This is a genomic window from Microbacterium sp. WCS2018Hpa-23, from assembly GCF_031843845.1.
In the GTDB taxonomy this organism is placed as follows: Bacteria; Actinomycetota; Actinomycetes; order Actinomycetales; family Microbacteriaceae; genus Microbacterium.
This window is the reverse complement of record NZ_JAVTIZ010000006.1, coordinates 55,625-113,295: the sequence shown is the minus strand read 5'-3', so window position 1 is coordinate 113,295 and position 57,671 is coordinate 55,625. Positions and strand designations below refer to the sequence as shown.

48 protein-coding genes and 1 tRNA gene (2 of these 49 running past the window's edge) are annotated in these 57,671 nt (G+C 68.0%); 19 read left to right on the top strand and 30 right to left on the bottom strand.

Annotated elements, in window-relative coordinates; genetic code table 11:
* From RQG77_RS11475 to RQG77_RS11465, 3 genes are all read right to left on the bottom strand, one after another.
* Positions 1-810: the 5' portion of a class C sortase gene (locus tag RQG77_RS11475; protein WP_311244833.1), read on the bottom strand. Its footprint begins 186 nt before the window's first position; the window shows 810 of its 996 coding nt (coding positions 1-810); it begins with the start codon at positions 808-810; its stop codon lies beyond the left edge, outside the window.
* Positions 811-923: 113 nt separating this feature from the next.
* Complete coding sequence (locus RQG77_RS11470) at positions 924-2,405, bottom strand: SpaH/EbpB family LPXTG-anchored major pilin (protein ID WP_311244832.1); 1,482 nt, start codon at positions 2,403-2,405, stop codon at positions 924-926.
* Between the two features lie 65 nt (positions 2,406-2,470).
* On the bottom strand, positions 2,471-4,990 hold the full coding sequence (locus tag RQG77_RS11465) for a SpaA isopeptide-forming pilin-related protein (protein WP_311244831.1): 2,520 nt from the start codon (positions 4,988-4,990) through the stop codon (positions 2,471-2,473).
* 215 nt (positions 4,991-5,205) lie between these two features.
* Between RQG77_RS11465 and RQG77_RS11460 the strand changes: the two genes are divergently transcribed.
* Complete coding sequence (locus RQG77_RS11460) at positions 5,206-5,853, top strand: LysE family translocator (protein WP_311244830.1); 648 nt, start codon at positions 5,206-5,208, stop codon at positions 5,851-5,853.
* A gap of 9 nt (positions 5,854-5,862) precedes the next feature.
* Here the strand turns inward: RQG77_RS11460 and RQG77_RS11455 are convergent, their stop codons facing one another.
* Together RQG77_RS11455 and RQG77_RS11450 are read right to left on the bottom strand one after the other, a co-directional pair.
* Entirely contained in the window at positions 5,863-6,663 is an 801-nt protein-coding gene (locus tag RQG77_RS11455; RefSeq protein WP_311244829.1) for a DUF1206 domain-containing protein, read from the bottom strand.
* The gene (locus RQG77_RS11450) at positions 6,660-7,091 is read right to left on the bottom strand and encodes a helix-turn-helix domain-containing protein (RefSeq protein ID WP_311244828.1); all 432 of its coding nucleotides are present in this window, start codon (positions 7,089-7,091) and stop codon (positions 6,660-6,662) included. The genes RQG77_RS11455 and RQG77_RS11450 overlap by 4 nt, the downstream gene beginning before the upstream one ends.
* Before the next feature lie 90 nt (positions 7,092-7,181).
* On the opposite strand from RQG77_RS11450, the gene RQG77_RS11445 reads away from it, so the two are divergent.
* Positions 7,182-7,574: a nuclear transport factor 2 family protein gene (locus tag RQG77_RS11445; RefSeq protein WP_311244827.1), complete on the top strand. Its 393-nt coding sequence runs from the start codon at positions 7,182-7,184 to the stop codon at positions 7,572-7,574.
* A 100-nt stretch (positions 7,575-7,674) separates the two neighbouring features.
* Here the strand turns inward: RQG77_RS11445 and RQG77_RS11440 are convergent, their stop codons facing one another.
* From RQG77_RS11440 to RQG77_RS11430, 3 genes are all read right to left on the bottom strand, one after another.
* Positions 7,675-8,307 carry a GyrI-like domain-containing protein gene (locus tag RQG77_RS11440; protein ID WP_311244995.1) on the bottom strand — a complete coding sequence of 211 codons (633 nt, stop codon included), beginning with the start codon at positions 8,305-8,307 and terminating at the stop codon, positions 7,675-7,677.
* Between the two features lie 111 nt (positions 8,308-8,418).
* Complete coding sequence (locus RQG77_RS11435; protein WP_311244826.1) at positions 8,419-9,282, bottom strand: AraC family transcriptional regulator; 864 nt, start codon at positions 9,280-9,282, stop codon at positions 8,419-8,421.
* 70 nt (positions 9,283-9,352) lie between these two features.
* A complete protein-coding gene (locus tag RQG77_RS11430) occupies positions 9,353-10,522 on the bottom strand; it encodes an ROK family transcriptional regulator (RefSeq protein WP_311244825.1) in 1,170 nt (389 codons plus the stop codon).
* 86 nt (positions 10,523-10,608) lie between these two features.
* Here RQG77_RS11430 and xylA point away from each other — a divergent pair, with 86 nt between their 5' ends.
* Entirely contained in the window at positions 10,609-11,796 is a 1,188-nt protein-coding gene (gene xylA / locus RQG77_RS11425; protein ID WP_311244824.1) for a xylose isomerase, read from the top strand.
* Between the two features lie 5 nt (positions 11,797-11,801).
* Positions 11,802-13,088 (top strand): xylulokinase, encoded by a 1,287-nt coding sequence (gene xylB, locus RQG77_RS11420; RefSeq protein WP_311244823.1) that lies wholly within the window; start codon positions 11,802-11,804, stop codon positions 13,086-13,088.
* A 106-nt stretch (positions 13,089-13,194) separates the two neighbouring features.
* On the opposite strand, the gene RQG77_RS11415 is transcribed toward xylB, so the two are convergent.
* From RQG77_RS11415 to RQG77_RS11405, 3 genes are read right to left on the bottom strand one after another with little or no spacing between them, the layout of a single operon-like run.
* Positions 13,195-14,256, bottom strand: coding sequence for a Gfo/Idh/MocA family oxidoreductase (locus RQG77_RS11415; RefSeq protein WP_311244822.1), 1,062 nt, complete (start codon positions 14,254-14,256; stop codon positions 13,195-13,197).
* A complete protein-coding gene (locus RQG77_RS11410) occupies positions 14,253-15,008 on the bottom strand; it encodes a cupin domain-containing protein (protein WP_311244821.1) in 756 nt (251 codons plus the stop codon). The genes RQG77_RS11415 and RQG77_RS11410 overlap by 4 nt, the downstream gene beginning before the upstream one ends.
* Positions 15,005-16,135 (bottom strand): Gfo/Idh/MocA family oxidoreductase, encoded by a 1,131-nt coding sequence (locus tag RQG77_RS11405; RefSeq protein ID WP_311244820.1) that lies wholly within the window; start codon positions 16,133-16,135, stop codon positions 15,005-15,007. Before RQG77_RS11405 ends, RQG77_RS11410 begins: the two co-directional genes overlap by 4 nt.
* A gap of 100 nt (positions 16,136-16,235) precedes the next feature.
* Here RQG77_RS11405 and RQG77_RS11400 point away from each other — a divergent pair, with 100 nt between their 5' ends.
* The 3 genes from RQG77_RS11400 to RQG77_RS11390 are packed head-to-tail and all read left to right on the top strand — an operon-like array spanning position 16,236 to position 18,613.
* Positions 16,236-17,219, top strand: a complete 984-nt coding sequence (locus RQG77_RS11400) for a LacI family DNA-binding transcriptional regulator (protein ID WP_311244819.1) — start codon at positions 16,236-16,238, stop codon at positions 17,217-17,219.
* Positions 17,220-17,242: 23 nt separating this feature from the next.
* A complete protein-coding gene (locus RQG77_RS11395; protein WP_311244818.1) occupies positions 17,243-18,178 on the top strand; it encodes an NAD(P)-dependent oxidoreductase in 936 nt (311 codons plus the stop codon).
* A gap of 39 nt (positions 18,179-18,217) precedes the next feature.
* Positions 18,218-18,613 carry a VOC family protein gene (locus RQG77_RS11390; RefSeq protein ID WP_056309753.1) on the top strand — a complete coding sequence of 132 codons (396 nt, stop codon included), beginning with the start codon at positions 18,218-18,220 and terminating at the stop codon, positions 18,611-18,613.
* A 48-nt stretch (positions 18,614-18,661) separates the two neighbouring features.
* Here RQG77_RS11390 and RQG77_RS11385 read toward each other — a convergent pair whose 3' ends face one another.
* The 4 genes from RQG77_RS11385 to RQG77_RS11370 form a co-directional block, all read right to left on the bottom strand.
* On the bottom strand, positions 18,662-19,348 hold the full coding sequence (locus RQG77_RS11385; RefSeq protein WP_311244817.1) for a GntR family transcriptional regulator: 687 nt from the start codon (positions 19,346-19,348) through the stop codon (positions 18,662-18,664).
* Positions 19,349-19,420: 72 nt separating this feature from the next.
* Positions 19,421-20,395, bottom strand: coding sequence for an NAD-dependent epimerase/dehydratase family protein (locus tag RQG77_RS11380; RefSeq protein WP_311244816.1), 975 nt, complete (start codon positions 20,393-20,395; stop codon positions 19,421-19,423).
* A 74-nt stretch (positions 20,396-20,469) separates the two neighbouring features.
* A complete protein-coding gene (locus RQG77_RS11375) occupies positions 20,470-21,126 on the bottom strand; it encodes a GntR family transcriptional regulator (RefSeq protein ID WP_311244815.1) in 657 nt (218 codons plus the stop codon).
* Between the two features lie 101 nt (positions 21,127-21,227).
* Positions 21,228-22,268 carry an aldo/keto reductase gene (locus tag RQG77_RS11370; RefSeq protein WP_311244814.1) on the bottom strand — a complete coding sequence of 347 codons (1,041 nt, stop codon included), beginning with the start codon at positions 22,266-22,268 and terminating at the stop codon, positions 21,228-21,230.
* Between the two features lie 165 nt (positions 22,269-22,433).
* Here RQG77_RS11370 and RQG77_RS11365 point away from each other — a divergent pair, with 165 nt between their 5' ends.
* Both RQG77_RS11365 and RQG77_RS11360 read left to right on the top strand, forming a co-directional pair.
* Entirely contained in the window at positions 22,434-23,768 is a 1,335-nt protein-coding gene (locus RQG77_RS11365; RefSeq protein ID WP_311244813.1) for a DUF1254 domain-containing protein, read from the top strand.
* A gap of 189 nt (positions 23,769-23,957) precedes the next feature.
* Positions 23,958-26,555: an excinuclease ABC subunit UvrA gene (locus RQG77_RS11360; RefSeq protein WP_311244812.1), complete on the top strand. Its 2,598-nt coding sequence runs from the start codon at positions 23,958-23,960 to the stop codon at positions 26,553-26,555.
* Positions 26,556-26,579: 24 nt separating this feature from the next.
* Here the strand turns inward: RQG77_RS11360 and RQG77_RS11355 are convergent, their stop codons facing one another.
* A complete protein-coding gene (locus tag RQG77_RS11355; protein WP_311244811.1) occupies positions 26,580-27,203 on the bottom strand; it encodes a small multidrug efflux protein in 624 nt (207 codons plus the stop codon).
* 157 nt (positions 27,204-27,360) lie between these two features.
* Here RQG77_RS11355 and RQG77_RS11350 point away from each other — a divergent pair, with 157 nt between their 5' ends.
* Entirely contained in the window at positions 27,361-28,044 is a 684-nt protein-coding gene (locus tag RQG77_RS11350) for a GPP34 family phosphoprotein (RefSeq protein ID WP_311244810.1), read from the top strand.
* Positions 28,045-28,056: 12 nt separating this feature from the next.
* Here RQG77_RS11350 and RQG77_RS11345 read toward each other — a convergent pair whose 3' ends face one another.
* Positions 28,057-28,785, bottom strand: a complete 729-nt coding sequence (locus RQG77_RS11345; protein ID WP_311244809.1) for a MerR family transcriptional regulator — start codon at positions 28,783-28,785, stop codon at positions 28,057-28,059.
* Between the two features lie 73 nt (positions 28,786-28,858).
* On the opposite strand from RQG77_RS11345, the gene RQG77_RS11340 reads away from it, so the two are divergent.
* Positions 28,859-29,230 (top strand): hypothetical protein, encoded by a 372-nt coding sequence (locus tag RQG77_RS11340; RefSeq protein WP_311244808.1) that lies wholly within the window; start codon positions 28,859-28,861, stop codon positions 29,228-29,230.
* A 78-nt stretch (positions 29,231-29,308) separates the two neighbouring features.
* Here RQG77_RS11340 and RQG77_RS11335 read toward each other — a convergent pair.
* From RQG77_RS11335 to RQG77_RS11295, 9 genes are all read right to left on the bottom strand, one after another.
* Positions 29,309-29,397, bottom strand: a tRNA-Ser gene (locus tag RQG77_RS11335).
* A gap of 139 nt (positions 29,398-29,536) precedes the next feature.
* Positions 29,537-30,550, bottom strand: coding sequence for a LacI family DNA-binding transcriptional regulator (locus tag RQG77_RS11330; protein WP_311244807.1), 1,014 nt, complete (start codon positions 30,548-30,550; stop codon positions 29,537-29,539).
* A gap of 43 nt (positions 30,551-30,593) precedes the next feature.
* Positions 30,594-31,271 carry a hypothetical protein gene (locus RQG77_RS11325; RefSeq protein ID WP_311244806.1) on the bottom strand — a complete coding sequence of 226 codons (678 nt, stop codon included), beginning with the start codon at positions 31,269-31,271 and terminating at the stop codon, positions 30,594-30,596.
* Between the two features lie 2 nt (positions 31,272-31,273).
* Positions 31,274-32,167, bottom strand: a complete 894-nt coding sequence (locus tag RQG77_RS11320) for a carbohydrate ABC transporter permease (RefSeq protein WP_311244805.1) — start codon at positions 32,165-32,167, stop codon at positions 31,274-31,276.
* Positions 32,164-33,165: a sugar ABC transporter permease gene (locus tag RQG77_RS11315; RefSeq protein WP_311244804.1), complete on the bottom strand. Its 1,002-nt coding sequence runs from the start codon at positions 33,163-33,165 to the stop codon at positions 32,164-32,166. Before RQG77_RS11315 ends, RQG77_RS11320 begins: the two co-directional genes overlap by 4 nt.
* Positions 33,166-33,232: 67 nt before the next feature.
* Positions 33,233-34,528: an extracellular solute-binding protein gene (locus RQG77_RS11310; protein ID WP_311244803.1), complete on the bottom strand. Its 1,296-nt coding sequence runs from the start codon at positions 34,526-34,528 to the stop codon at positions 33,233-33,235.
* 163 nt (positions 34,529-34,691) lie between these two features.
* Positions 34,692-35,618 carry a hypothetical protein gene (locus RQG77_RS11305; protein ID WP_311244802.1) on the bottom strand — a complete coding sequence of 309 codons (927 nt, stop codon included), beginning with the start codon at positions 35,616-35,618 and terminating at the stop codon, positions 34,692-34,694.
* A complete protein-coding gene (locus RQG77_RS11300; protein ID WP_311244801.1) occupies positions 35,615-36,706 on the bottom strand; it encodes a Gfo/Idh/MocA family oxidoreductase in 1,092 nt (363 codons plus the stop codon). The genes RQG77_RS11305 and RQG77_RS11300 overlap by 4 nt, the downstream gene beginning before the upstream one ends.
* Before the next feature lie 73 nt (positions 36,707-36,779).
* Positions 36,780-38,555, bottom strand: coding sequence for an ABC transporter ATP-binding protein (locus tag RQG77_RS11295; RefSeq protein WP_311244800.1), 1,776 nt, complete (start codon positions 38,553-38,555; stop codon positions 36,780-36,782).
* A 68-nt stretch (positions 38,556-38,623) separates the two neighbouring features.
* Here RQG77_RS11295 and RQG77_RS11290 point away from each other — a divergent pair, with 68 nt between their 5' ends.
* The 7 genes from RQG77_RS11290 to RQG77_RS11260 all read left to right on the top strand — a co-directional run bounded on the left by RQG77_RS11290 (position 38,624) and on the right by RQG77_RS11260 (position 52,191).
* Complete coding sequence (locus RQG77_RS11290) at positions 38,624-39,589, top strand: serine hydrolase domain-containing protein (RefSeq protein WP_311244799.1); 966 nt, start codon at positions 38,624-38,626, stop codon at positions 39,587-39,589.
* A gap of 272 nt (positions 39,590-39,861) precedes the next feature.
* Entirely contained in the window at positions 39,862-46,149 is a 6,288-nt protein-coding gene (locus RQG77_RS11285) for a fibronectin type III domain-containing protein (protein WP_311244798.1), read from the top strand.
* Between the two features lie 109 nt (positions 46,150-46,258).
* Positions 46,259-46,660 carry an L-rhamnose mutarotase gene (locus RQG77_RS11280; RefSeq protein WP_311244797.1) on the top strand — a complete coding sequence of 134 codons (402 nt, stop codon included), beginning with the start codon at positions 46,259-46,261 and terminating at the stop codon, positions 46,658-46,660.
* Positions 46,657-47,823, top strand: coding sequence for an L-rhamnose isomerase (gene rhaI / locus RQG77_RS11275; protein WP_311244796.1), 1,167 nt, complete (start codon positions 46,657-46,659; stop codon positions 47,821-47,823). The genes RQG77_RS11280 and rhaI overlap by 4 nt, the downstream gene beginning before the upstream one ends.
* 86 nt (positions 47,824-47,909) lie before the next feature.
* Positions 47,910-48,764 (top strand): alpha/beta hydrolase fold domain-containing protein, encoded by an 855-nt coding sequence (locus RQG77_RS11270; RefSeq protein WP_311244795.1) that lies wholly within the window; start codon positions 47,910-47,912, stop codon positions 48,762-48,764.
* Entirely contained in the window at positions 48,761-50,797 is a 2,037-nt protein-coding gene (locus RQG77_RS11265; RefSeq protein ID WP_311244794.1) for a bifunctional aldolase/short-chain dehydrogenase, read from the top strand. Before RQG77_RS11270 ends, RQG77_RS11265 begins: the two co-directional genes overlap by 4 nt.
* On the top strand, positions 50,794-52,191 hold the full coding sequence (locus tag RQG77_RS11260; protein WP_311244793.1) for a rhamnulokinase family protein: 1,398 nt from the start codon (positions 50,794-50,796) through the stop codon (positions 52,189-52,191). The genes RQG77_RS11265 and RQG77_RS11260 overlap by 4 nt, the downstream gene beginning before the upstream one ends.
* A gap of 236 nt (positions 52,192-52,427) precedes the next feature.
* On the opposite strand, the gene rhaS is transcribed toward RQG77_RS11260, so the two are convergent.
* The 4 genes from rhaS to RQG77_RS11240 are packed head-to-tail and all read right to left on the bottom strand — an operon-like array spanning position 52,428 to position 57,130.
* Positions 52,428-53,468, bottom strand: a complete 1,041-nt coding sequence (gene rhaS / locus RQG77_RS11255) for a rhamnose ABC transporter substrate-binding protein (RefSeq protein ID WP_311244792.1) — start codon at positions 53,466-53,468, stop codon at positions 52,428-52,430.
* 55 nt (positions 53,469-53,523) lie between these two features.
* Entirely contained in the window at positions 53,524-54,576 is a 1,053-nt protein-coding gene (locus tag RQG77_RS11250; RefSeq protein WP_311244791.1) for an ABC transporter permease, read from the bottom strand.
* Positions 54,573-55,604: an ABC transporter permease gene (locus RQG77_RS11245; protein WP_311244790.1), complete on the bottom strand. Its 1,032-nt coding sequence runs from the start codon at positions 55,602-55,604 to the stop codon at positions 54,573-54,575. Before RQG77_RS11245 ends, RQG77_RS11250 begins: the two co-directional genes overlap by 4 nt.
* The gene (locus tag RQG77_RS11240; protein WP_311244789.1) at positions 55,601-57,130 is read right to left on the bottom strand and encodes a sugar ABC transporter ATP-binding protein; all 1,530 of its coding nucleotides are present in this window, start codon (positions 57,128-57,130) and stop codon (positions 55,601-55,603) included. The genes RQG77_RS11245 and RQG77_RS11240 overlap by 4 nt, the downstream gene beginning before the upstream one ends.
* Before the next feature lie 150 nt (positions 57,131-57,280).
* On the opposite strand from RQG77_RS11240, the gene RQG77_RS11235 reads away from it, so the two are divergent.
* Positions 57,281-57,671 carry the start of a LacI family DNA-binding transcriptional regulator gene (locus RQG77_RS11235; protein ID WP_311244788.1) on the top strand. It continues 617 nt past the right edge of the window, so the window shows 391 of its 1,008 coding nt (coding positions 1-391); the start codon lies at positions 57,281-57,283; its stop codon lies beyond the right edge, outside the window.

The window sequence follows — 57,671 nt, the reverse complement described above, 5'->3', positions numbered from 1 at the left end:
GATCGTGGTGATGGCCGTCTCATCCGACGGCGCGTCGATGCGCTCGGCGCGCACCAGAAGACGATGAGTGTTGACGCCTGTCGGCGTGCACGTCACGAGGGTGATGTAGTCCTTGCCCGACTCCTGGCGCAGTGCCTCGGTGTCGTCCGGCAGAACGGTCGTGGTCTGATCGACCTCGTAATAGAGATCTTCTCCCAGGGTGGTGACGACGATGACGTCACCCTCGACCAGCTCGTCGATGTCGTCGAACAGAGTCGCCTGCACGAAGCCGTTGTGGCCAGTGAGCACGGAGTGCGTCCCTGCCCCGCCCACAGGGAGCGACGAGCCGTAGAGGTGGCCGATGCCACGGGAGAGCGTCTCTTCGCTCGTGCCGTGGAAGATCGGCAGGTCGACATCGATCTTCGGTATCCGCACGCGGGCCATCGCGTCAGTGCCGTCGGTGCTCAGCGTGTCGAAGTACGCGGCGGCGCCGTCGCCGATGGCGGTCTGCTGGCCGTCCGCACCGAGCGCGTACGGATCACGCAACGGTCCGGTCGGAAGATTCTCGTTGTACGCATCCGCATCCGCGAGCATGTCGGTGATCGCGTCGTCGGGAACCTGCTCGACCGACTGGACGTATCCGTCGACCTCGGTGTCGTGGCTCCACGCCGAGAACCACGACGCGGCAGTCGGGTACACCAGGACCACGATTCCGACGGTCGCGATGAGCATGACGATCGTCTGGCTCCATCCCCAGCGCGCACGCCGCGCGGGGACCCGCGGGGTCGGTGTCGTGCGGGCATCCGGAGCGGATGCGTCGATGAGCGTCATGCGGAACTCTCTGTGTGTATGTCGATCAGGGGCTGAAGGCGAACCGTGCGGAGACGAATGGGCCGTGCGGGGGAAGGGACCTCAACACCTCCCCCGCACGGCCGGTCTTCGTATTACGCCTCGATGCCGGCCTTGCGGCGGCTGCGGACGGCGAGGAGCACTGCTCCACCGAGCAGCAGGACGCCACCGGCCAGGAACAGGGTCGTGCCGGCGCCACCGGTCAGCGGCAGCTTGAATCCGGCGTTCGACGGGACGTTGACGACCTCGAGGTCGATGCCGACGGCCGAGGTGGCCTCCGTCACGGTGAACTCGATGGGAGCTGCGAGCAGCTCGTAGCCGTCAGGGGCGACGATCTCGGCGAGCCAGTAGGTCTGGTAGCCGTCTTCGCCGGCAGCGACAGCGGCGTTGTCGGCCCAGTCGGAGTAGCGCAGACCCGAGATGGTCACGGTGCCGTCTGCGGCCACGGCGAACTCGGTCGCTCCGCCGAGCACGATGGCGTTCGTGCCGTCGATCGCATCCTGCTGAGTCGGGTAAACCGAGAACACAGCGCCGGTCAGCGCAGCGCCGGCCTTGTCGGTCTTCTCGACCGTGATGTCGCCCCACTTGGTGATGACCTCAGGGGTCACGACGGGTCCGCCGGGCTCGCCGGGAGCGACCGTGTACGAACCGAGGTTCGGGTAGAGCACCGCGGTGTTCGCGATCTCGCCGACCGTGTTGACCGTAGCCGTGAGAACGACCTGCACCTGAGTCTCCGGGTGAGCGGCGAGCACTGCGAGGCCGGATGCGGTGAACTCCACCGTGACCGTGTTGGTCGCAGCGTCCAGGACGACCGTGTAGTCGGTCGTGGCGAGAGCCGTGCCATCGAGGAGTGTCACTGCGGCGCTGACGTAGTCGAGCTTGGCGTCGAGCGTGTCGACGACCTTGTAGCCGTCGATGACGGCGACGTTCGGGATGTCGGTCGTGATCGTGAAGTCGATCTCGTCGCCGAGCTTGACGTCCTCGGAGTCCTCCACGGTCTTCGTGGCCTCGGTGAGAGCGTTCTTCGGGTAGACGTGCACGTCGTACAGCCAGGTGCTGTCATCGGCGGGGTCGGTGAGAGGCACGGTCACGAGGAACGGTGCGACGGCGGTCGATCCGCTCAGCGGTGCGGTCTCGACGACGAAGTACAGACCGAGGTCGAGGTTCGCGAGAGCGATCTCGCCATTGGCGTCGGTCAGCGTCTGTCCGCCGACGGCGCTGGCGGTGTAGCCGGCGGCCGTGATGTCGGCGACGCTGTCGGGAGCGAGGTCCGCGAGGTCATTGGCGTCGATCCAGCCCTGGTTGCTGGTGAGGTCGATGGTGTCGACCTTGTAGACCGTGAAGCCCACGCCCGGGAGCGGTGCCAGAGCGACGTTCTGCTCGGTTCCGTCGTTCGGGAGCCCCGTAGGTGTCTCGGGTGCCTCGAACTTGTGGATCGTCAGCGAGCCGGTCGCGTCAGGGTCGACGAGGTTGGGCGTCGCAGCACTCGCAGGTGCAGCGAGGGTCAGTGCGGCGACGCCTGCGGCAAGCAGACCCGCTGCGACGCGGGAGCCGCGCCTGTTGTTCTCGTTGTTCACTGTGTCTCTCTCTCGGTAATCCAGGTCGCCCTGGAGGTCTTCGGATGGTGGTGAGCTGGTGCAGATCAGATCTGCGGGTCTTCGGTATCGGCGCGTGCGCCGCGGCGACGGATCCAGAGTGCGAATCCACCTGCGCCCAGCACGATCAGGGAACCGGCGAGGATGTAGGGCAGCGCGCCCGTCCCTCCGGTGGTCGGGAGCTCCATCGCGGGCACGTCGTGCACCGTGATCGTCTGCCCGGCCGCCGTGACCGCCTCATCTCCCCCGGCCGTGATGCTCACGGTGCGGTCGGGGTTGATGGTGAACTTCACCGGGGCTGCGAGCAGGCTGAACCCGTCGGGCGCCGTCAGCTCGCTCAGCCAGTACGTGCCGGCGGGAATGCTGTCGATCTGGAACAGACCGGTCTCGACGTCGCCGATCGTGAACGGCAGGGCCGCTCCAGGCTCACCCGCGACGTCTTCGAGCACTGCGAACGACGATCCGTCCATGCGCACCCAGGCGTCGGCGTCCGACTCGCCGAGCTTCTCGATCTGCAGCGGGATCCGGAACGGTTCGACCGGCGTCTCGGTGCGGTCCTCGTTCGAGCGCACCGGCCCGTTGTCGGGGTCGGTGCCCGTCGAGTAGGCCGTGTTGATCACGAGCTTCGTGTCGACATCCGCCTGATCGATGACGTACGGCGCGTTCGCGACGCAGTGCGCGACCTGGGTCGGCGCGATCGTCGTCGGCGTGCAGGTGACGGTGATGCTGCGCTGCGTCAGCCGGTCGTCGACCACCGTGATGTTCGCGACGGTGACGTTTCCGGTGTTGGTGACGTCGAACGCGTACATGATGTGGTCACCGAGCCCGGTCACGCCGTCCTGATCGACGTCGACGACCGATGCCGTCTTGTCGAGCAGGAGCGCGGGAGTCCAGACTGCGGGGATGATCTCGTCGTCCGTGTCGGTGACGTTCGGTCCGACCGCAGGCGTTCCGGTGGCGCGAGCGACGTTCGTCAGGGGTGCGTTGTCGAGGTCGGCCTGCTGCACCACGTACGTGGCCGTGCAGGTCATCGTGGCACCGCTGGCGAGCGTGGAGCCCTGAACCGGCGTGCACGACAGGGTCGTCATGTCGCCCGCGCCCGAGAACGTGTCCTCGGTGATCTGCACGTTCGTGAGGTTCGTATTGAGCGTCGTGTTGGTCGGCGCCTTGGGCGTCGTGTTGGTCGCCACGAACGAGTAAGTGATGACGTCACCCACCTTGGTGAAGACCTTGTCCGGGTCGGTGTCGCTCGTCGCGGCGACTCCGTTCACGGCGGTGATGCGCTTGACGAGGTCGATCGACGGCTGGATGACCTCGAGCGAGGCATTGGCCGGCGGGTTGAGGTTCGTGGTGATGTTGGCCGGACCGTTGATGTAGGTGCCGTTGACCGTGGAGGTCACGTCGACCGTGATCGTGCACGAGGCCTGACCGAGGGCGAGATCGCCGCCGGTGATCCCGACCGACGTGCCGCCGGCGGGTGCCGTCACCGCGTAGGGCGCTCCCGCCGTGCTCGCGCAGGTGCCGCCGACGTTCGGCACGGCGGCGATCCTCAGGTTCGCCGGCAGTGCGTCCGTGATGAACCAGTCGTTCTTGGCCATGAGGTCGGTGGTGTTGGTGACGGTCAGCGTCATCTTCGACGTGGTGCCGTTGAGGATCAGCGTCGGGCTGAACGCCTTGTCGAGCTGAGGCGTGACGTCGACGATCTGCGGGAGGTCGAACGCGACGTCGTTGCCGCTTCCCGTCGTCGTGGCGTTGTACAGCTCGAGCCCGAGGTTCGCCGTCGTGCCGACCGGCACCATGTAGGCGGCCGACTGCAGCTTCGCCACCTGGGTCTGCCACGGAGTCGGAGACGCCGGGTCGCACGGATTCAGCCCGGAGCTGAGCACGATGGGGGTCCCGTTGACGATCAGGCTGAACCGCTCACTGGGTGCGGCTGCCGGGCAGTTCACGGCGGCGAAGTACGCCGAGACGGCGTAGTAGTGCCCGCCGATGGCCGGGATGGTGTTGACCGTGCGGAACTGGGTACCGGCCGCGATCGTGCCGGTCGTCGAGTTCGTGTACGACGTGAGCACCTGGTTCGTCGCCGCCTGAGTCGTGGTCTGCCCCTGCGCGACACCGAGGGCGCGGGCCATTCCCTGCAGCACCGGCCAGGTCGACGTCACGTTGTTCAGACACCCGAGGTCGGTGATCGGGGCCGCCGGCGTCGTGCCGCTCATGACCCAGCCGTTGCACTGGTTTCCCGCCGGCGTGTACTGCGTCGAGGCCGTGTAGGTGGAGTTCGCAGCGGCTGCACCACCCGTGTAGTTCAGGATGCTGATCGGCAGCAGGGACGCGTTCTGGTTCGAGAAGTTCTCCGTGTAGACGGGCGTCCCCGCCTGCGGGATGCCAGGCGTGCCGGGAACCGTGGCCGCAGCGGTGAGGCCGGAGTTCGGGGCCAGCGTTGCGCCGGCGACGAGTATGCCTGCGACCGCGAGCACGCCGAGCAGTCGAGTGAGCGCCCGTCGGCGCGGCGCGACAGCGACGCGTGCAGAGCGCCCCGTCGAGCGGTGGTGTGAGCGGATGCCCATATGTGTCCCAATCCCGGCGCACGCCGTGCTCGGCCGCGTACGGCGAAGCGACGACGGCGTGAGCCTGTCCCCAGAAGTGCGTGTGTGTATTCCCCTGTGACGTGCAGCCCAGAAAGGCTGCCCATCACATACCCAGACCTCCGCGAGGAGCTTTTATGACGATCTCGCGAAAACTTTCTGATCGGATGCCGCAGAGCTGCCCTAGGCTCGGCAGCATGTTCAGCGCCGACACTCTTCTGACGTTCGTCGTCGCGGCGTTCATCATGGTCGTGATCCCCGGGCCGACCGTGCTCTTCACGATCGGCAGAGCCATGGCCCTGGGCAGGGTCGGCGGCTTCCTGAGCATCCTGGGCACCGCGATCGGATCGGTGCTGCTCGTCGTCGGCGTCGCCTTGGGCGTCGGCACCGTGGTGGCGCAGTCGATCGTGCTGTTCACGATCGTCAAGGTCCTCGGCGCCGGCTACCTCGTGTTCCTGGGGATCCAGGCGATCAGGCACCGCAAGGACGCGGCGAAGGCGATGACGGGAGACGTGGCGAGTCGCTCAGGACTGCGGTTGCTGGGCGAAGGATTCGTCGTCGGCGTCACGAACCCCAAATCGATCGCTTTCTTCCTGGCGATCCTGCCGCAGTTCGTCGACCTTCACGCAGGATCGGTGCCGATGCAGCTCTTGGTGCTCGGGGTGATCGTCGTCGCGATCGGTGTGGCGTGCGACGCGATCTGGGTGCTGCTCGCGAGCGCGGCGCGGGACTGGTTCGGTCACTCGCCGCGACGTATCGAGGCGATGAGCGCGACCGGCGGAGGCCTCATGATCGGGCTCGGCGCGTTCCTGCTGCTCTGGAGCGAGAAGCCCTCGGGCGCCTGACGCCCGGAATCACATCCGGGCGTAGCGCGCGCGAACCATCGAGAAGATGCCGTAGATCGCGAGTCCCGCGCCGACGAGCCACAGCAGGAGCCTCCCGAACGGCAGGTCGGTGAGACTGCGCAGCGCGGCGTCGAGGCCCGCGGCCTTCTCCGGGTCCTGCGTCCACGCCGCCACCACGAACAGCACGCCTGTGACCGCGACCGCGATGCCCTTGGCGATGTAGCCCGCGACCCCGAGTGCGATGATTCCCGGGTGGGCAGCGCCCGTCGGCACATCCATCGTCTTCTCGAATCCCCGCGTGAACCCGATGACGATGAACCCGACCCCGACTCCTGCCACGCTGAGTCCCAGGACGATGAGCAGCACCACCCCGCCGGGCGCGGAGAGCACCACTGCGCTGAGGGCCTGCGAGGTCTTCTCGGACTCGACCGTGCCTCCGAAAGCGAAGATCAGCGCGAGCCCTGCGATCACCAGGTACGCCAACGCGATTCCGATCAGCTTCACCCGCTGCCCCCACTTGCGTGGTTCCTCACCCGAGGCGAGCATCCCGCTCGCGACCTGCCAGATCGCCAGTGCGATCAACGCAGCGGCGACCGCTGCGAGCAGCAGTCCCCCGATGGGGGTGGAGCGGATCTGCTCCATGGCGCCGTCCTGATCGGCATCGCCGCCGCCGCCGGAAGCGATCGAGATCGCGATGGCGCCGATGATGATGTGCACCACCCCCACCATGACGAAGCCCGTCCGCGCCACACGGCGGAAGGCGTCGGAGCGCTGCGCCGTGCGCGCGGCATCCTTCGGAGAGGAGGTCATCCGTGCAGGATATCGCCGTGTCGGGAGTCGGCGGAGGGGCTTGCATCCGCACAGTCACCGAGCAGTCGACGGTCGGCCTCGTCGTCGTAGCGCTCCTGGGCATCGAGAACCTCCTCGACGTGCGATTCCGCCCAGAGCTGCAGAGCCTGCAGTGGTTCATGCAACGTTCGACCGAGCGGGGTGAGGCGGTAGCGTGCATGCCCGTCGTCGTCCACGGCGCGCACGAGCATGCCGTCACGATCGAGGGCGCGAAGAGTGTCGACCAGGACCTTCTTCGTGATCCCCTCCACCTTGCGATGCAGCTCGCCGAACCGCAAAGGCTGCTCGTGCAAGAGGATCACGATCATCGCCGTCCACTTGTTGGCCACCCGCGCCAGCGACGCCCGCGACGGGCAGCTCGACGAGAACACGGTCCACTCGGGGCTCATCCGCTCAGAATCCTTCCGGTGACGTTGAATTGACCACGCTCGGGTCGAGACGCTGGGTCCTCAGGGTACCGAGACATCGAGGAGGACATCATGTCGGCGATCGACATCGTGGGACAGTACGGCGCGGCAATGGCCGCGGGAGACATGCGGGCACTGGCGGCGACGTTCGCTGCGGATGCCGTCTGGCACCAGCCCGGTGAGAGCCAGGTGTCGGGCGACAAGGTCGGCCCAGACGCGATCATCGCGCATCTCGGGCGCTTCATGGAGCTGAGCGGCGGCACCTTCGTGCTCGAGACCGAGTCGGCGACCGAAAGCGGGGCCCTCGTGTCGGCGACGGTGCGCTTCCGGGCCGCGCGCGAGGGGCGCGCCGATCTCGTGCAGAACGGGGTCGACGTGTTCCGCGTGGCGGACGGCCGGATCGCGGAGGTCTGGCTGATCAGCGAGGACCAGCAGGCGGAGGACGCGTTCTGGGGTCACGCCTGAGGCCGAGTTCTGAGAACGGAAGTCGGAGATGCGCAGGTGTGTGATGCGCGGGTCTTCGATCGGCACCAAGCGGTCTCCGGCTTCCGCTCGGACCGGTGGTTCACCTCACCCGTTCGACCGGTTGACGGAGGATCGTGCGGAGCTTCACCGGCTCGACCCGCCGGACGTCGCTGAGATAGATCTCGTGATGCAGGCCCGTCATGCGCAGGCCGTTGTCGGGGATGAAGCGGTGGTGCAGGTCGTCGAGCACCGGAGCTTCGTCATCGTAGGAACCGACGTGCAGTGTCTGCGCGCAGAGTCCCTCATCGAGCGTCTCGAGGCGCACCGAACGCAGTGCAGGGGTCTCCTGCTTCTTCTTCGCCGCCTTCTGCTCGACCGCCGCGACGGCCTCGGCGAACATCTCGGGCGTGACGTGGTCGGGAACCAGGATCATCAGCGTCCACAACCATGCCGACTTGTCTCGCCGCGATGTGAACGACTCCATGTCAGGAGCGTGCCAGAGCCCTTCCAGGGGCATCACGACGGTGTCGACGCCGAGAGTCTTCCTGCTCTCGAACTTGAGCGTGTACGCCAGTGAGAAGAGTGCTGTAACCGCATCCGAGTACGCCGGCGCCGTGTTCGGGTCGCCAGCGCCGTCGATCATCAGGTACTGCATCGCCGGGACCTCGAGGATGCGGAACTCGCGCCGTTTCGCCTTGTACGCGTCGAGCGTCTTCTTCGGGTCGATCGCCATCGCCGTCCTCTCGCTGCCGGGCACGACCGCCGGCCATGGCGACAGTGTCGCACGGACGGCCGACATCGGGTGGGCGGGGCGCATCGGATCGCATCACCCACCCGATGGCGATCAGCCCTGCTCGACCGCGAGCCAGAGTTCGCACGACGCATGCGTGCCGGTGAACTCGAGGTATCGGACGATCGACGGCCCCGGCCGCAGCCTCCACGGATTCGACGGGAACCAGTCGCTCGCCGTCGCGGCCCAGAGGTTCTGAAGAGTCTCGGGGAACGGGCCCGCGGCGGCGAAGACCGCCCACGAACCGGCCTCCACTCGGATGGTGTCGAGATCGTCGGGTACCGGTGCATCCGGATCCAGGGAGACCCCGTGCAGGTAGGTCAGCTCGGTGCCTTCGGAGGCGTCCGGTGCGATGTCGCCCGTGATCGCGAGGATCCCCGAGGGCTCCGCATCGCTCAGCTGCTTGAGCCGGAGGTGCTCCTCCGGCGCGATCCCCGCGATGTGCGCCTGGATATGCGGATTGACTCCGGTATGGATGAGCGGGACTCGCGCGGCATGACCCACGAGCACGAGCTCGGGCATGGTGGTGATGGTGACGTCCATCGGGGTGCTCCCTTCGACGCTCAGGCGGAACCGGAGCGTGGGTTGTGTACGGAGAGGACCCCCGTCCCGGCGCGCATCGACGGGGCCGATGCCGTGCACCGCACGGAATGCGCGGCCGAACGCCTCGGCTGAGCCGTAGCCGTGTCGCACTGCGACCTCCAGCACGCTCGGGGCACCCGCCGCGAGCTCGGCACCCGCGAGCGTCATCCGACGCCGACGGATGTAGTCCGACAACGGCATACCCGCCAGCGCCGAGAATATCCGACGCAGGTGATACTCCGTCGTGCCGTGCCTCCGAGCGAACCCGGCTACGTCGAGGTCTTCGTGCGAGTCGCTCTCCACAAGCTCGACCAGCGCGTTGAGCGTTCCGATCATGAGGTCCTCCTTTCCCCACCATCGTGCGCCGATCTGGGCCGCGCCACCCGATCATCCGGATCGGATGCGATCAGGTGCGCTCCCCCGGATCGGCCAGCAGTCCGGCGAAAGCCAGCTCAGCGGCTCCGATCAGCAACCGATCGGCACCGAGGGCTGCCGGGCGGATCTCGAGCCCCTCGACGCTCTCGGACATGGCGAGCGCGCCGACGTCGGCGGCGATCTGCGCGGGACGCAGATCGGCGACCGTCGCGAGGAATCCTCCCAGCACGACGAGGGTCGGGTTGAGCACGTTGACGGCGTTGGCCAGCGCACTCGCGAGCACATGCGCCTGTCGCGTGATCTCGTCGGCCACTGTCGGCGACTCCGACGACGTGAGCTCGGCGTCGAGTCTCTCGTCGTCAGCGGCATCCAGGCCCACCGCGTCGAGCAGCAGCCGCCTGCTCACCTCCGCCTCGAGAACGCCGTCACCGGTGCGACGGTCGCCGTCCGCGGAGATGCGCGGGCGGTTCTGCCCGAACTCCCCCGCGTATCCGCCTGCCCCCGCGACCGCTCGACCGTGGATGATCAGACCGCCACCGATGCCGGAGGCACCGCCGTTCAGATAGACGACGTGGTCGATCCCCCTGCCCGCCCCGTAGCGGTGCTCTGCGATCGCCCCGAGGGTGGCGTCATTGTCGACGAACGCCGGCGATCCCGTCGCCGACCGCACGAGGTCGGCGAGCGGCACATCGGTCCATTCGAGGTGAGGGGCATTGCGCACGACGCCGTCCGACGTCCGCACGAGGCCGGGCACTGCGACTCCCACAGCCTCGATGCGCGCGCCTGCGAGAGGCCCCTCTCGCCAGGCATCGACGCGCGCCCGGATCGTCTCAGCCACGCCCTCGGGCGTGGGCAGGCCCTCGTTCGGCAGTCGCTCGCGAACCAGGATGCTCCGGTCGAGTCCGACGGCGGCGATCTCGATCGCATCCACCTCGGGGTTGACCGCGATCGCGACGACGCCGGCGGAAGCCGTCACGACGGGTGACGGACGCCCCACCCGGCCCGGCAGCTCAGGCACACGCTCATCGACGAGCCCCCGCCTGACCAGCTCGGCGACGAGATCCGCGATCGTCGATCGGTTGAGTCCTGTCGCCTCGGTGAGCGTCGCCCGCGACTGCGCGCCCTCCTCGTGCACGAGACGCAGGATACGGGCGAGATTGTGCGCGCGCGTTCCCGATGCGGGACTCGGCTGTGACGGCATCCCTTCACTGTAGGGGGTGGACGCAGCTTCCGTCCTGATATATGTTGTCAATCACAACTTATTCGATGATCTGCACAGGAGCAGCCATGACCATCCCCACCCGCGACGACAAGTTCTCCTTCGGCCTCTGGACCGTCGGCTACAACGGAGCAGACCCGTTCGGCGGCCCGACCCGACCGGCCCTCGACGTCGTGCACGCCGTCGAGAAGCTCGCCGAGCTCGGCGCCTACGGGCTGACGTTCCACGACGACGACCTGTTCGCGTTCGGCTCGACCGATGCCGAGCGTCAGAACCAGATCGATCGTCTCAAGGGCGCTCTCGCCGACACCGGCCTCGTCGTGCCGATGGTGACGACCAACCTGTTCAGCGCCCCGATCTTCAAGGACGGCGGCTTCACCTCGAACGACCGCGACGTGCGCCGCTACGCCCTGCGCAAGGTCTTCCGTCAGCTCGATCTCGGCGCTGAGCTCGGCGCGAAGACGTTCGTCATGTGGGGCGGCCGCGAGGGCGCCGAATACGACTCCGCGAAGGACATCCGCCAGGCGCTGGAGCGCTACCGCGAGGCCGTCAACCTGCTCGGCGACTACGTGACCGACAAGGGCTACGACATCCGCTTCGCGATCGAGCCGAAGCCGAACGAGCCCCGCGGCGACATCCTGCTGCCGACGCTCGGCCACGCGATCGCGTTCATCGACTCGCTCGAGCGCCCTGAGCTCGTCGGCGTGAACCCCGAGGTCGGTCACGAGCAGATGGCCGGACTCAACTTCACCGCAGGAATCGCGCAGGCGCTGTTCCACGGCAAGCTCTTCCACATCGATCTCAACGGCCAGCGAGGCATCAAGTACGACCAGGACCTCGTCTTCGGTCACGGCGACCTGCACAATGCCTTCTCGCTCGTCGACCTGCTCGAGAACGGCGGCCCCGGCGGTGTCCCCGCGTACGACGGCCCGCGTCACTTCGACTACAAGCCGAGCCGCACGGAAGACGAGAAGGGTGTCTGGGATTCGGCCGCCGCGAACATGCGCACGTACCTGCTGCTCAAGGAGCGGGCAGCCGCGTTCCGCGCCGATCCCGAGGTCCAGGAGGCACTCGCCGCCGCCCGCGTCGACGAGCTCTCGACGCCGACGCTGAAGGCCGGGGAGACATACGACGACTTCCTCGCCGACCGCTCCGCCTACGAGGACTTCGACGCGGACTCCTATTTCGGCGGCAAGGGCTTCGGCTTCGTCCGTCTGCAGCAGCTCGCGACCGAGCACCTGCTCGGCGCCCGCTGATCGTCATGCCACTGGTTCTCGGGGTCGACTCGTCGACCCAGTCGTGCAAGGTCGTGGTCGTGGACACATCGACCGGGGCGGTCATCCGCTCCGGTCGAGCGTCGCACCCCGAGGGGACGTCGGTCGACCCCGAGGCCTGGTGGAGTGCGCTGAATGCGGCGATCGCGGAGGCAGGCACTCTCGACGACATCGCCGCCTGGTCGATCGGCGGTCAGCAGCACGGCATGGTCGCGCTCGACGCGTCGGGTGCCGTGGTCCGCGATGCGCTCCTGTGGAACGACACCCGCTCGGCGGGCTCGGCGCAGGACCTGATCGACGAGTTCGGCGCCGAGGAACTCTCCACTCGAACCGGTCTCGTGCCCGTCGCCTCGTTCACGATCACGAAGTTGCGCTGGTTGCGCGATCACGAGCCCGAGAACGCGGCGCGGGTGGCGGCGGTCGCGCTGCCTCACGACTGGCTCACCTGGCGACTGCGGGGCTTCGGTCCTGAGAACCCGGTGCTCGACGAGCTCGTGACCGATCGGTCGGATGCGTCGGGAACGGGCTACTGGAACCCCTCGACCGGTGAGTACGACCGTGAGCTGCTCGTGGCGGCTCTCGGGCATGACGCGATCCTGCCGCGCGTGCTCGCTCACGACGAGTCGGTGACGGATGCCGATGGGCGGCGCGTAGGCGCGGGAGCGGGAGACAACGCCGCGGCCGCGCTCGGACTCGGCGCGGTGCCCGGCGACGTCGTGGTGTCGATCGGCACGTCGGGCACGGTGTGCGCGATCAGCACCACTCCACTGAGCGATGCGAGCGGAACGGTGGCCGGGTTCGCCGACGCGTCGGGCAACTTCCTGCCGCTCGTCGCGACGCTCAACGCGGCTCGGGTCGTGGACGTCACCGCCGCTCTGCTCGGAGTCACCCACAGTGAGTTCAGCGACCTCGCCCTGCAGGCGGCACCGGGAGCCGGCGGCCTGACGCTGCTCCCCTACTTCGAGGGCGAGCGCACACCGAACCTGCCGGATGCCACGGCATCCCTCTCGGGAATGACACTCGCGTCGACGACCAGGGAGAACCTCGCCCGTGCCGCGGTCGAGGGGATGCTGCGAGGGCTCGGCGCAGGCCTCGACGCGCTGCGCGACCTCGGCATCCCGTTGGAGCGCGCGTTACTGATCGGTGGCGGTGCGCAGTCCGAGGCCGTGCGCCGCATCGCGCCCGAAGTCCTCGGCCTGGCGGTCGAAGTGCCCGAGCCCGGCGAGTACGTCGCGCTGGGCGCCGCGCGCCAGGCTGCTGCCGTCGCCGGCTAACCTCTCCCCTCCCGGCCTTTCCAATCCGTTTCGAATCGCTTGAATGACCCGATACTCCGTCCGGATACGGTCATTCGAGCGATTCGAACGGAGTCCGGGGATGCCGTCAGCCGGCGAGCACTCGAGCATCCCGCTGCGCGATGATACTCAGCTCTGCCGCAGCGAAAGCGTGCGCCTGAGTCATGGCGTGCTCGGTGCGGTCGAGGCAGTCGCGGATGAGCTGCCCGAAGAACGGGAAGCCCGTCTTGCCCGTCGCGTCGAAGCGGAACTGGCCGTCCTGGTTGACGAGCAGCACCTGCCCTCCGCCGTTGTCGGTCGTGATGTCGGTGTACTTGCGCAGCTCGATGTATCCGTCAGTGCCGAGCAGCACCGTGCGGCCGTCACCGAAGACGTCGAGCCCCGCCGGGGTGAACCAGTCCACGCGCACGTACCCTGTCGTGCCGTTGTCGAGCACGACGTGCGCGTCTCCGAAGTCCTGCAGTCCGGGCGTCTCGGGGTGCGCGTAATTCGCCACCGTCGAGCTCACGATCTCTCCGTCGGTCGCACCCGTGTAGTAGAGCATCTGCTCGAAGTTGTGGCTGCCGATGTCGCAGATGATGCCGCCGTACTGCTCGGGATCATAGAACCAGTCAGGGCGTCCTGCGCCGATGCGGTGCGGCCCGAAGGACGCCACCTGCAGCACCGTGCCGATCGCCCCCTGGTCGATCAGCTGCCCCGCGAGGATCGCCGCCTCCGAGTGCACGCGCTCGCCGTAGTAGACCGCGAACTTGCGACCCGTGCGCGCCACGGCGTCACGGGCGGCCTCGAGGTCGTCGATCGTCGTGATCGCGGGCTTGTCGGCGAAGAAGTCCTTGCCCGCATCGAGCACGCGCACTCCGAGAGGCGCCCGCTGATTCGCGATCGACGCGCTCGCGACGAGCTGCACCTCGGGGTCGTGGAGGACCTCCTGCTCGCTCGCGGCGACTCGTGCCTGCGGAAACCGCTCGACGAAGTCGGCGATCTTCGCGGGGTCCTCGTCATAGACGAGCGAGAGGGTCGCGCCGGCATCGATGAGCTGCTCGACCATCCCGTGGATGTGTCCGTGCGCCAGGCCCACGGCCGCGAAGACGAACTCCCCGGGGCCGACGACCGGCTCGGGCAGCGGATCGAAGGTATAGGTGCGGGTCATCGGTCATTCTCCTCATCGGTCACGCGATCGGTCACGTCGTCATCGGTCACGTCATAGGTGCGCAGGCGTCCGCACATGCCGAAGCCGCGATCCCCCACCGAGGGTACGGCCTGGTGAACACGGGCGTCGGCGAGGTGCATCACCGAACCGGACGCGACGGCTTCGGCGAGCGCGAGCGACTGCTCGGCCTGGGCCAGCGGCCGCGCTCGCACGAGGTCTCCCCATGCCTCGGCACGATCGCGCACGAGCGCACCCGCGGCGGCATGGAACGCCTCGAGAGCAGCACGATCGCCGGCGACGACCGCATCCCGCAGCGCCTCGAATCCGGTCACGGCCAGGTCCCGACGTGCGGACGCACGCTCGGCTCGCTCGTTCTCGTCTCCGAGCGAGGCCGCCTCCGCATACGCAGCCGGGTCCGCCACGATCTCTGCGGGGAAGGTCATCACGGCATCCCCCGCCTCGGGCAGCCCGGCGTTGCTCATCAGCACGACGACCCGAAGGTCGCCGCGGTTCACGGCGCGATGGATGGTTCCCGGGGTGAACCACACCACCGATCCCGCCGACAGGGCGATCTCGCGGAAGCCGTCCGCGTCGATCGTCTGCAGCGCTCCCTCACCCGAGATCACCACGTATGCCTCGGTCGAGACGAGGTGCATGTGGGGGCTTCCGCCGCAGATGCCGTCGGGCGCCGCATCCGCATAGACGTCGAGATGCGACAGCGACGTGCCGCCGGGGAACGAGGATGCGGTCACGATGCCGCCTCGATCAGCGAGGTGGTCTTCTCGAAGAAGTGCGGAGCGTTCGCGACGAGCTGCCCGGCCCGGTAATACGGGTCGGATGCCTCGATCGGCAGGGACACGAACCGGCGCTCGAAGCCCGCCTTGTAGATCGCCGTCACGACCTCGACCGCATTGCGTCCGTCGAGGCCCCCGGCGATCGGTGGCTTGCCGTCGCGGATCGCGCCGAGCAGGTCACCGATCTGGCCTTCGTGCCCGAGGTGAGCGAGAGGTGTGCGCGCGGCGACGAGCGCCTCGATGCGCGCCACCACGTCGGAGTCGCCTCCCTCTTCGGGGAATCCGTCCGCGCGAGCGCGCTCGGCGACGACAGAGAACGGTTGAGACACCCGGGCATTCGCGCCCTGGATGACGATCGCCTGTTCCTGCCCGTGGTGCACGACCGAGCTGGTGAGCTGGGCGAGGCCGCGGTCGTAGCGGAAGATCGCGACCGAGAGGTCCTCGACCTCGGCGTTGTCGTGCTGTGCATTGGCGAGCATCGCGGTGATCTCGCTCGGACTCCCCAGCAGCCACAGCAGCAGGTCGATGTGGTGGATTGCGTGATTCAGAGTGCATCCCCCACCCTCCTTCTCCCACGTGCCGCGCCACCACAGGTCGTAGTACGGCAGCCCCCGCCACCACGCCGAGTCGACCCGGACGTGCGAGATCGATCCGAGCAGCCCGGAGTCGACGACGTCCTTGAGGGTCGCGAGATCGTCGCGGAAGCGGTTCTGGGCGACGACCGAGAGCACCGTGCCGGAGCGCTCCTGCGCCGCGAGCATCGCGTCGCACTCTTCGAGCGACGGGGCCATCGGCTTCTCGACCAGCACGTGGATGCCGGCGTCGAGAGCCGCGATCGCGAGCGACGCGTGCGTCGACGGCGGGGTCGCGATGCTCACGATGTCGACCAGCCCGGAGGCGATCATCTCGAGCGGATCGTCGAACGTCGCGACGTCCGTCAGCCCGAAGGCCTCGGCCTTCTGCGCCGCCTTGCCCGGGATCACGTCGGCGAGCGCTGCGATCTCGCACTCGTCAGGGAACGTGAGGTATCCGTCGATGTGCGCGTCGGCGATCCCGCCGGTGCCGATGATTCCGATCCTGAGCATCCACTGCCTCCTCGATGAGGTGTTACTACGTATTACTAAGACGTAGTAGATACTATCGATGCAGACACCGGTCACGTCAAGCCCCGAAAGGACGGATGCCATGGAGAAACGCCCGACGAGCCATGACGTCGCCCATCTCGCCGGAGTGTCGCAGTCCACCGTGTCGTTCGTCTTCACCGGACGCGCCGGAATATCCGAGGCCACCCGTGACAAGGTGCTGCGCGCAGCATCCGAGCTCAACTACCGACCGAACCTCGCCGCCCGATCGATGCGCACGCAGCGCACCGGTCGCCTCGCCGTCGTGGTGCCGATCGCGACCATGAATCCGCTCACCCTGCTGTCGGGGGCGATCGCCGCCGCCCGCGATGAGGGATATGTCGTCGAAGTCGTCAGCCTGCCCGACGGCCCGGAGGAACGCGTCGAGCGTCTGACCGACGTGGTCGAGTCCGGACAATACGAGGGCGTTCTCGCGTTCACTCCGCTCCCCTTCATCGACACGACCGGCGGGGGGCCGATCGTGCTGTCGGTCGGCGAGTTCGACGACGCCATGCACATGACCGGCGAGTTCACCGATTCACGCCCGATCTCCGAGATGATCGAGCGGTTGGCAGAGCAGGGACACCGACGCTTCATCCACCTCGCCGGCGCCGAGGACTTCCCCTCTGCGCGAGCGCGCCGCGAGGCCTACCTCGCGACGATCGAGAGGCTCGGGCTCGAGTCCCTCGGGGTGACCGACGGCGACTGGAGCGGGACGGCGGGAGAGCATGCGATCGACGCCCTGCCCGACGATGCGCCCCCGCTCGCGGTGATCGCCGCGAACGACGTCATCGCGACCGGCGCGATTCGGGCCGCCACCAGGCGCGGGTGGAAGCTGCCCCACGAAGTCGCTGTGACCGGGTGGGACGATCACCCCCAGAGCGCGTTCCTCGTCCCCTCGCTCACGAGCGTCTCGCAGGACCGCGAACGTCTCGGCGCCTACTCGATGCACCGACTCGTCGCGGCAGTGCGAGGTGGCGAGCCGCCCGAGAAGCCCGACGGACTGCTCACCATCGTGTGGCGCGAGTCGACCGAGTCCCCTCAGTGACTACCGTGGAAGCGGAGGCCCCCATGAAGATCCTGATCCCGAACACCTTCGACCTGCCGGTGAACGCCGACGTCGAGGCTGTCGTCTACGACATCGATACACCCGTCCCGGAGGAGCACCGCGACGCCGAGGTGCTGGTCGTCTGGCACAACTCGTCGGAATGGCTGAAGGAAGCCGCCCGCGTGCTGCCGAAACTCCGGCTCGTGCAGGCGCTCGCCTCGGGTGCCGATGTCGTCCTGAATGCCGGATTCGGTGATGATGTGCGAATCTGCTCCGGTCGTTCGCTGCACGATGGTCCGGTCGCCGAGCACGCACTGACGCTGATCCTCAGCGCGGTGCGGCGCCTCGATCGGCTTCACGATGCGCAGCACGAGCACCGCTGGGATGAGGACTTCAACGACGTGCAGAGCGCTCCGGGCACGCAGCAGTCCTACACGCTCGCAGGCTCCCGTGTCACGATCTGGGGCTTCGGCTCGATCGCCGGGGCGCTCGCTCCCTCCCTCACGGCACTGGGCGCCGACGTGCAGGGCATCGCCCGCACCGCAGGCACCCGATCGCGATACCCGGTGCACGCGGACGCCGACGCCACGGCGATCCTCGCCGAGACAGACGTGCTCGTCTCGATCCTCCCCGCCACAGCCGAGACCACCGACCTGTTCGACGCCGAGGTCTTCGGTGCGCTCAAGCCCGGAGCGGCCTTCGTGAACGTCGGCCGGGGCGCGACCGTCGATGAGGCCGCCTTGATCGCGGCACTCGAGTCGGGGCAGCTGCGTGCGGCCGCCGTCGACGTCACGAAATCCGAACCGCTTGCGGCATCCGATCCGCTCTGGGATGCGCCGAACCTGCTCATCACGCCGCACATCGCGGGCAACCGGCCGGTCGGCGCCGCGCACCTGGTCGACCGGAACGTGACCCGCCTGCACGCCGGCGACGACCTCATCAACCAGGTGCGCCCGTAGGGTCTGGACACCGCGCGGCGAGCGGCGCATGCTGAACGCATGACCGCCTTTCAGACCACGCACGCGTTCAGCGGATTCAGCGTCGACGACATCGACGCCGCCCGCTCCTTCTACGGCGACACCCTCGGGTTGGACGTCACCACCAATGCCATGGGCTTCCTCGACATCAGCCTGCCCGATGGCGGCTCGATCCTCGTCTACGCGAAGCCGAACCACACGCCGGCGAGCTTCACGATCCTCAACTTCCCCGTCGACGACATCGACGCGGCGGTCGACGACCTCAACGGGCGCGGAGTCGTGACCAAGATCTACCCCGATTCGGACTTCGACACCGACGACAAGGGCATCCTTCGCGGTGGCCCCGATCGCGGCCCCGACATCGCGTGGTTCACCGACCCTGCGGGCAACGTGCTCGCGGTGATGTCAGCCGCCTGAGCGACGCGGCCACCACGACCGGTCAGGGCGTGCGTGTGCTCGACGTGGTCAGCGCGCACCCCAGTGCGGCGGCTCCCAGGAGTTCGACGGCAGCGGGAGCAGATGCATCTCCTCGAGGGCCAGTTCCGCAGCGATCGGATCACCGTCCTCGACCGCGCGACCCAGACGACCCCACCCGGTCTCGAGCATCGCCCAGTTCGGCTCGCGATCGTCTGCCGTGATGCGGATCTGGTAGCTCATCGGCGTCATCGCGGCACGCGCGAGCGAGACCAGCGCCGCATTGGCGCAGCGTTCGAGCAACAGCTCGTACATCGCGACACCCAGACGCAGGTGCTCGTGCTTGTCTCGCGCCGCGAGAGCCGCCTCGACCCTGCGGACGATCGCGGCGAACGCGGCCCGGTCGGTGCCGTCGAAGGAACCCACCGTCGTTCGGGTCACCCCGCCCATCACCACGCCCAGAGTCTGGATGAACGACTCCACGTGCTCAGGGTCCGGCTTCACGACGCGCGTGTAGCTCTGCGCAGCCGATTCGACGAGTCCCTCCATCGCCAGGCCCTGCAGCGCGTCGCGGATGGGTGTGCGCGAGATGCCCAGCCACTGCTGCAGCTCTTTGTCGTCGAGGCGCTCGCCGGGCTTCAGCGTGCCATCGAGAATGGCGTCGCGGATCGCGTCGTGGGCTTCATCACGCAGAAGCCGTCGCTGGACGGTCGGCTTCGAATCATTGGGAACCGGCATGTGGCTTCCTGCTCGGGGGTCGGGAACGCTGCAGCACAGGTTACCGGTCTGCCGTCGCTCAGATCTCCGTTCTCAGGCGAGCAGCCCGTCGAACAGCACGTTCATGGCAGGGTCGACGCGCTGCAGCTCCGGGTGTGAGTCGTGCCACTCGATGATCTCTCTCGCCGCGGTGTGCAGCGGCACGACCGGGGCGAAGTCAGGCACCAGGCGGCGGATCTTCGTGTTGTCGAAGATGACCGAGTGCGCCATGTCACCGGTCAGCTGACCGGCGCGGTCGGGCGCGGCATCCTCGATCGCGGCGCTCGTGGCGTAGTGGATCCTCGGCTCCGCACCGGCCGCGCGTCCGAGGATCGTGTAGATGTCGTTCCAGGTGTAGACGAAATCGCTGGTGATCTGGAAGGTGTCGCCATAGGCGAGCGGGTTGCCGAGCAGTCCTGCGAAGCCCACCGCGAAGTCGCTCGAGTGGGTGAGGGTCCAGAGCGACGTGCCGTCACCGTGCACGATGATCTCCTCACCGCGGCGGATGCGATCGATCGCCGTCCATCCTCCGAAAGCGGGGATGGTCCACTTGTCGTAGGTGTGCGATGGGCGCAGCACCGTGACCGGGAACCCACGGTCGCGATAGGCGGCTTCGAGCAGATCCTCGCAGGCGATCTTGTCGCGTGAGTACTGCCAATACGGATTGCGCAGCGGCGTGGACTCGGTGATGGGCAGGCGCGCCACGGGCTTCTGATAGGCGGATGCCGAGCTGATGAAGACGTACTGCCCCGTGCGGCCTTCGAAGCGGTCGATGTCGCGCTGCACCTGGTCGGGGGTGAAGGCGATCATGTCGGCCACCACGTCGAATTCGCGGCCGGCGAGAGCGGCGTCGACCGCCGCGGCATCCGAGACATCGGCGGTCAGCACCTCGACGCCCTCGGCGGGCTCACGACGCGACTGCCCACGGTTCAGCAGCGTCACCTCCATGCCCCGAGACGCGGCGAGCGCGCTCGCCGCCGAGGAGATGATCCCCGTTCCACCGATGAACAACACCTTCGTCGCAGTCATGTCTTCGACTCTATCGACGGGGCGGACGCCGGGCTCCGATCGCGGCAGTCTGCAGCCACCGGCAGGCCGCGGACTCAGGCGAGCAGCTCGAAGAGCGCGCGAACGGCCGCCTCCGCAGTCTCCGGTTCTCCGGCGTGAATCGCCCGTGCGGCGGCGCCGGCCGCAGTCGAGAGCCCCCGCGTCGTGACGTCACGAGGCGCATCCGCGGAGAACTGCAGCGCGCACTGAGCCAGGATCGTGCTCTCCACGAGGTGCATCGCCTGTCGAGGATGCTCGATGAGCGCGGCCACGGCGGTGAGGAACGCGATCGCTGCCGCGTTGCGGTCGGCGGGCTCGCCTGCACCGCCGATCAGTTCGAGATGCGCTGCGAGATCCGCGCGGATCTCGTCAGTCGACGTGGACAGCGCCTTTCTGAGCGCTGCACCGGCGAGCACGCCGGCATAGCCGATCGAGGCACGCGACTCTGAGGTCGTGAAGTCGGCGACCTTGGTGTACCGGGCAGGAGTGACCTCCACCAATCCGATGTCGCGCAACCGGATGATCGCTTCGCGGATCGGATTCAGCGACATGTCGAGCTCCCTGGCGAACCGCGTGGTGTTGAGCGTGTCGCCAGACAAGTACTCTCCCCGGAGTATCGCCGCGAGGATGTGCTCGAAAGCCAGTTCGGGCAGCGGAACGGACCCGTGATGGATCCACTGGCGCGCCCGTGGCTCCGCATAGGCGATGGTCATTTTTGCTCCCCGGGTCCGTCGTGGACGCCCCCGTTCGTAGGAGCCCCTACTGAACAGACTCGCGGCGGCCCGGAATATTACGCCGGGGTCGCCGATACGTCTCAGACGACGGTGGCACCTGGCGTCGCCGCGAACTCCTCGAGAGCCGCGATGACGTCGACGGAGAGCACGACCTGGCTCGCCGCGACGGCGTCGTCGATCTGTCCGGTGCGCGATGCGCCGATGATCGCTGTGGTCACCACCGGATCCCGCAGCACCCAGGCGACGGCGAGCTGCGGGATCGACAGACCCGCATCCTTGGCGACGCGGTCGATGCCGCGGATGCGCTCGAGATAGCTGTCGGTGAGCGCCGATCCGTTGAGGAAGTGGCTGTTCGCCGCACGCGAGTCGGCGGGAACGTCGCCGTCGATGTACTTGGCGGTCAGAAGGCCCTGGGCCAGTGGCGAGAACACCGCGCTGCCGACCTTCAGCTCGCGCAGCGCCGGGAACAGCTCGGCCTCGGGCGTGCGGTCGAACAGCGAGTAGCGGGGCTGGTGCAGCAGCAGGGTCACGCCCTGGTCTGCCAACAGTTCGTATGCCCGACGGGCGAGCTCGGCCGGGTAGTTCGAGATGCCGACGTACAGCGCCTTTCCGCTGCGCACGATGTCGGCGAGGGCCGTGACCGTCTCCTCCAGCGGCGTCTCGGGGTCGGGGCGGTGCGAGTAGAAAACATCGACGTAGTCGGTGTTCATGCGCTGCAGGCTCTGCTCGAGCGAGCGGGTCAGGTACTTGCGCGATCCGCCGTCGCCGAAGGGGCCGGGCCACATGTCGTACCCGGCCTTGGTCGTCACGAACAGCTCGTCGCGGTAGCGGGCGAGGCCGCTCTCGAGAACCGCGCCGAACGTCGACTCGGCAGAGCCGTAGGGCGGGCCGTAGTTGTTGGCGAGGTCGATGTGCACGACTCCGCGGTCGAAGGCGTGCAGCACGATCTCACGCTGGCTGTCGAAGGTGCGGTCGCGGCCGAAGTTCTGCCAGAGACCCAGCGAGACCTTCGGCAGCTGCACTCCGCTGGTGCCGGCGCGCTGGAAAGGCACATCGGTGTACCGGGTGGAGGCGGCCTCGAAGGGGCTCGTCAGGCGGGGGTCATCGGCAGCGATGGGCATGAGGGATGCTCCTAGATGCGAGGCGGGGGAAGGCCTTCAGGATAGCGCTTGCCGCTTCGCCGCTGCTCATCCGGAACAGGTGAGCAGCCACCGCGAGATGCGGGAACCGAGGCTACCGTGGCCGCAGGCCGCGTCGGCCGATCGACGGACGAACAGGAGCCCACCATGACCACCGATCTGACCTCGCTCGCCACAGAGGCCTACGTCTTCGGCTTCCCGCTGGTGTTCAACCTCGACCAGGTTCAGCGCTATGTGACCGAGGGCGTGGGAGCGAACCCTGCGGCTCCCTTCAACTCGTTCAGCCATGCTCGCGCGATGGCCGGCCCCGCAGACACGTTCGTGACCATCAACAACGACACCCTCTACTCGATGGCGCAGATCGACCTCAGCGTCGGCCCCGTGCTCCTGCGGGTGCCGGATACGGAGGGACGCTATTACGTTCTGCAATTCGTCGACGCCTGGACGAACAACTTCGCCTATGTCGGGCACCGCGCCACGGGCACGCAGGCGGGAGCATTCCTGCTCGTCCCTCCCGGTTGGTCTGGCGACGCGCCGGATGACACCAGCGCCACGATCGAGTTCCCCACCCGTATCGCCTCGATCGTCGGGCGCTGGGCCTGCGCGGGCGACCACGACCTCGCGTCCGTCGCCGCGCTGCAGGATGAAACCACCCTGACGACGCTGGATCCGCACGCGCGGCCCATCGGCATCCCGCAGCCCGCAGACTCCGACTCCGACGCTCTCGTCTTCTTCGACAAGCTGCGTCTGTGGAGTCAGGCCTTCCCCGCCCCGGAACGCGACCAGCAGCTCCAAGCAGGCCTCACGCCTCTGGGGATCAACGATGCTGATCGATCGATACCCGACGTCGACGAGGAGATCGCGTCTGCGCTCATCGCGGGCTACGAGCACGGCCGAGCCCTCATCGAGAAAGTTCTCCACTCCGGTGGCACCAGCCCCGAGGTGAACGGTTGGAAGCTCACCTTCCACGCGTTCGACTACAACCTCGACTTCTTCCGGACCGGCGCACTGGATGATCCCCGGTTCAAGATCGGCGACCCGAAGATGCGCATCATCGAACGAGCGGCCGCAGCAGCAGGAGGCCTGTGGGGGAACCACTCCTATGAGGCGGCGTACATCATGACCTACGTCGACGATCAGGGTGAGCAGCTCACGGGTGCGCGCAGGTACACCCTGCACCTCGATCCCACACCTCCGGTGGGCGCGTTCTGGTCCTTGACGATGTACGACGTGCCGAACTTCTTCATGGTCGAGAATCCGATCGACAGGTATTCGATCGGCGACCGCACGCCGGGCATCGTCTACGAACCCGACGGTTCACTGACGATCACGATCAGCCACGATGAGCCCGCCGACCCCACTGCCCGGGCGAACTGGCTGCCTTCACCGGCGGGCGATTTCCGCCCTGTGCTGCGAATGTACGAGCCGGCCGAAGCAGTGCTCGACCGCACCTATGAGGTTCCCTCGATCATCCGCGTCTGACGCACCTGCTCGGGCGCAGAGCGTCACGCGACACGCCTGCGGCATTCATGCCACCGGCCCGAGACCGGAGGGTCAGGCCGACCGCTGTCAACCACTCCGACGAAGTCGGATGCGCGAGGTAACGTGGCGCAGAGCCGGCGAATGTCGCATCCATCCGCGCTGTGCGCGGGATATGAGAAGAGGTCCAAGATGGGCGGGACCCCACCGTCGAAGCTCTCCGGCACGTCGAACGCCATCGTCGTGACCGGAGCACGTGTGCACAACCTTCGCGACGTGGACGTCGCGATCCCCCGAGACGCCCTCGTCGCGTTCACGGGCGTCTCAGGCTCAGGAAAGAGCTCTCTCGCCTTCGGCACGCTCTACGCCGAGGCGCAGCGTCGCTACTTCGAGTCCGTGGCGCCCTATGCGCGGCGCCTGATGAGCCAGGTCGACATCCCCGACGTCGATGCCATCGCGGGGCTACCTCCCGCGGTCGCCCTCCCCCAGCAGCGCACCGCCGGCAGTGCTCGATCGACCGTCGGCAGCGCCACATCGATCGGCAATGTCGTGCGCATGCTGTTCTCGCGCGTAGGCACCTACCCGCCGGGGGCAGCCCCCTTGCTCGCCGAGGACTTCTCGGCGAACACCGTGCAGGGCGCCTGCCCTCGGTGCCACGGGATCGGCCAGGTGTACGACGTGCCCCTGCACCTCATGGTTCCCGATGAGTCGCTGTCGATCCGCGACCGCGCTCTCGACGCCTGGCCGAGGGCGTGGCATGGCAAACAGCTCATCGACAGCCTGATCTCCCTCGGCTACGACATCGACATCCCGTGGCGTGATCTGCCCGAGGAGCAGCGTCAGTGGGTGCTGTACACCGAGGAGTCCCCTCAGGTTCCGGTGTTCACCGACCGCGGTCCGGCGCAGGTGCGCAAGGCAGTCGCGGCCGGCATCGAGCCGTCGTACATGAGCACATTCGTCGGAGTGAGACAGTACGTGCTCAACACCTTCGCCCACTCGAAGAGCGCGAAGATGCGCGAGAAGGCAGCGAGCTTCATGGTCAGCGTCCGCTGCCCGATGTGCGACGGACGCCGGCTGAAGCCGGAGGCCCTCGCCGTGACTTTCGCCGGTCTCGACATCACGGAGATGGCCGCACTGCCACTCGCCGATCTCGCAGCTCTCCTGGAGACGGCACTCGACCGATCCGCGCTCGGGTCTGCCGACGCATCTGATGGCGAGGCGCTCTCGCCCGAGAAGCAGCTCGCGGCGCACCGGCTGGTCGACGAGCTGCGCGATCGGGTCTCGCCCATCATCGAGCTCGGTCTCGGCTACCTCTCACTGGATCGATCGACCCCCACGCTCTCCTCGGGAGAGCTGCAGCGCATGCGGCTCGCGACCCAGGTGCTCTCGCAATTGTTCGGGGTCATGTTCGTGCTCGACGAGCCCTCTGCCGGGCTTCATCCCGCCGACGGCGAAGCGCTCGTGCGTATCCTCCGCTCGCTCAGAGACTCAGGAAACACGGTCTTCTTCGTCGAGCACTCTCTCGATGTGATCCGGCATGCGGACTGGATCGTCGACATCGGCCCGGGTGCGGGAGCCACCGGGGGCGAGATCGTCTACTCCGGCCCGATCGACGGGCTCCGAGAGGCGGAGCACTCGCAGACCCGGCGGTACCTTTTCGCCGATCGCGTGAGCGACCAACAGCCGACGCCATCGGCGCCCACCCCGCGCGAGCCCGACGGCCAGCTCGAGCTCACCGATGTCTCGCGCAACAACCTCCGCAGCGTCTCGGTGTCGATCCCCCTCGGCTGCCTCACCGCCGTCACCGGCGTCTCCGGATCGGGCAAATCGTCTCTCGTCACCCAGGCGCTGCCCGACCTGCTGCGCAAGAGCCTTTCCAGCGAGGTGGACGGCGCGACGAGCGACGCATCGAGCGACACGCAGAACAGCACGGCATCGGATCCGCTGTTCTCCTCGCCGACGGCCGAGACCACAGGGCGCGCTTCCGGTCCTGCCAGCCGGGTGCGGCGCGTCGTGCAGGTCAGTCAGAAGCCGATCGGCCGCACGTCACGATCGAACGTGGCGACGTATACGGGCCTCTTCGACCGTGTCCGCGCTCTGTTCGCCGCGACTCCGGAAGCACGTCGGCGGCGATATGCCGCGAGCCGGTTCTCGTTCAACCTGGCGAGCGGGCGATGCCCCACCTGCAAGGGCGAAGGCACGGTCGAGGTGGAGTTGCTCTTCCTCCCCACCGTGCACGCCCCCTGCAGCACGTGCGGTGGCACCCGTTACAACCCCGAGACCCTCGAGATCGAACTGCACGGGCACACGATCGCCGACGTCCTCGCCCTGAGCGTGAACGACGCGCGAGTTCTGTTCGCCGACGATGCCGACGTCGCGCGACACCTCGATGCCTTGCTCGATGTAGGGCTCGGATACCTGCCGCTGGGTCAGTCGGCGACAGAGCTCTCGGGCGGCGAGGCACAGCGCGTGAAGCTGGCGTCCGAGCTCCGACGGGCCCAGCACGGCGACACCCTCTACCTGCTCGACGAGCCCACTTCGGGTCTGCATCCGTCGGACACCGACCGGCTGCTGGTGCATCTTCAGCACCTGGTGGATGCCGGCAACACGGTCGTGATGGTCGAGCACGACATGCGCGTGGTCGCTCAGGCCGACTGGGTGATCGACATGGGCCCGGGGGCCGGCGACCTCGGAGGCACGGTCGTGGCCGAGGGGACTCCGCGGGCCATCGCCTCGGCGAGCGGGAGCACGACTGCTTCGTACCTTGCGACTGCCCTCGCTGCGCAGTGAGTCAGGACCCGCTTCGGTTCATCGTCACCAGCCCAGCAGAGCGAGAAGACCCGTGGCCGCCGCCGCGACGAGGCCCGTCCACAGCACGATCGCCACGATCTGCCACAGGATGACCCACTCCTTGCGCACGCCGGATGCCACGAAGAAGGCGGCGGTCAGCATCGTCGGAAGAGCGATCGGAGCAAGGATGCTCGCACCGGGGACTCCGAACCTGACGAGCCACCGCCTCAGCTTGGTCTTGCCCTTCCCCCGGCGAGTGGTGTCTTCCTCACCGCTTCCTGAGGATCCGGTGGAGTCGTCGTCGAGTGTCTCGACCGTGGTGCTGGACGACGTGGTGCTCGACGACGTGGTGGAGGTCGCGGCGCCGCGTGCGGCAGGAGCGGCTGAAGTGCCACGCGCCGACCGACGCGCGACGACACCGCCACGGATGCGCGACCCCAGCACCACGACGCCGATGACGCAGAGCACATTGCCGGTGATCGCGGCGAGCGCCGCGACGATCGGGTTGATGCCCGCGATGATGCCGAAGGCCGCGGCCGCCTCACCTTCGATGTACGGGATGGCGGCGACCAGCGCCACCATCACCGGCTGGAGGAACTCGGGAACCTGGTTGATGAAGTCCTGCAGCCAGGGATAGGGATTGTCCATCTCTCGTCTCTTCTTCGTATCGGATGCCGTGCCCGGACGCGTCGTCCCGAGCTTCTGCAGGCAGTAAAGACCCTGTGCCTACGACAGGGTCAACATCGGCGCCGATCTTGACCTGCGGGCTTGACCCTGTGGTCGCCACAGGGTGTTCACTGCAGAGATGAGCGGAGAACACCTGTCGGAACAACCCCTGATCGTCGAAGACACGCTGCTGCTGCTGTTCCAACCCGATTCGGGCACGATCGCCGGAGAGAACATCCTCTTCTACGTGCTGGGCGGTGCGGTGCTGGCCGATCTGGCGCTCGCGGGGCGCGTCGAGGCGGAGGAGCACGGGCTGTTCACCCGGGTTCGCGCAGTCGGTGAAGGAGACGCCCCCGACCCGCTCCTCGAACCGGCATGGACGTCGCTGTCGAAGAAGCCGCAGGATGTGCAGGCCGTGCTCGCAGGCGTGGGTCCGCGCCTGCGCGGCCCGGTCCTCGACCGCCTCGTTCATCGTGGTGACCTGCACCGCACTGAGGGCAAGGTGCTCGGGCTCTTCCCGTCGACGAAGATCACGCTCGCGAGCGAGCGCCGCTCGGCTCTGATCAGTGACGTGCGCGCTGCCCTCATCGACGGCGAGACTCCTGCGCCTCGCACTGCAGCGAGCATCGCCCTGCTGTCGGCGAGCGGCACACTCCCTCAGTTCCACGCGGAGATCCCCTGGGGCAGTGACGTCTACACGCGAGCGCAGGAGCTCGAGAGCGGCGACTGGGGTGCGGCTGCGACCTCGAGCGCTGTGGTGCGCACCATGAACGCCGTCATCATGAACACGGTGATCGCGGCGACCGTGCTGCCGCGGCTGTGAGCTGCGGCGACGTCAGACGTCGGCGATCATCGCCAGAGCGATGACGTGTGCGCGGGCGATCACGTCGAGCTGCGCCGGGTTGTAGAGCGCGGCGACCGACTCCGCGACCGCCTCCCACGTCATCTGCGGTCGCCCCCGGTGGTGCGCCAGGGGGTCGCTCAGCCACGGGTAGGTCCTCAGATCGTGAGCGAGGCCGACCGCATACCTCGCCGCCATGCCGATGCGGGTCTGCTCATCGGCATCCTCCGGCAGCGCGTCGAAGTCTGACCGTACGTCGGCCGGATCGGATTCGAGCATCGCGCGCAGGTCGCGCATGGCCTCGTCGTCGTAGACCTGCGAATAGATGAGCATGAGAGATCGCTCGGTGGGAGTGAGGTCTGCAGCGATGTTCTCGAATCCCCGAGGAAGGTCGGCTGTCGTCGCTCCGTCGATGATCGTGCGGATCTCCGCACGAGCCTGCTGGAGGCGATCGATCGTGACGGCAAGGTCGGCATCGATGTCTTCGAGCGCCGCGAACGCCCGTTCATCTCCGGCCGCCACCCGATCGATCTGATCGATGGGCACGCCCAGCTCGCGCAGGCGACGGATGCGGAGCAGCTGCACGAGATGCGGCACCTCGTAGCTCTTGTACCCGTTCGACGACCTCTCGGGGTGCTCGAGCAGCCCGACCTGGTGGTAGTGGCGTACCGCGTTCACCGTGGTCCCGGCGAGGTCGGCGACCTCTCTCGTGCTCCACGTCATGACACGCTCCTCTCGCGCTGCGATCCCCTCTCATTCTCGCCTGCGCAGCGCGCCGGTGGCAGTGTCGCCGCCGATGGACGATGAGGCGACGGCAGCGCTCGACGACGCGGCGTGCGCATGGGTCGACACCGTGGCCACCCAGGCGAACAACAGCATGATCTCGGCAGACCCCACGGCGCTGGTCAAGGCCGGTGATCACCTGCGCGAAGGGATATCGCTGCCCGACGGTGACCTGAAGAGCGCCATCGCGGATGCCGGAGCGGCCGCGCCGGAGCTCGAAGACGAGACCGTCATCCTGCCCGCCGATCTGGACTCATTCAACGAGCACCTCGACACCATCGCGGCGATCTGCGCCGACCTCGGCCACGACGACGTAACGACCCGCGTGAAGTATCCCGACTCGCAGAGCACCGTGGAAGTGCTCGACGGCTCATACAGCGGATAGAGCGGCGCCCTGACACGAGCGTCTTGAGAACACTGCCGCGACAACAGAAAATCCCTGCCGGAGCAGGGATTCATTTTGCGGAGACGAGGGGATTTGAACCCCTGGTCCCCGTGAGGGGACTCCACCTTAGCAGGGTGGTGCACTCGGCCGGACTATGCGACGTCTCCAGGCATCCGCTCCGTGAAGACCGGATGCACCTTGCAAGCATAACGGGTTCAGCGGACAGTCACGAATCGCCGTACCGGTCGTTGAACGACGACCGCGAGGCTCGCGACGTTTCGTCTCAGTCGACTCCGTCGGCTTCGCTTAACGACCGGGGACTCCCGCACTCGACTCCCGCACGACGAGCTCGGGCTGGAACCGCACGCGACGCTCGTGTTCGACGCCGTCGAGCTCCTTCAGCAGCAGGTCGACGCCCGTCCAGCCGAGCAGCCGGGCCGGCTGACGCACTGAGCTCAGCGGAACGACGGTGGCCGAGGCGAAGTCGATGTCGTCGTAGCCGACCATGGCGATGTCCTGGGGCACGCGGATCGCGGATCCGAAGCTGAAGGCCTGCAGCAGACCGACGGCGAGCAGGTCGTTCGCGGCGAAGACGGCATCCGGGCGCGATTCAGGGGCACGCGCCGCGATGGCCTCGCCCGCAGCCCTCCCCTGCAGCACGGTGAGCGCGGACTGCTCGAAGATCTCGAGAGCGACGTCGGGATGGGCTGCGACTGCTGCCTGCACTCCCCGAAGACGATCGGCGACCTGATGCACCGACTGCGGTCCTCCGACGAATGCGAGTCGGCGTCGTCCGGCCGAAAGCAGGTGCTCTGCCGCGAGCCGGCCGCCCTCGACGTCATCGACGGACACCGACGGAAGAAGCCCCTCCTCCACCTCACGGTCGACGAGGATCACCGGCATCCCTCCCGCGGCGAAGCGATGCACGGCCGAGAGGTCGTCGGAGGCGGGCGTCAGCAGCACGCCGTTGACGCGCTGCTCCTGGAAGAGTTCGAGATGAGCGACCTGGCGCTCGTCTCGCTCGTCGCTGTTGCCGAGCAGCACGGTCATGCCGGCATCCGCTGCCCTGTCTTCTGCGCCGCGCACCACCTCGGCGAAGAACGGGTTGCCGATGTCGGGCACCACGAGTCCGATGCTGCGACTGCGTCCGGCCCTCAGCTGCCGGGCAGCGTCGTTGCGCACGAACCCGAGCTCCTGGATCACGCGCTGCACGCGCTCGACCGTCTTGGCGGACACGCGTTCCGGCTGGTTGAGCACGTTCGAGACGGTGCCGACCGAGACGCCGGCCGCAGCCGCGACGTCCTTCACCCCTACTGCCATGGCGTGCCTCCGTCCGTCCGCGCGTGCGCCAACGACTACCTTCTCATTCCTCGCCGCTCTCCCGGCGCCGACGACGCCCCGGCACGGCGACGACGGCAAGCGCCGCGCAGCCGATTCCGGCGATGAAGAGGGGTGCGAGCGCCCAGGTCACGACACCGGTGAAGACGGCCGCGGCCGCGATGTAGGCGGCACCCGCGGCATCCGCCCTGATCGCTCCGGGCACCGATCGCACGGCATCTTTCCACCCGAGCGTCGGCGACCAGGCGCCCGCTGCGAGGAGCACGGCGACGGCGAGAGCGAGCAGTCCCGCCCAGCCGACGACCGCGATGGCCTCGCCACCGGGCAGAGCACCCGACCCTGCGAGCACCACGTCGATCGTCAGCACGGTCGCGATCAACGCAGCCGGCACACCGACGGCGAGCGACGGCAGGATGCCGGCGCGCACGTCCTCCCAGAACAGCGCGGTGCGCGAGTCCTCGGCGGCGACGAAGCGTCGCAGGTGACGGATGCCGGCGGCCAGGGCAATCGGCAGAGTCACGACACCGAGGGCGATGATCGTCATGAGCAGCCCGACCGTGAGCACCTCGCCGAACAGCCCGAACTTCGCCGTCGCGCCGGGGTTGACCCCCGGCTCGATCCCGGCGACCGTCGGACCGGCACCTGAGCGCGCCTCACGCTTCGCGGCCCGATGGGCCCGACGGTCTTCGCGGATGACCGACATGGCTATCCCTTCAGCCCCTGCGTGGCGACGCCGTCGACGAGGAACCGCTGGAAGACCACGAAGAACAGCAGCACCGGCAGCAGTGCGATGAACGAGGCCGTGACCGTCGCACCGTAGTCCGACGACGACGTCTGGTCGTTGTAGAGACGAAGCGCGATCGGCAGCGGGTAGTTCTCCGGGCTCGTCAGGTAGAGAAGGGGTCCGAGGAAGTCGTTCCATGCCCAGATGAAAGAGAAGATCGCGCAGGTGATCAGCGCCGGCTTGATCAGCGGCAGGATGATCGCCCAGAAGATCCGGAAGTGACCCGCCCCATCGATGCGGGCAGCCTCGTCCATGTCTCGCGGCATCTGACGGATGAACTGCACGAGCAGGAAGACGAAGAACGCTTCGGTGGCGAGGAACTTCGGCAGGATCAGCGGGATGAAGGTGTCGACCCAGCCGAGCTGGTTGAAGATGATGTACTGCGGGATGATCACGACGTGGAACGGCAGCAGCAGCGTGCCGATCATCGCCGCGAACAGCACCCCGAGACCCTTGAACTGCACTCGCGCGAACGCATACGCGGCGAGAGCCGACGAGAGCACGGTGCCGACGACGGCAGAGACCGCGAGGATCAGCGAGTTCAGGAAGAAGCGCCACATCGGCACTCCGGCGATGCCCTCCATGACCTTGCCGTAGTTGTCGATCGTCGGCGCCTGCGGGAACAGCCCGGGGTTCTGACCGAACTCGGAATTCGGCTTGAACGTCGACAGGAACAGCCACAGCAGCGGGTAGAGCACCACCAGGGTGAGCACGAAGAGGCCGATGAACCAGATGACGGTCTGCCACGTCTTGCGCTTCACGCGCCGACGGGGCGAGGGGGCGGATGCCGTGACGACGGCTTCTGTGATGCTCATTTGTCGTCTCCCGAGTAGTGCACCCACGACCGCTGAGTGCGGAACAGGATGAAGGCGATGATCGCGACGACGATCAGTAGGACCCACGCGATCGCCGCGGCGTAGCCCATCTGCCCGTCGGAGAACCCGCGCTTGTACAGGTACACCGTGATGAAGTTCGTCATTCCGGCGGGGCCGCCGGTTCCGTTGGAGATGATGTACGCCGAGGCGAACACCTGGAAGGCGCCGATGAGGCCCAGCAGCAGATTGAAGAACATGACCGGAGAGAGCATCGGGATGGTCACGGCGCGGAAGCGGCGGTATGCGTTCGCCCCATCCATCTCGGCCGCTTCGTAGAGCTCCTTGGGGATCTGCTTGAGGCCGGCGAGGAAGATCACCATCGTCGCCCCGAACTGCCATACGGCGAGCAGGATCATCATCGGAAGAATGAGGCTCGGGTTTCCGATCCATCCGCCGAGTTCGATGCCGAAGATCTGAAGGCCGCTGTCGACGGGTCCGTCGGACGAGAACATCGCCCGCCAGACGATCGCGACGGAGACCGATCCGCCGATGAGCGACGGAGCGTAGAACGCCGAGCGGAAGAAGCCGGCGCCCTTGTCGCGATAGTTCAGGAGCATCGCGACACCCAGCGCCGCGGCGAGGGTGATCGGCGTGCCGATGAACACATAGACCAGGGTGATCTGCGCCGACTGGATGAAGTTCGGGTCGCTCGTGAACAGGCGGATGTAGTTGTCCAGGCCGATCCACTTGGGCGGCTGGAAGATGTTGTACTTCGTGAAGGAGAGGTACAGGGAATAGACCATCGGCACAGCGGTCAGGCCGAAGAAGCCGATGAGCCAGGGGGTGAGGAACGCGTATCCGGTCGCAGTCTCGCGGCGCAGACGTGCGCGCTGACCGGGCCGTGCGAGTTCCTTCTCGGGGCGTCGACCGCTGCGCAGCGTTCGCCCTCGTCGGGACGTCTCGTCCGTGACGATCGTCCTCGTCGCCGTCGTGCTCATGACAGCTCCTTCCGAAGCGGGTGGGGTGCGGTGGGCCGGGCGGTCGTCACCCGGCCCACCGACGGAATCACTGGTTGAGGACGACGTCCATCTCGGCGAAGAACTGCTCCACGGCGTCGTCGACGGTCGTGGTGCCGAAGTTCAGTTCGGTGCCCAGCACGCGGAACTTCTCTTCGAGGGTGCCGTAGCCGACGATCGGCACGGGAGGTGCGTCGCCGAGGCGGTCGGCGATGGACTCCTCGTAGTCCTTGACCTGCTGGCTCAGCGGGTCGAGCTCTGCAGCTTCGAGCGCGGTCTCGGAGGCGGGGAGGCCGCGGTTGGTGCCGAAGATCTCACCGGACTCGGGCGAGTTCACCAGGAAGTTGACGAGCGTCGCCGCCGCCTCGGGGTGCTCCGTCTTGGCCGAGATCGTGTGCAGCATCGACGGCTTCAGGTAGAGGTCCTTCGCGCCTTCCTTCGTCACGGGCGGGGCCACGAGGCCGAGCTCGGTGTAGCTCTCGCCGAGGTTGGCGAGGTAGCCCGCACCGAAGTTGTCCCACGTGAGCTCGCTGGCCGTCTTCGCGGAGTCGAACGCACCGAGCGGGGTCAGCTCCTCGACGACCTGCTGGGGCACGCCGGCCCCGTCGCGGATGTCGGCTCCCGACTCCCAGAACTCCTTCAGACGCTCTTCGTCGAATCCGGGGGTGCCGTCCTCGTCGAAGAGGTTCTTGCCCTCGCTGCGGAGCTGCAGCTCGAGGTTCTGGATGCGGCCCGAGAAGTCGGAGCCGCCCCAGAAGGCGCCGCCGCTCGCATCGGTGACCTCGGTGATCCAGTCGGAGTAGTCGGCCCAGTCGCCGCCGGCGAACTCCTCGACGCCCGCGGTCTCGAGGAGTGCGGGGTTCGTGAAGAGGCCCCATGCGTTGGTGGAGGTCGCGATGCCGTAGGTCGTGTCGTCGACGACGCCGATGCTGAGGATGTTCTCGGGCAGCGGGTCGGTCTCGATGACGGATCCGAGGTAGGGCTCGAGGTCGAGCAGCAGGCCGTTCTCGGAGTACTGACGCAGGTACGAGTAGTCGAACTGCATCACGTCGGGGAGGCCGCCGCCGGCGGCCTCGGTCTGACGCTTCTCCCAGAACTCCGGGAACCCGAGGAACGTCGCGTTCACCGTGATGTTCGGGTACTCCTCGTTGAACGCCTCGATCGCCTGGTTGTACAGGTCGGCGCGGACGTCGTTGCCCCAGAACGCGAGGTCGAGCGTGACCTTCTCGTCAGGATCGTAGGTGGCCCCGCCCTCGGGGCTGCCGCCGCCGGCGCAGCCGGCGAGTACCAGCGCTGCGCTGGTGGCGACGGCCGCTGCGGCCGCCAGACGCTTCTTGCTGAACATCGTTGTCCTCTCTGGTGAACGTCCTCGTTCGGCTGAGCCGCGGAACGCCTGTGTCCATGTGGTGCGGGATGCGATCTCCGAAGTGCGGGGAAAACGCTTACCTGCACGCTAATCCAGATTGAAACGTTTCGCAACCGGCAATTCCGTGACCGGATTACATCGATTACCGCGGGATCTTCCAGTCTTTCACGACCAGGTTCCCGGCCTCGACGTCGAGACCCAACCGATATACCGCGGCTCGTCTCTGCTCACCCGTCGCGGCGTGCACCGGCGCCACCTCCGCCGTGGCGAAGAAGTAGAACCACAGCTCGTCGCCGTGGCGCACATGCGCGCCGTGATTGCCGTGGCCTCCCCCGGGAGCATCGGCGAGGATGACGGCATCCTCACCGCCCTGCCTGGTCCACCGGACGCCGTCGTCGGAGCGATACACGCCCATCCCCCGCCACTCGTCGACGATCAGCCACCAGAACCCGCCGAGCTCGAAGACCGTAGGCCCCTCATGGGGGCGTCCGCCGATCGCGATGCCGTCGAGACGCCACTCCGCGAGGTCGGCGGACGACGCGACCATCGTGACCGAGTCGGCCGCCTCATCCTTGTACCAGATCCGCCAGAGGCCGTCGGGGGTGCGGGCGACGGCCGCGTCGATGACCCGATCGCTGCTCAACGCGAGCGGTCCGCGTCTCTCCCAGCGACGGAGATCGTCGGAGACATACTCCACGATCTCGCGCACGAACCCGGGCCAGCGGTCGGGGATGCCGTCGATCTCGGTCAGGTACATGCGCCACTGCGCGCCGTCCCAGACGACCTCGGGCGCCCAGTGCGTGCGGTCGACGTCGACAGGCGGCGGGCCCGACTCCAGGACGAGATCGGATGCCGCGGGCTCGAGCGTGCCGTCGTACGTCCACTCGAGCCCGTCGCGCGAGGTGGCGACGCCGATGCGGCTGCCGTGGATCCATGAGACGCCGGGACCCGCGTCCTCGAGGCTCGCCCGGCGCTGCGTGTAGAACATCCACCACAGGCCGTCCGCATCGATCACGACCCGTGGATCGGTGGCCCCGTCGTAGACCGGGTCTCGGTAGAGCTCGATCATCGGCGGAGGTCGGTCACCGGGCTCGCGAAACCGGCACGGTGCGTGGGATGCGCGGCCAGCACCTCGGGCGTGATCACCGCGCCGTCGGATGCCGCCGAGGCATAGATCCCCGCGACGATCTCGAGCGACCGTGCCGGAGCATCCGCGGTCGCCGGCAGGGGCTCGCCGTCGAGCAGCGCGTCGAACACGTCGCGCAGCAGCGGCTCGTGGTCGCTGCGCTCCTCGACATCGGGGAATGCCCACGACTCGGCCTCGGCCTCGAAGCCCGGCGCCGGGGTGATCCGCCAGTTCTCATGCCCGTGCCCGTAGACGTGATCGACCGTGATCGTGGCTTTCTGCGTGTCGATGCGGATCGAACTCGCCTCTCGCGGCGACACCGCGCTCGTGATCAGCTGCGCGACGACACCCTGCTCGAAGACGATCGTCGCGGTCGACACGTCTTCGGTCTCGGTCTCGCGATCGAGCCTCCAGAGGCGCCCCTGCACCGATGACCAGTCACCCAGCAGGTGAGCGAGCAGATCGATCTGGTGGATGCCGTGGCCGAGAGTCGTGCCGCCACCCTCTGTCTCCCACTTGCCGCGCCACGGCACCGCGAAGTAGTCGGCGTCACGGAACCACAGCGTCTGGCACACCGCGACGAGCGGGCGACCGAGCGCTCCGCTCTGCAGCAGTCCGCGGACGTGCGCTGCCGCCGTGCCTGTGCGCTGCTGGAACACGACTGCCAGCTGCCTGTCGGCCGCGAGTGCGCCCGCGCGCATGTCGTCGAGCTCATAGAGGGAGGGTGCCGGCGGCTTCTCGACGATCACATGGGCACCCGCGGCGAAGGCGGCCAGCGCCTGCACCCGGTGCGGACCCGGCGGGGTGCAGATCAGCACCACGTCAGGGTGCTCGGCGGCGAGCATCTCGTCGAGGTCGGAGTATGCGGCGGCGATGTCGTATCTGCCGGCGAACTCCCGGGCCTTCTCGAGGCTGAGGTCGGCGACGGCGATGAGTTCTGCGCGCGGATACGCGGCAACGGCGCGGGCGTGGGAGTTCGCCACGGAGCCGGTGCCCACCAGGGCAGCGCGCAGGGTCTTCTCGGAAGTCATCGGTCCTCCTCAGGACGGTGAGTCGGTGTCATCTCAGATCTCGTCGTCTCGGATCGTGTCGTCTCGGATCGCGTCATCTCAGGCCGTTCTGCACCAGGTGCAGCCGAGCGTATCGCCCGTCGGCGGCGAGCAGCTGATCGTGGGAGCCCTGCTCGACGATGCGGCCGTGCTCGAGCACGACGATGCGATCCGCCTGTCGGATCGTCGACAGCCGGTGCGCGACGACCAGGGTGGTTCGGCCGCGCATGAGTCGTTCGAGAGCCTCTTTCACGAGGCCTTCCGACTCGGGATCGAGCGCGCTCGTCGCCTCATCGAGCAGCAGGATGCGCGGGTCGCGCACGAGCGCACGGGCGATCGCCAGTCGCTGACGCTGCCCGCCGGAGAGCCTCGCCCCTCGCTCACCGACGACCGTGTCCCAGCCGTGGGGCTGCTCGCTGACGAACTCCCACGCGTTGGCGTCCCGCAGCGCCTGCTCGACGCGGTCGGGCGTGACGTCGGGCATGCCGTAGGCGATGTTGTCGAACACCGAGCCCTCGAACAGCACCGATTCCTGCGGCACGACCGAGATGGAGCGACGGACCGTCCGCAGGTCCAGCTCCTGCATGTCCTGCCCGTCGAGCCTGATGCGTCCGCTGGTGGGTCTGACGAAGCCGAGTACCAGGTTGAGGAGCGTCGATTTGCCCGACCCCGACGACCCCACGAACGCGACGGTCTCGCCCGGCGCGATGCGCAGATCGATCTCGAACAGGGCGTCGTCTTCGGCATCCGCGTACCGATGCGTGGCCGAGTCGAGCACGATCTCGCCGGTGACGGCCGAGACCGTGCGCTTGCCCGAGTTCTGCTCGACGTCGGGCTCCTGCAGCACCTCCGCGATGGAACGCACCGACTCCAGGCCGCGCGCACCGACGGGGATGAGCATCAGCAGCTGCGTGAGCCCGCCGGTCAGCAGCGTGAAGTAGCTCGAGAGCATCACGACCTCACCGGGCGTGATCGGCAGGAATCCGGTGAGCGCGCACACCGCGGCGAGCATGAGGCAGGCGACGCCGAGCAGCTGCATGGCCACCCACGAGATCGACGCGACACGTCCGTTCAGCAGATCGAGGTCGAGTCCCGCCCGGCGCACGCCGTCGGCCCCGCCCGCGACCCGGGTGATCGCCGTCTCCTCGAGCCCGTGCGCGCGGGTCACCGGGATCAGCGATGCCATCTCGCCCACCCGCGCCGACAGGGTCTCGATCTCGCGACGGAACACCTCGTTACGGCGCTCCGATCGGTTGCGCATGCCATAGCGGATGCCGATGGCGATGGGCACCGCGAGGGCGTAGACAGGCAGGAACTGCGGCACGGTGACCGCCGTCATGGCGAGCGCACCGAGCATGACCATCATCGATGACAGAAGCGGATGCGTGACCTGCTGCAGCATCAGCTCGACGTTCTCGACGTCGCGCACGACCTTGGTCTGCACGATCGACGAGCTCATGCGCGTGTGGTACCCGATCGAGAGGCTCTGCAGTCGCGCGGTGAGCGCATTGCGCAGGTCGGCGCCCAGGTCGCGCACCACCGTCATGAAGTTGCGGGTGTAGATGATGTGGTTGGGGTAGTTCTGCACCAGAAGCACGGCGGCGAGCGCGAACCACCAGAGCACTTCGGTGACGTCGCCCTTGCTCGCCACGACATCGATGATCGCGGCGGTGATGACCGGCAGGAACCACAGCGGGATCTCCTTCACCGCGAACGCCGTGATCGCGAACGTGAGGCGCCAGGGGCGGCGGGCGACCAGACGCAACACAGAACGGGTCGGGTGCTGCCCGTCGATGAGCGCGGCCGGATGGGAAAGCGCTTTCTGTGTCATGGTTCTATCGTAGAGTCACCATCGTCGCCAGGGAAGCGCGACGACCTGATCCGGCCGGGAGCACACTCATGACCTTCGACGCAGCGTTCGACTGGGCCCGCCGCCACGTGCACGCGGAGCGGCTGCCCACCGCCGTCGTCGGTATCGCGACCGCCGACGGCATCGTCGGCCTCGACGGTTTCGGCGCAGCCACGGATGCCGTGTATCCGCTGTTCTCGATCACGAAGGTCCTCACGGGGATCACGGCAGCGAGGGCGATCGAGCGCGGACTGCTCACCCCGAACACTCCGTTGACCGACGCCCTTCCCGACTTCGGGTCGTCTCGCGATGACATCGTGCGCCTGTGGCATCTCGCCTCGCACACATCGGGGATCTCCGAGCCGGCGCTCGACACGGCCCTGCCGCTGCGCCACGAACTACTCACCAGAGGACGCGACTTCGCCGCCGGAACCGCCTCGCGGTATTCGACGCTGGCCTTCGAGGGCATCGCGGCACTGATCGAGCACGCGACGGGTTCGACCTGGGATGCCGGAACGCTCGACTGGGCTCATCGCATCGGCTCGATCGGCATGACTCTCGACACCGCGGAATCGGTCGGCGTGCCTGACGCTGCGGCAGGAGGACTCGACCTCGATCGATTCCACGCCACACGGGCACCGGGTGCGGGCATGCTGGGCAGGGCGGAGGACCTGCTGCACCTCGGCGCCGAGCTGCTGCGCATCGACCGGGGCGGTCGCGACGGCATCCTCTCTCCTGCCGGGCTCGCCATGATGCGTCGCCCGCTCACGGGAGACATCCCCCGTCTCGACCCGTATCCCGATGAGCGCGGTCAGGACTGGGGCTTCACGTTCAATCTGCGCTCTCGGGCCCCTGGGCTCGTCGACCGCGACGTCTTCGGCCACGGCGGGTGGGCCGGCACCGAGTTCTGGGTCCACCCCGGTGCCGGGGTCGCCTGGGTGCTGCTCACCAACGCCGCCGTCCGCCCGGGCGTCGACGCCGACGAGCTCGACAACGCGGTGGTCACGGCGCTCTAGCGCGGCCTGCCCGCGCGACGGGCGGCACCCGCACGAGCTGCCTGCCCACTTTCGAGAGACGCCCTGAAACGTCTCAAGAAAGTTCTTGCCACCGCCTCCGACCGCGTGCAAGGATCGGTGCCAACCCTCGGGAATACGTTTTCCGGGCAATTCGGATCGATCAATCGGCCGAGACGAAGTGGTCTCTTTCGCCTCGGCTCCCCCTTTTGATATCCGCACCGACGCGGGTCTCTCAGTCGTACCCCTTAGCCAGTGATGTCCAAGGAGGAACCGTGGAGCATTCCACCCGTTCTGCACGAAAGTCCCGTCCGTTCCCGCGCCTGCGCGCAGGGTTCGCCGCCGCCACGATCGCCGCCGTGATCGGGGCGACCATGACCGCCGTCCCGGCGGCGGCCGCGCTCGAACCGGCCGCCGATGGCGCCTGGCGCTTCGACTTCGGCACGGCCACGAGCCCGGTCGCCGAGGGATACGAGCCGGTGCTCGCGACCTCGCTCTACACGGCCGCGTCAGGATGGGGAGTAACGGTTCCCGACGGCGTCGCACTGTTCGCCCGTGACCGCACCGGCAACCGCGCTCCGGCGGATCCGGTGGCCGAGGACTTCGTCGCCGGTACCTCCTGGGGCTTCCTGCTCGACAGCGTCCCCGCCGGCGAGTACGACGTGACCGTGACCATCGGCGATGCGCTGACGACGGCGTCGAGCACGAACGCGACGCTCACGCTCGAGGGGGTCGCGCAGACGCGACTGCTGTCACCCAAGGGCGGCTCGACCACCGAGACGTTCCGCACGAAGGTCGAAGACGGTCAGCTGACCGTGGGCTTCACGGGGAGCGGCCTCGGAGCCTATGTCAACGGACTCGTCGTCGCACCGGTGCTCCCTGCGGTGCCCGCCGACCTCGCAGTCGCCAAGGTCGCCTGGAACACGGTCGACCTGGCGTGGACGCCCTCCGATGGCGCCACGGCCTACCGCGTGCTGCGAGCCGACGTCGATGGCGATACTGTCGGCGAGTTCGGCCCGATCGCCGAGATCGAGACGACAACGTTCTCCGACACCGCCGTCGCCGAGGGCGACGCCTTCGCCTACGTGGTCGAGGCCGTCAACTCCTACGGGCTCACGTCCGCCCGCAGCGACGAGGTGCGCAGCGGCGCGATCCCGGCCCTCGCCGTGCCCGCGACTCCCGAGGGACTCGCGGTCGCGCAGGTGACGCAGGATGCCGTCGCGCTGACCTGGACCGCGACGCCGAACGCCGACGAGTACGTCGTCGAGCGCGCGGGTGCCGACGGACTCTTCTCCCCCGTCGCCACCGTGTCCGCACCTGCCTTCACCGACACCGTCGACACGTCCGAGAAGTGGTCGTACCGGGTGACCGCACGCAACGCGGCAGGCGCCTCCGGTGCATCCGTCGCCGTCGACTCCGCGGCCTACGCGGCGCCAGCTCCCCTGCCCGCCGGCGACCGGATCGTCTTCGACTTCGGCCCCGGCGCGCTCGCCGACGGCGCCGTCGGCGTCACCTCGACCGTCGGGTTCTCCGACGAATGGGGATACGGCTTCAGCACCGCTCCGACCTCCGCGGAACCCGATGTCGACCGCGGCGGCGACGACCCGCTGCGCGGGGACCACGTCGCAGCCCAGGGCAGCACCTTCGAGGTGCAGCTCGGCGCAGGCGATTACATCGTGAACGTGATCGCGGGCGACCGGACCGCCGCGAGCGAGATCGCGATCACCGCGGAAGGCATCGCCAAGGTGCAGACGACCGCGAAGCCCGCCGGGGAGTACCTCGAGATGGCCTTCCCGATCGCCCTCATCGATGGTCGTCTGACCCTGCAGGTGGGCGGCTCGGCGGCCGCACTCGACGCACTCACCATCACGCGCCAGACGAGCCGCGCGCCCGGAGCGCTGCCGACGGTGTACCTCGCCGGCGACTCGACCGTCCAGACCTACACCGACACGTTCGCACCGCAGGCCGGGTGGGGGCAGATGATCGACCGCTTCTTCGCCGATGACGTCGCGTTCGCGAACCACGCGATCGGCGGACGGTCCTCGAAGAACTTCATCACGCAGGGCCGTCTCGACGAGATCCTCCGCGGGATCCGCCCCGGCGACTATCTGTTCGTGCAGTTCGGCCACAACGACGCGACTCAGGGCGTCGACGATCGCTACGCCTCTCCCGCCGATTACAAGGAGTATCTGCGCAGCTACGTGCAGGGAGCCCGCCAGCGCGGCGCCACCCCCGTGCTCGTCACCCCCGTCTCGCGCCGCAGCTTCGACGCCACGACAGGCGCCGCCAACGTGAGCTTCCCCGAATACGTGGCGAAGATGATCGAGCTCGCGGAGGAGGAGGGCGTTGCGCTCGTCGATCTGTCGGTATCGAGCCGTGCCTACCTCGACGAGATCGGCCCCGAGGCCGCGAAGTCGGTGTTCCTCTGGGTCGATCCGGGCATCTTCCCCGGGCGCCCGTCGGGCACCCAGGACGACACGCATTTCCAGGACTACGGCGCGATCCAGATGGCTCGTCTGATCGCCCAGGACGTCGCCGCCCTCGACGATCCCCTCGCCGCGAAGGTCGTCGACGTCGAGCCGCCAGCCGCGGTGCCGGTCGCGCCCGCGAATCTCGTGGCCGGCTCCATCTCGAATGCCGGCGCGGTGCTGCAGTGGAACGCGTCTTCGGGAGCCGACATCTACCGCATCGAACGCCAGGCGACCGCCGACCCTGAGCAGGTCTGGTCGCTGGTGACGACGACCACGCAGACGAGCGCCATCGTGCAGGGCCTCGCCGAGGGCGCGGGATACCGCTACCGCGTGTTCGCGGTGAACGGCCGGGGCGTCTCGGAGGCGTCGAACACCGTGAGCTTCTCGACCAAGCAGGCGAAGTGGAAGTTCGACTTCCAGCTCACCGGCGGGGTCGTGATGCCGGGCTACACCGAGGTGAACCCGGACGACGGATACACGGCTGACGCCGGATTCGGCTTCGCGGCACCCCTGGCTGCGAACGCCGGGCGCGACCGCGGCACCGCGGGTGGAGCGAGCAACCTCGAGCGCGACTTCGTGCTCCCGGGCGACTCGAGCGAGTTCCTGCTGGACGTGCCCAATGGCACCTACTCGATCAAGACCTACTCGGGCGACTGGATCGGCTCCACCCGGACAAACTTCGACATCGAGGGCAAGGCCTTCGGAACGGGCAATGCCGGATCCGGATCCGTGAACGCGTCGGTCCGCGGCCCTGTGCTCGTCACCGACGGTCAGCTCACCGTGCGGGTGCACGGAGCTGCCGCAGGAACACGCCTCAACGGCATCGAGGTGACCCCGATCCTGCTCGGCCCGGCCGGCCTCGAGGTGACCGAGGTGAACGCGGATCCTGCTGCACCGACCGTCTCCCTCGCCTGGACCGCCGAGCCGGGGATGAGCTGGAAGGTGTATCGCACCTCGGCGTTCGAGAAGTCGTCGACCCTGGTCGGCGAGACCACGACGTCCTCGTTCGTCGACACCGGTGCCCGCCTGGGGCTCGATTACGCGTACCACGTGACCGCTGTCGACCAGACCGGACTCGAGTCGGTGCCCTCGGCATCCGTCGACGTGTCCTTGGTGGATGCGGCGGTCGACGCTCCCTCGGCACCCACCGCTCTCGCGGTCGACCGGCTCGAGAAGCGCGAGGTGGAGATCTCGTGGGCGCAGCCGAGCACCGCCGTGTACACGATGGTCTTCCGATCCGAGCTCGAGGGTGAGCGCGGTGAACTCGCCGGCTTCGCCAGCTCGAACCGCTTCGTCGACACCGCCGTGCTGACCACGATCCCGTACCACTACACCGCTGTCGCGGTGAATGCCGGTGGTGCAGGGCCCGACTCCGCGCAGCTGAGCACGGAGGCGGCCACCGTGCTGCAGCGCCAGGCCGAGTACCTCGACCGTGCGCCCGCAGCAGTGCAGACCGACGACGGCGTGCTGGTCAGCTGGCGCATGCTCGGGACCGATCCCGACGCGATCGCCTTCCACGTCTACCGCGACGGCACCCGCATCACGGACGAGCCGATCACCGATTCGACCAACCTCCTCGACGCCGACGGTGCGGTCGACTCGACGTACTTCGTCACGAGCCTCCTCGACGATCGCGAGGTCACGGTGACCGACGAGTTCGGAGTGCAGGACGGCGACCACCTCTCGATCCCTCTCGACAAGCCTGCCGACGCGTACACGAAGGACGGCCAGCCGTACTCCTACCGCGCCAACGATGCGAGCGTCGGAGATCTCGACGGCGACGGGCAGTACGAGATCCTCGTCAAGTGGGACCCCTCGAACTCGAAGGACAACTCGCAGTCGGGTTACACGGGCAACGTGTACCTCGACGCCTACCGCCTCGACGGCACGCGCCTGTGGCGCATCGACCTGGGGGTGAACATCCGGGCGGGCGCGCACTACACGCAGTTCCAGGTGTTCGACTACGACGGCGACGGCCGCGCCGAGGTGGTCATGAAGACCGCTGACGGCACGATCGACGGCGTGGGTCAGCCCATCGGCAACGCCAGCGCCGACCACCGCAACAGCACGGGCTACGTGCTCACCGGACCCGAGTATCTCAGCGTCTTCAACGGACTGACGGGGGCAGCGGTCGACACCGTGGACTACGTGCCGGCCCGAGGCGACGTCGGCTCGTGGGGCGACACCTACGGCAACCGGGTCGACCGGTTCCTGGCGGCGACCGCCTACCTCGACGGCGAGCACCCCAGTGCGATCTTCAGCCGCGGGTACTACACCCGGGCCGTGATGGCGGCGTACGACTTCGACGGCACGACGCTCACTCAGCGCTGGGTGCTCGACTCGAACGACGCGGGAAACGAGGGCTTCTACGGGATGGGCAACCACAACCTGTCGGTCGCCGACGTCGACGGCGATCAGAAGGACGAGGTCGTCTACGGATCGGCCACGGTCGACGACGACGGCACACTCCTGTACTCGACCGGCCTCGGCCACGGCGACGCGATCCACGTCTCGGACCTCGTGCCCTCGAACCCCGGCCTCGAGGTGTTCGCCGCACACGAGGAGATGAACGCCTCGGGCAACACGGGTGCGACGATGCGCGACGCGCGCACGGGCGAGGTCCTGTGGTCCATTCCCGCGGCCAAGGACACCGGTCGTGCCGCCTCCGCCGACATCGACCCCCGATACGAGGGCGCCGAAGGCTGGGCGATCGGCGGTGATGCCGCGTGGAACTCCCCCGTCGGGCAGTTGCGCTCATCGACCGGTGAGCTCATCGGCGAGCGCATCCCTGCCGCGAACTTCCTCGCCTGGTTCGACGGAGACCCGCTGCGGGAGATCGTCGACCACGACTGGAACGCCGACACGTCCACGGGCGTGCCGACCGTGTCGAAGTGGAACTGGGAGACCGAGTCCAGCGACGTGATCCTCAAGGCTGCGGGCGCTCTCTCCAACAACAGCACCAAGGGCACGCCGAACCTGCAGGCGGACCTCTTCGGCGACTGGCGCGAGGAGATCGCCTGGCGCTCCGACGACTCGACAGAGTTGCGGATCTACTCGACCACCGACGAGACGGATCTGCGCCTGCGGACCCTGATGCACGATCCCGTGTATCGACTCTCTGTCGCGTGGCAGAACACCGGATACAACCAGCCGCCGCAGACGAGCTTCTTCCTCGGTGACGGCATGGAGCAGCCGCCGGCTCCGCGCATCGCGGTCACCGGCGACCCTTCGGGGGCAGTCGATCAGACGGCTCCCGTGGTCTCGGGAATGCCTGCGGACGGCACCCTGTTCGCCAGCACATCGACCTTCACCGTGGGCGTGACGGCCGCCGATCCCGAGTCGGGTGTGCGCACCCTCGACGTCACCTTCGACGGAGAACCCGTCGCACCGGGCCAGACGATCGACCTGGCCGACCTCGTCGGACCCCACACGGTCACGGTGAACGCGGTCAACCACGACGGCCTGGTCACCCGTGCGGAGGCTCAGATCCTGGTCTACGACGACGAGCGGCCGACGGCGAAACCCGCCCGCGGCACGATGTCGACGGACTCGGGCTGGGACACCGGTCTGCACGACGGCGAGTTCACCGTGTCGATGAACCTCTGGCACGGCGTGAACGGGGCGGTGTTCCGGCTCTACGAGAACGGGACGCTCATCGCGACGAAGCTCCTCGACGCCGACTCGCCCCAGGCCCAGCTCACCACCGTCTCGGTGAGTGGCCGCACTGACGGCACGTATGTGTACACGGGCGAGCTGACCAACGCGAAGGGCACGACGTCGACGACGTCCGTCACGGTCAAGGTCAAGGACGCCGCCCCCGGGGTGCCCGTCGTCAGCCACGACAACTGGGATCGCGACGGCAGCTACACGGTGACCACCGACCTCTGGTGGGGCACCAACGGCACCGAGTACCGGCTCTACGAGAACGGGGTCCTGATCGACACCCAGGCCCTGGTGTCCGCCTCCCCCTCGGCGCAGCGCGCGCAGACGGCGATCACCGGTCGCGCACCCGGCACGTACGCATACGTGGCCGAGTTCTCGAACGCTGCGGGCGCGACCGCGTCGAGGAGCGTGACCGTGACGGTGAGGTGATTCGGCGATCCATCCGAGGCATGGCCGGTCGCTTGACAGAGCGATCGGCCATGCTAGTGTTGAGACATTGAATGAAACGATTCAAAACCTCGATGAAGAGAGAACACCCATGACCCGCGTCGCGTTCCAGTTGCAGGTGCGTCCTGAACTGCTCGACGAATACCTCGCCCGTCACTCGCCCGTGTGGCCCGAGATGCTGGCCGAGATCGCCGCCGCAGGGCGGCGCAACTACTCGCTGTTCCTCGCAGACGGCGGCACGCTCGTCGGCTATTACGAGACCGATGACGATGCCGCGGCGCAGGCCTACCTCGCCGCCTCCGCCGTCGCCGCGCGGTGGGAGGCCGAGATGGGCCGCTTCTTCATCGGGCTCGACGGTCGCCCAGACCAGGCGGCCGCCACGCTCACCGAGGTGTTCCACCTCGAAGACCAGCTCGCCGAGGCCGGCAGCTCCGCAGCATCCGACATCGATGACACCGACAACCGCAACGACACCGAAGGCAGCGCCTCATGAGCATCCTCTCGTCCGACAACCTCGCAGCTCTCGAGCAGCAGGGCATCGAGCTCCCCAGCTGGGCGTTCGGCAACTCCGGCACCCGCTTCAAGGTGTTCGGCACGCCGGGCACCCCGCGCGATCCGTGGGAGAAGATCGCGGATGCGGCGCAGGTCAACACCTACACCGCGCTCGCTCCCTCGGTCGCGCTGCACATCCCGTGGGACCTCGTCGACTCGTTCTCCGATCTGCGCAAGCATGCCGAAGACCTCGGCGTGACCCTCGGCACGGTCAACTCCAACACCTTCCAGGACGACGACTACAAGTTCGGCGCGCTGACCCACGAAGACCCCACGATCCGCCAGAAGGCGATCGACCACCACCTCGCCTGCATCGACGTGATGGATGCCACGGGCAGCCGCGACCTGAAGATCTGGCTCGCCGAGGGCTCGAACTACCCGGGTCAGGCCGACCTGCGCGGCCGACAGGACCGCCTGCAGGAGTCGCTGCAGCAGATCTACGCCCGCCTCGGCGACGACCAGCGCCTCGTGCTGGAGTACAAGTTCTTCGAGCCGGCGTTCTATCACACCGATGTTCCCGACTGGGGCACGTCGTACGCTCAGGTCTCCTCCCTCGGCGACAAGGCCATGGTGTGCCTCGACACGGGCCACCACGCCCCCGGCACCAACATCGAGTTCATCGTCATGCAGCTGCTGCGCCTCGGCAAGCTCGGCTCGTTCGACTTCAACTCGCGCTTCTACGCCGACGACGACCTGATCGTCGGCGCGGCCGACCCCTTCCAGCTGTTCCGCATCCTGTTCGAGGTCGTCCGCGGCGGCGGGCTCAACAACCCCGATGTGGCGTTCATGCTCGACCAGTGCCACAACGTCGAAGACAAGATCCCCGGTCAGATCCGCTCGGTGCTCAACGTGCAGGAGATGACGGCGCGCGCGCTGATCGTCGACCGCGAGGCACTGTCCGCCGCGCAGAAGTCCGGCGACGTGCTCGCCGCGAACGCCGTCTTCATGGACGCCTTCTACACCGACGTGCGCCCGGCGCTCGCCGAGTGGCGCGAGTCGCGCGGACTCGCCGCCGACCCGATGGCGGCCTACGCCGAGTCGGGCTACCAGCAGAAGATCGCCGCCGAGCGCGTCGGCGGCGTGCAGGCCGGCTGGGGCGCGTGACCCTCGACCGCTGACCCCATGAGACGCGTCGGGATGCGGGAGCCGATCCCCGCATCCCGACGCCCCACGACAGAAGGACGGATGCTGTGAGCGACCAGGTGCTCGACGGACCTCACGGACCGCTGCGCGTGCGCGTGTACGAGCCGGAGAAGCCTGCCGGACCCGGACTCGTCTGGGCGCACGGCGGAGGGTTCGCCGCCGGCGAGCTCGAGATGCCCGAGGCCGACTGGGTCGCACGGAGCTTCGCCGACCGGGGCATCGTCGTGGTCTCGGTGGACTATTCGCTCGCGCCGTTTCCTCGCACCTGGGCCGCAGCGGCCGGTGCCCCGGAACGTGCCGGCGTGCACTATCCGGTCGCGTCCGACGAGCTCGAGGCCGCGTTCCGCTGGGCGGTCGACTCCGGCTTCGCACGCGGCCCGTGGTCGATCGGCGGAGCGAGCGCCGGCGGCAACCTGGCGACCGGCGCAGCTCTGCGCCTGAGCCATGGCGCAGGCCCCGTCCCCGCCCTCGCGGTGCTCGCCTACCCGACTCTGCACGCGGTCCAGGCCGCACCGGATGGCGCCCTCCGCGCAGCACTCGACGCGGATCCGGAGGCCGACCTGTTCGGGCCCGACCCCGTGCGCGTCATGTACGAGAACTACCTCGGTGGCTCCCTCGCGGACCACGACGTCTATGCGGTGCCCGGCACCGCATCGGTCGACGACCTCTCACGCTTCCCCGCCACGATCATGATCAACGACGAGGTCGACGAACTGCGCGTCTCCGGCGAGGCCTTTGGTGCCTCGCTGCGATCCGCCGGAGTCGACCTCGACATCTCGACCGAGCCTGGCACCCGCCACGGCCACCTCAACCGCCCGGAACACGCGGCGGCCCCAGCATCGATCGACCGCTTCGCCGCACGCATCCTCGCCACTTCTCCCGAGAACAAGGAACAGCCATGACCAACCCCACCGCCGCCGCCCTCATCGAGCGGTCGAACCGCCTGGGCGCCGACCCCAAGAACACCAACTACGCCGGCGGCAACACGTCGGCGAAGGGCACCGAGACCGACCCTGTGACGGGTCAGCCCGTCGAGCTGATGTGGGTCAAGGGATCGGGCGGCGACCTGGGGACGCTCAAGGAGCAGGGGCTCGCGGTGCTGCGCCTCGACCGCATGCGCGCGCTCGTCGACGTCTACCCCGGCCTCGAGCGCGAAGACGAGATGGTCGCCGCCTTCGACTACTGCCTGCACGGCAAGGGCGGCGCCGCCCCGTCGATCGACACCGCGATGCACGGCCTCGTCGACGCCGCACACGTCGACCACCTGCACCCCGACTCCGGCATCGCCATCGCGACCGCCGCCGACGGCGAAGCGCTGACCACGAAGATCTTCGGCGACAAGGTCGTCTGGGTGCCGTGGCGTCGTCCCGGCTTCCAGCTCGGACTCGACATCGCCGCGATCAAGGCACAGAACCCGCAGGCTATCGGCACGATCCTCGGCGGCCACGGCATCACCGCGTGGGGCGACACGTCGGAGGAGGCCGAGGCCAACTCGCTGTGGATCATCGACACCGCAGCCGCCTACATCGAGGCCAACGGCAAGGCCGACCCGTTCGGCGGCGTCCGTGCCGGCTTCGAGGCCCTCCCCGAGGCAGAGCGTCGCGAGCGCGCCGCCGCCCTCGCCGGCACCATCCGCGGCATCGCCTCGACCGACAAGCCGATGGTCGGCCACTTCACCGACTCCGACGTCGTGCTCGACTTCCTGGCCTCCGACCGTGCCCCCGAGCTCGCGGCCCTCGGCACCAGCTGCCCCGACCACTTCCTGCGCACGAAGGTCAAGCCGCTCATCCTCGACCTTCCGGTCACGGCATCCGCCGACGAGCAGATCGCCCGCCTGCACGAGCTGCACACCGAGTACCGCGCCGACTACCAGGCCTACTACGACGCGCACGCGACGAGCGAGTCGCCGGCGATCCGCGGCGCCGACCCCCTGATCGTGCTCGTGCCCGGCATCGGCATGTTCTCGTACGGTGCGAACAAGCAGACGGCCCGCGTGGCCGGCGAGTTCTACGTCAACGCGATCAACGTGATGCGCGGCGCCGAGGCCCTGTCGACCTACTCCCCCATCTCCGACGCCGAGAAGTTCGACATCGAGTACTGGGCGCTGGAAGAAGCGAAGCTGCAGCGGATGCCGAAGCCGAAGTCGCACCAGGGTCGCATCGCGTTCGTGACCGGTGCTGCCAGCGGCATCGGCAAGGCGATCGCCACCCGCCTCGCGGCCGAGGGCGCCTGCGTCGTCATCGCCGACCTCGACCTCGAGAAGGCCCAGGCCGCCGCAGCCGAGCTCGGAAACACCGACGTCGCGATCGGCGTCGCGGCGAACGTCGCCGATGCGGATGCGATCCAGGCCGCGCTGAATGACGCCGTGCTCGCCTTCGGCGGCGTCGACCTCGTCGTCAACAACGCCGGGCTGTCGCTGTCGAAGCCGCTGCTCGAGACCACCGAGAAGGACTGGGACCTCCAGCACGACGTCATGGCCAAGGGCTCGTTCCTCGTGTCGAAGGCCGCGGCACGTGTGCTGATCGACCAGAAGCTCGGCGGTGACATCATCTACATCTCGTCGAAGAACTCGGTCTTCGCCGGCCCGAACAACATCGCCTACTCGGCGACGAAGGCCGATCAGGCCCACCAGGTGCGACTGCTCGCCGTCGAACTCGGCGAGTTCGGCATCCGCGTCAACGGCATCAACCCCGACGGCGTCGTGCGCGGCTCGGGCATCTTCGCCTCGGGCTGGGGTGCGAACCGCGCAGCCACCTACGGCGTCGCCGAAGAGGACCTCGGTCAGTTCTACGCCAACCGCACGATCCTCAAGCGCGAGGTCGTTCCCGAGAACGTGGCGGATGCCGTGTACGTGCTCACCGGCCCCGAGCTCAGCCGCACCACGGGCCTGCACATCCCGGTCGACTCCGGCGTCGCCGCGGCGTTCCTGCGATGACGGTGCGGTCCGTCGCCGCCGTCGACCTCGGGGCGACCAGCGGTCGCGTCATGATCGGGCGGATCGGCGACGGCCGGCTCGACCTCGAACTCGTCTCGCGGTTCCCTAACGGGCCCGTCGAACGTGAAGACGGCCTGCACTGGGACTTCGGAGCACTCTACGAGCACGTCGTCTCGGGGCTCGCGGAGGCCGTGCGCCGAGAGCCGGGCATCGAGAGCATCGGGATCGACTCGTGGGCAGTCGACTACGGCCTGCTGAAAGACGGTGAGCTTCTCGCCGAGCCTTTCCACTATCGCGACGAGCGCACGGCGCGGGGCGTCGCCGAGGTGCACGCCGAGGCGCCGTTCGCCGAGCTGTACGGGCGCAACGGACTGCAGTTCCTGCCGTTCAACACGCTCTACCAGTACCGCGTCGACGCCCGCCTCGCTGATGCCGACACCGCGCTGCTGATCCCCGACCTCATCGCCTTCCTGCTCACCGGAACGGCCGTCGCCGAGCGCACCAATGCCTCGACGACTGGTCTCCTCGACGTCGAATCGGGCGAGTGGGACAGCGAGCTGGCCGAACGCCTCGGCATCCCGTCGAGCATCCTGCCCTCGCTCGGCGACCCGGGCGATACGATCGGCACGCTGCGACCCGAACTTGCTGAACGCATCGGCAAGCAGCTGCCGGTGATCGCGGTCGGCTCGCACGACACGGCATCCGCCGTCGTCGCCGCACCCCTGTCGACCCCGCACTCGGCCTACATCTCGTGCGGCACGTGGGGTCTGGTCGGCGTCGAGCTCGCCGAGCCGGTACTGACGGATGCTGCGCGCGAGGCGAACTTCACGCACGAGCTCGGCGTCGACCGGCGCTACCGCTTCCTGCACAACGTGACGGGACTCTGGCTGCTGAGCGAGACGGTGCGCGCGTGGGAGGCGGAGGACGGCTCGTCGATCGACCTGCCCGAGCTGCTCGCTGCGGCATCCGCGGTCACGGGCGACGTGCCGATCTTCGACGCGAACGACCCGTCGCTCAGCGCCCCGGGAGACATGCCTGCACGCATCGCGGCGCTGCTCGGAGGTGCCGCGCCGACGACGCGGCCCGCGTTCGCCCGCTCGATCGTCGAGTCGATCGCCACGGCATTCGCGGATGCGGTGCAGACGGCATCCGATCTGTCGGGACGCGAGCTCGACGGTATCCATCTGGTGGGTGGCGGTTCGTTGAACCGCCTGCTGTGCCAGGCGACGGCCGATCGCACCGGTCTTCCGGTGCTGGCCGGCCCTGTCGAGGCGACGGCACTCGGCAACGTGCTCGTGCAGGCACGCGCTCTCGGCGCCGCCCCGGCCTCTCTCGAAGAGCTGCGCGCCCTGGTCGCCGCGACCCACGAGCCGGAGCGCTTCGACCCGCGCTGACCCGAACTCTCCCGGCCGACATCCCCAAGTCCCGTCCCGTCCGCGGGCACCCAGCCGCACACTTGCCTGGCCGATCCCCGGATGGATGCCGAGAACACCCTGTCCCGGCATCCATCCGTGCTTTCGCCAGCCATCCGTCCCGGCTGGGAGCCCCCGCCATAGCACCGGCACCGGCACCGGCACCGACACGCGAAAGGGGCGCCGAGGCAGAAGCCCCGACGCCCCACGAATCCGACTCAGAAGTCGAAGTCGCCGATGTTGTCTGCGTTGAACTCGAACGGGTCGCCGAGCAGCACGACGCCGTCAGCGCCGACCGTGTACTCGCCGAGCTCGCCGGCTTCGAACGTGTCGCCCTCTTCGCCGGTGATGTCGCCCTCGATCAGCGCCTTGGAGGCGAAGGCTGCCAGGTAGCCGAGGTCGGCCGGGTTCCACAGCGCGAACGCGGTGACGGTGCCGTCCTCGACGTACTCGCGCATCTGGTTCGGGGTACCGAGACCGGTGATGGCGACCTTGCCCTTGTAGTCCGAGGTCGAGACGTAGCGAGCGGCAGCAGCGATGCCGACCGTGGTGGGCGAGATGATGCCCTTCAGGTTCGGGTGGCTCTGCAGAAGGGCCGCGGTCTTGTCGAACGAGGTCTGGTCGTCGTCGTCACCGTAGACGGTCTCGACGATCGTGATGTCGGGGTACTCGGTGGCGACGTACTCCTTCATCAGGTCGATCCAGGCGTTCTGGTTGGTCGCGTTGGCGGATGCCGACAGGATCGCGACCTCGCCCGCTCCACCGATCTGGTCGGCGATCAGGTCGACCTGCACCTTGGCGATGCCCTCGGAGTCGGCCTGGTTGATGAACAGGTCGCGGCACTCGGGATTGGTGTCGGAGTCGAAGGTGACGACCTTGACGCCCGCGTCACGCGCCTCATTCAGCGCGTCGCAGATCGCCTTCGGGTCGTTGGCCGAGACGACCAGCGCACCGACGGCCTGCTGCGTCGCGGTGTTGATGTAGCTGACCTGGGCGTCGGGGGTGGCCTCAGCCGGTCCGACCTCGGCGAACGTGCCGCCGAACTCGTCGACGGCGCTCTTGCCGCCCTCGCTCGAGGTGTCGAAGTACGGGTTACCGAGGTTCTTGGGCAGGAACGTGATCGACAGGTTGTCGGATCCGCCGCCCTCCGAGCCCGAGCCGCCGGAGCCGCCACTGGTGTCGGCGCAGCCGGTCAGCACGAGCGCTGCGGCCACGGCGACCGCCGCGAACCCCGCGATCTTCTTACGTGCAAACGTCATTGTTCTTCCTTTCGTGATGATCACCGCTGGCGGGTGCCGGCGATGTGAGGCTGCCTCATGGTGCGGGAGAGGCTGCTACGCGGAGCGGCGGGCCGGCCTTCGCACGGACGCGCTGCGCCCAGGCGAGGACGCTGGCCGCGACGACCGAGAAGATCAGCAGACCGCCGGTGATGATGTTGATGACGTCGGAGGTGACGCCCGCGAGGCGAAGGCTGCTGCCGAGCACCCCGATCAGGAGCACCGCGGCGACGACACCGTGCAGGTGCCCGCGACCGCCGAAGACCGAGACGCCGCCGAGCACGACGGCCGCGATCACCTGCAGCTCGAGCCCCGTGGCGTTGTCGCCTCGGGCGCTGCCGAACCGCAGCGTGTAGAAGATGCCCGCGAAGGCGGCGACGACGCCCGAGAGCACGAACAGGATGAACTTCGTGCGCTCGACGTTGACACCCGAGAACCGCGCGGCGTCTTTCGAGAGGCCGATCGCGAAGACCCCACGACCGAACGGCGTGAAGTGCAGCAGCACGACGAACAGCACCAGCAGGATCAGGAACGGGATCACGATGTACGGGATCGTGGTTCCGGCGATCTTCGCCTTCGCGAGAGCGGTCCAGGTCTCGGGAAAGTCGGTCACGGCGGTGGTGCCGAGCAGGCCTACCGCGAGACCGCGGAAGAGCGCGAGCGTGCCGATCGTGACGGCGAGGGAGGGCAGGCCGACGATCGTGACGAGGAAACCGTTGAACGCGCCGCCCACGACCCCGACGAGCAGGGCGGCGAGGGCTGCGACCTCGAACGGCGCACCCGACTCGGTGAGCACACCGGTGACGACGCTGGCGAGTCCGACCATCGATCCGACCGAGAGGTCGATCTCGCCGGTGATCATGACCAGCGTCATCGGCAGGGCGATCAGCAGGATCGGCGCGACGTCGAGCAGCAGGTAGTTCGCTGTGATCGGCTGCGCGAAGCCGCGGATCGACACCGCGGCGACGATGGTCACGAGCACCAGCAGGGCGATGATCGCGAACTCGCGGTTGATGAAGACGCGTCGCCAGAGCGGACGGTCGTAGTCGCGGATGACGCGCGTCGACGTGGTCGTCGTTGTCGTGGTCATGATTCGTCCCTCGCCTCGATGAGCTGGCGTCTCTGTCTGACCGCGAGCACCCGGTCGAGCACGATGGCCCCGATGATGAGCACACCCACCACGGCGCGCTGCCAGAAGTCCGGGATGCCGAGAATGGGCAGCGCACGGTTGATGGTCATGAGGAGCATCGCGCCGATGGCCGCGCCCCAGACCGTGCCGACACCGCCGGTGATCGCGATGCCGCCGATGACGGCTGCACCGACCGCATCCAGCTCCCAGCCACTGCCGGCCTGCGAGCTGATGGATCCGTATCGCGCGGCATAGAAGACGCCGGCGAGACCTGCGAGCGCGCCCGAGAGGACGAATGCCGAGAGCACGCGACGGGTGACCTTGAGACCGTAGAGCTCTGCGGCCGAGGGGTCGGAACCGATCGCGTAGTACTCACGACCACCGCGGATGTTGCGCAGATACCAGGCGGCGAGCGCGAGCACGATCACCGCGATGATCGTCAGCACCGGGATGAAGAGGATCTGCTGGGTGCCGAGAGCGAGGAAGCCCTTGGGCATGTCGGAGGCGTTGATGCGGTCGCTGCCGGTCCACAGCACGTTTATACCGCGGTAGGCATACAGCGTGCCGAGGGTGATCACCATGGCCGGCACCTTCGCGAAAGCGACCAGCGCGCCGTTCACGAGGCCGAGGAAAGCGCCGAGCAGCACGGCTGCGATCACGACGACGACGATCGGGATGCCGGGCACGTCGACGAACAGGCGTCCGGTCAGGTAGGCCGTGAGCCCCATGACCGATCCGACCGACAGGTCGACGTTGCGCGTGATGATCACGATCGCCTGACCGACCGCGACGAGCATGAGGATCGACGGAGTGAGCAGCAGATCGCGCCAGCCGTCGGAGCTGAAGAGGAAGGCGGGGTTCTTCACCGTGGCGGCGATCACGACGAGCACGAGAGCTGCGAGGATGCCGAACTCTCGCGCACGGCCGATGCCGCCCGGCTTCTTGGCGATCGCCGGAGCGGCGGCCGCGGGTGCGGTGGTGGTGCTCATGAGTGCAGCTCCGATGAGTGGGTGGCGGCGAACATGACGTTCTCGCTGGTGGCGGCGTCGCGGGAGATCTCGGCGGTGATGCGGCCTTCGCGCATCACGAGCACCCGGTCGGCCATGCCGAGGACCTCGGGCAGCTCGGACGAGATCATCAGGATCCCCAGGCCTTCGCCCGCGAGCTGCGACAGCAGCCGGTGAACCTCGGACTTCGTGCCGACGTCGATGCCACGGGTCGGCTCGTCGATGATCAGGACGCGCGGATCCGTAGCCAGCCACTTGGCCAGCACGACCTTCTGCTGGTTTCCGCCCGAGAGGGTGGATGCCACGGTGTCGAGCGCGTGCGTCTTGACCTCGAGACGGGACGCCCACTCCTTGGCCGCGCGGTTCTCGATGCCGCTGGTGATCAACCCCCACTTCGACAGACGCCGACGGATCGCGAGGGTGATGTTGCCCCCGACGCCCGCATCGATCACGAGACCCTGCTTGCGGCGATCTTCGGGAACGAGCGCGAGTCCGCTGCGCATCGCGGCGGTCGGGTTGCGGCGGGCGACGGCTGCGCCCAGCATCCGCACCTCGCCCTCGCTATACGGGTCGACGCCGAAGATCGCGCGGGCCACCTCAGAGCGGCCTGCGCCGACGAGGCCGGCCAGGGCGACGATCTCGCCCGCCCGGACGGTGAAGGAGATGTCATGGAAGACGCCGGGGCGGGTGAGGCTCGTGACCTCGAGCAGCGGCTCGCCGACGACGGCATCCTGCTTGGGGAACAGCTCCGTGACATCGCGGCCGACCATCTGACGGACGAGGTCGTCGACCGTCGTCTCGGCGATGGCGGTCGTGTCGATATATGCACCGTCGCGCATGACCGTGACCGTGTCGCACAGGTCGAACACCTCGTCGAAGCGGTGCGAGATGAAGAGGATCGCTCGGCCCTCGTCGCGCAGGCTCCGGGCGACCGCGAACAGACGGTCGACCTCGACACCGCTGAGCGCGGCCGTCGGCTCGTCCATGATCAGCACGCTCGCATCGAGCGAGATCGCCTTCGCGATCTCGATGATCTGCTGGTCGGCGATCGACAGTCCCTCGGTGATGCGATCGGGGTCGAGCGTCACGCCCAGGCGACGGAAGATCTGGTCGACCTCGGTGCGCATCGCCTTGCGGTCGATGCGGCCGAGGAAGCCGGTGGGCTGGCGCCCCATGAAGATGTTCTCGGTGACCGAGAGGTCGGGGAACAGCGTCGGCTCCTGGTAGATCACCGCGATGCCCGCGGCCTTCGACTGGGCCGTGCTGGTGAAGTCGACCTCTTCGCCGTGCAGGCGGAAGTCCCCGGAGTCACGGCGGTAAAGACCGGCCATGATCTTCACGAGCGTCGACTTGCCCGCACCGTTCTCGCCGATGAGGGCGTGGATGGAACCGGGGCGGAGCGTCAGGCTGCCGGAGCGGAGTGCGACGACGGGGCCGAAGGACTTCACGACCCGATGCAGCTCGAGCGCGGTGGGGGGAGCGCTGCGGGCGGAGGCTGCGTCTACCACTGGCTTTCCTCTCCGTTGAGGGGGATGATGATCGGAATGAACTTTACCTGAATCGATTCAGGTTGGTTTCAGGCTAGTGTATGTGATGCCGGTCTCAGGTCAACCCCCGATGCCGAAGCGTGATCCGCCCGACGACGAGAGGACAGCCGAATGCCGATCAGCATCCGCGATGTCGCCGTCCGTGCGGGCGTCTCGGTGGGCACGGTCTCGAATGTCCTGAACCGTCCTGACGAGGTCTCCAGCGACTCGGTCGAGCGCGTCACGCAGGCGATCGAAGAGCTCGGCTATGTGCGCAACGATGCGGCTCGCAAACTCCGCGCAGGCGTCAGCACGACCGTCGGGTTCGTGGTGCTCGACGGACAGAACCCGTTCTACAACGACGTGGTGCGCGGTGCCGAAGACGAGGCATCCAGCCACGGCATCGCGATCCTCTACGGCAACACAGACGACGATCCCTCTCGCGAGAAGGTCTACCTCGACCTGTTCCGCGAACAGCAGGTGCGCGGTCTGCTCATCGCCCCGTACGGCGATGTCATGACGC

What these genes read in the sequence shown, in the direction of transcription:
- RQG77_RS11465 (WP_311244831.1), bottom strand. Translation starts at nt 4,990, where the DNA reads ATGGGCATCCGCTCACACCACCGCTCGACGGGGCGCTCTGCACGCGTC.
- RQG77_RS11460 (WP_311244830.1), top strand. Translation starts at nt 5,206, where the DNA reads ATGTTCAGCGCCGACACTCTTCTGACGTTCGTCGTCGCGGCGTTCATC.
- RQG77_RS11455 (WP_311244829.1), bottom strand. Translation starts at nt 6,663, where the DNA reads ATGACCTCCTCTCCGAAGGATGCCGCGCGCACGGCGCAGCGCTCCGAC.
- RQG77_RS11450 (WP_311244828.1), bottom strand. Translation starts at nt 7,091, where the DNA reads ATGAGCCCCGAGTGGACCGTGTTCTCGTCGAGCTGCCCGTCGCGGGCG.
- RQG77_RS11445 (WP_311244827.1), top strand. Translation starts at nt 7,182, where the DNA reads ATGTCGGCGATCGACATCGTGGGACAGTACGGCGCGGCAATGGCCGCG.
- RQG77_RS11440 (WP_311244995.1), bottom strand. Translation starts at nt 8,307, where the DNA reads ATGGCGATCGACCCGAAGAAGACGCTCGACGCGTACAAGGCGAAACGG.
- RQG77_RS11435 (WP_311244826.1), bottom strand. Translation starts at nt 9,282, where the DNA reads ATGATCGGAACGCTCAACGCGCTGGTCGAGCTTGTGGAGAGCGACTCG.
- RQG77_RS11430 (WP_311244825.1), bottom strand. Translation starts at nt 10,522, where the DNA reads ATGCCGTCACAGCCGAGTCCCGCATCGGGAACGCGCGCGCACAATCTC.
- xylA (WP_311244824.1), top strand. Translation starts at nt 10,609, where the DNA reads ATGACCATCCCCACCCGCGACGACAAGTTCTCCTTCGGCCTCTGGACC.
- xylB (WP_311244823.1), top strand. Translation starts at nt 11,802, where the DNA reads ATGCCACTGGTTCTCGGGGTCGACTCGTCGACCCAGTCGTGCAAGGTC.
- RQG77_RS11415 (WP_311244822.1), bottom strand. Translation starts at nt 14,256, where the DNA reads ATGACCCGCACCTATACCTTCGATCCGCTGCCCGAGCCGGTCGTCGGC.
- RQG77_RS11405 (WP_311244820.1), bottom strand. Translation starts at nt 16,135, where the DNA reads ATGCTCAGGATCGGAATCATCGGCACCGGCGGGATCGCCGACGCGCAC.
- RQG77_RS11400 (WP_311244819.1), top strand. Translation starts at nt 16,236, where the DNA reads ATGGAGAAACGCCCGACGAGCCATGACGTCGCCCATCTCGCCGGAGTG.
- RQG77_RS11395 (WP_311244818.1), top strand. Translation starts at nt 17,243, where the DNA reads ATGAAGATCCTGATCCCGAACACCTTCGACCTGCCGGTGAACGCCGAC.
- RQG77_RS11390 (WP_056309753.1), top strand. Translation starts at nt 18,218, where the DNA reads ATGACCGCCTTTCAGACCACGCACGCGTTCAGCGGATTCAGCGTCGAC.
- RQG77_RS11385 (WP_311244817.1), bottom strand. Translation starts at nt 19,348, where the DNA reads ATGCCGGTTCCCAATGATTCGAAGCCGACCGTCCAGCGACGGCTTCTG.
- RQG77_RS11380 (WP_311244816.1), bottom strand. Translation starts at nt 20,395, where the DNA reads ATGACTGCGACGAAGGTGTTGTTCATCGGTGGAACGGGGATCATCTCC.
- RQG77_RS11375 (WP_311244815.1), bottom strand. Translation starts at nt 21,126, where the DNA reads ATGACCATCGCCTATGCGGAGCCACGGGCGCGCCAGTGGATCCATCAC.
- RQG77_RS11370 (WP_311244814.1), bottom strand. Translation starts at nt 22,268, where the DNA reads ATGCCCATCGCTGCCGATGACCCCCGCCTGACGAGCCCCTTCGAGGCC.
- RQG77_RS11365 (WP_311244813.1), top strand. Translation starts at nt 22,434, where the DNA reads ATGACCACCGATCTGACCTCGCTCGCCACAGAGGCCTACGTCTTCGGC.
- RQG77_RS11360 (WP_311244812.1), top strand. Translation starts at nt 23,958, where the DNA reads ATGGGCGGGACCCCACCGTCGAAGCTCTCCGGCACGTCGAACGCCATC.
- RQG77_RS11355 (WP_311244811.1), bottom strand. Translation starts at nt 27,203, where the DNA reads ATGGACAATCCCTATCCCTGGCTGCAGGACTTCATCAACCAGGTTCCC.
- RQG77_RS11350 (WP_311244810.1), top strand. Translation starts at nt 27,361, where the DNA reads ATGAGCGGAGAACACCTGTCGGAACAACCCCTGATCGTCGAAGACACG.
- RQG77_RS11345 (WP_311244809.1), bottom strand. Translation starts at nt 28,785, where the DNA reads ATGACGTGGAGCACGAGAGAGGTCGCCGACCTCGCCGGGACCACGGTG.
- RQG77_RS11340 (WP_311244808.1), top strand. Translation starts at nt 28,859, where the DNA reads ATGGACGATGAGGCGACGGCAGCGCTCGACGACGCGGCGTGCGCATGG.
- RQG77_RS11330 (WP_311244807.1), bottom strand. Translation starts at nt 30,550, where the DNA reads ATGGCAGTAGGGGTGAAGGACGTCGCGGCTGCGGCCGGCGTCTCGGTC.
- RQG77_RS11325 (WP_311244806.1), bottom strand. Translation starts at nt 31,271, where the DNA reads ATGTCGGTCATCCGCGAAGACCGTCGGGCCCATCGGGCCGCGAAGCGT.
- RQG77_RS11320 (WP_311244805.1), bottom strand. Translation starts at nt 32,167, where the DNA reads ATGAGCATCACAGAAGCCGTCGTCACGGCATCCGCCCCCTCGCCCCGT.
- RQG77_RS11315 (WP_311244804.1), bottom strand. Translation starts at nt 33,165, where the DNA reads ATGAGCACGACGGCGACGAGGACGATCGTCACGGACGAGACGTCCCGA.
- RQG77_RS11310 (WP_311244803.1), bottom strand. Translation starts at nt 34,528, where the DNA reads ATGTTCAGCAAGAAGCGTCTGGCGGCCGCAGCGGCCGTCGCCACCAGC.
- RQG77_RS11305 (WP_311244802.1), bottom strand. Translation starts at nt 35,618, where the DNA reads ATGATCGAGCTCTACCGAGACCCGGTCTACGACGGGGCCACCGATCCA.
- RQG77_RS11300 (WP_311244801.1), bottom strand. Translation starts at nt 36,706, where the DNA reads ATGACTTCCGAGAAGACCCTGCGCGCTGCCCTGGTGGGCACCGGCTCC.
- RQG77_RS11295 (WP_311244800.1), bottom strand. Translation starts at nt 38,555, where the DNA reads ATGACACAGAAAGCGCTTTCCCATCCGGCCGCGCTCATCGACGGGCAG.
- RQG77_RS11290 (WP_311244799.1), top strand. Translation starts at nt 38,624, where the DNA reads ATGACCTTCGACGCAGCGTTCGACTGGGCCCGCCGCCACGTGCACGCG.
- RQG77_RS11280 (WP_311244797.1), top strand. Translation starts at nt 46,259, where the DNA reads ATGACCCGCGTCGCGTTCCAGTTGCAGGTGCGTCCTGAACTGCTCGAC.
- rhaI (WP_311244796.1), top strand. Translation starts at nt 46,657, where the DNA reads ATGAGCATCCTCTCGTCCGACAACCTCGCAGCTCTCGAGCAGCAGGGC.
- RQG77_RS11265 (WP_311244794.1), top strand. Translation starts at nt 48,761, where the DNA reads ATGACCAACCCCACCGCCGCCGCCCTCATCGAGCGGTCGAACCGCCTG.
- RQG77_RS11260 (WP_311244793.1), top strand. Translation starts at nt 50,794, where the DNA reads ATGACGGTGCGGTCCGTCGCCGCCGTCGACCTCGGGGCGACCAGCGGT.
- rhaS (WP_311244792.1), bottom strand. Translation starts at nt 53,468, where the DNA reads ATGACGTTTGCACGTAAGAAGATCGCGGGGTTCGCGGCGGTCGCCGTG.
- RQG77_RS11250 (WP_311244791.1), bottom strand. Translation starts at nt 54,576, where the DNA reads ATGACCACGACAACGACGACCACGTCGACGCGCGTCATCCGCGACTAC.
- RQG77_RS11245 (WP_311244790.1), bottom strand. Translation starts at nt 55,604, where the DNA reads ATGAGCACCACCACCGCACCCGCGGCCGCCGCTCCGGCGATCGCCAAG.